This window comes from Pseudomonas sp. TS_SC_3, from assembly GCF_056156225.1.
This window is the reverse complement of record NZ_CM149586.1, coordinates 2,811,628-2,866,911: the sequence shown is the minus strand read 5'-3', so window position 1 is coordinate 2,866,911 and position 55,284 is coordinate 2,811,628. Positions and strand designations below refer to the sequence as shown.

The following is a 55,284-nucleotide window of genomic DNA, read 5'->3' as shown; positions in this document are numbered from 1 at the left end:
GCTCGAAGAGCGCCTGAATGAGGAACTGGCCAGCCTGCCGCAGTGGAAGCGCGAGTCGAGCAATTTGCTGCGTCAACTCAATGAAGAAACCATCACCGTGGCACTGCAGCCATTGCTGGCCCCGTTGTCGCACAAGTATGCGGAAAACGCCGGTGTCTGTGCCTACCTGCAAGCGGTGCAGGTCAACCTGCTGAAAACCGTGGTTGAGCAGTTGGTTGAAGTGGACAAGATCGACGCGCAAACGCGCAAGCTGCTCGAAGAGCAGTACTGCCCCAGCTTGGTAGTCGGTCATCACGCTCAGGGCGGCGCACCGGTGGTGTTTGAGCCGCATCCAACCTACGACAACTTGTTTGGCCGCATCGAATACAACACCGATCAGGGCGCGCTCTACACCAGCTACCGCCAGCTGCGCCCCGGCGCGCTGCACCGCGCCAACGGCGGCTTTCTGATCCTTGAAGCAGAGAAGATGCTCGGTGAGCCGTTTGTTTGGGATGCGCTTAAGCGCGCCCTGCAATCGCGCCAGCTGAAGATGGAGTCGCCGCTGGGTGACCTCGGCCGCATCGCCACCGTGACCCTGACCCCGCAGATGATTCCGCTGCACCTCAAGGTGGTGATCATCGGCTCGCGTCAGTTGTATTACACGCTGCAGGACCTTGATCCAGACTTCCAGGAAATGTTCCGCGTACTGGTCGACTTCGACGAAGACATCCCGCTGGCCGACGACAGCCTGGAGCAGTTCGCCCAGCTGATGAAGACCCGCACCTCGGAAGAGGGCATGGCGCCGCTGACCGCCGCTGCCGTGGCACGCGTCGCGACCTACAGCGCGCGGTTGGCCGAGCATCAGGGGCGTTTGTCGGCGCGTATCGGCGATCTGTTCCAGCTGGTCAGTGAAGCCGACTTTATCCGCAGCTTGGCCGGGGATGACGTGACTGACGCCGGGCATATCGAGCGCGCGCTAAAAGCCAAGGCCACCCGCACGGGGCGCGTGTCGGCGCGGATCATTGACGACATGTTGGCCGGAGTAATTCTGATCGACACCGCAGGCGCCGCTGTGGGTAAGTGCAACGGCCTCACTGTGCTGGAGGTGGGTGATTCGGCCTTTGGTGTGCCCGCGCGGATTTCCGCCACGGTCTATCCGGGCGGCAGCGGTATTGTCGACATCGAGCGTGAGGTGAATCTGGGTCAGCCCATCCACTCCAAGGGTGTGATGATCCTCACCGGCTACCTGGGCAGCCGTTACGCGCAGGAGTTCCCCCTGGAGATCTCGGCGAGTATCGCCCTGGAGCAGTCCTACGGTTATGTCGATGGCGACAGCGCCTCGCTGGGTGAGGTCTGCACGCTGATCTCGGCGCTCTCGCGCACGCCACTTAAGCAGTGTTTCGCCATTACCGGTTCGATCAACCAGTTCGGTGAGGTGCAGGCGGTAGGCGGCGTCAACGAGAAGATTGAAGGCTTCTTCCGTCTGTGTGAGGCCCGTGGCCTGACGGGTGAGCAAGGCGCGATCATCCCGCACTCCAACGTCACCACCCTGATGCTCGATGAGCGGGTGCTGCAGGCCGTGCGCGCCGGGCAGTTCCATATCTATGCCGTGCGTCAGGTTGATGAGGCGCTGAGCCTGCTGGTCGGCACGGATGCCGGTTCACCCAATGAGCAGGGTCAATTCCCGGCCGGCAGCGTCAATGCGCGGGTGGTTGAGCGCCTGCGTGACATCGCCGCCATGGGCATGGAAGACGACGACAAGGACGAGCCGAAGAAGGAAGAACCGGTTGCTGCAGTTAAAGAGAAGAAGCCACGGGTGAAAAAACCGACGGCTGAATGACCGTTCGGCGGCGGCCATTCGCCCTGTGGCTGATCAGTCACTGAGCGAATCGGTCTGCCGTCCGGTATGCCTGGCTTGGGCCGGCTTTTCCTCAAACCATCCACACAGTTATCCACAGCCCATGGGGGTAACTGTTGGCTTCCCTCTGACGCTTGCGCGGGTGTAGGCTGAATGCCACCTCCCGAGAGGGTCGCCGCCATGTCGCGCAGCCTCAACCTCACCCGTCAGTGCCTAGGCCTGAATACACGCATTGAATGCATGGTGCTGCCGCTGGCCGGTAACAATGGTCTCTGGGCGTTGATCTGCGCCGCGGGTATGTCGGGCGCACAACCTTCTGCAATCAAGACGCAAGGCCCATTCCACGGGGCTTTGTCGGCAGAACACATTCTGCTTGAGATCGCCGAAAACCTGCGCACCATGGGCTATGAGCCGAGCACTGATGTGCCGATCTGGCGGCTGCCTATTCAGGCGCAATTGCGGCGGTTGAACGCTGAGCGTGGCCACCCCGTGGGTGATTTTCAGTTGCTGCCGGAAACCTAAGCGGGCACGTGGTGAGTATTTGATCAGGCTGCGCCAGCGCTACAGGCAACAGGCTTACAGCCATTCATCCTAAGCCTGCGCACAAGGTTATCCACAGCTGCCGGGGATAACCTGACTTGTCATGTATTGCCACATTCCAGGGTTGTTTGAGCGAGGCTGCTGGGTATACTCGCCGCCAGTTTTAAACCCTGAGAGAGCCCTTATGGAACGCTTTATCGAAAACGCCATGTATGCCTCCCGCTGGCTGCTGGCGCCCATTTATTTTGGCCTGTCGTTGGCATTGCTGGCATTGGCGTTGAAGTTCTTTCAGGAAGTCTTTCACATCCTGCCCAATGTCTTTGCTATGGCCGAGGCGGATCTGATTCTGGTGCTGCTGTCGCTGATCGACATGGCCTTGGTTGGCGGCCTGCTGGTGATGGTGATGATTTCCGGTTACGAGAACTTCGTTTCCCAGCTGGATATTGCTGAAGGCACTGAAAAACTCAGCTGGCTGGGCAAGATGGACTCCAGCTCGCTGAAGATGAAGGTGGCGGCTTCCATCGTGGCGATCTCTTCAATTCACCTGCTTAAGGTGTTTATGAATGCGCAGAACATCGATGACAGCAAGCTGATGTGGTACGTGATCATCCACATGGCGTTTGTGTTGTCGGCCTTCGCCATGGGCTATCTGGATAAGCTGACTAAGCACTAACGCCAAGCCGTTTTGCCTTCACTTACCGCCCGTCCGTTGCAAAACGGACGGGCGGTTTGCTTTCTGCCTTGTGCTTTTGCTGTCTTGTACAAGAATTGCACTTGTATAGTTTTTTGTATAACTTTGCCCGCCTGAGGATAGTGCAATGAACCTACAAGACCTTTCGCAATTCGCCCACGCCGGTCAAATCGATGCCCTTAACTTGATTTCCATCGAGGGTGGCATCTACCTGCTGCAAGCGCACATGGATGGTTGTATCCATCCGCTCAATGATGGCAATGGTAAAACTCTGCACCTGCGCTCCGTCGAGCATGCCCGCGATCTGCTGACTGATATGCCGCGCATCCCCTTCCACTTGGTACACGCGGTGGTGCACGACGAGATGTGCGGCATGCAAGACGGCACGCAAGATGTTCTGCGGGTACCCATTTCCTTTAATTCATCCTGGTAGTGATGTGACCTCAGCTGCCTCACTGTTTAGTCGTGCGCTGGCCATCATTGATGTGCAGATCACCGGGTTACACCCGGATAAAGATTGCATGTGGGAGATCGCACTACTGCAGGTTGATGGCGGCTCGGTGGTGGCGAGGCATACCTGGCTGTTAAATCCCGCCTGTGGTTTGCCGTCCAGTGTTTCCCGCGTGTCGGGCGTGTTGCCGGCAGAGTTGGTTGGTCAACCTCGGTTTGCCGACGTTGCTGGCGAACTGGCGCGCTGCCTGGAAGGGCGGATTGTGGTGGGGCATAACCTGCGCGTCGCGCATGCCTTTTTGCGCCGTGGTTTTGCCCTGGCTGGGCAGCGTGTGCGCTACCGACAACTGTGCACCCTGCAACTGGCGCGTGCGATCTGGCCTAACTTGGCCAGCTATAGCCTTGACGCGCTCTGCAGTGAGCAGAGCATTAACCGGTTCTTTCAGCACCGTGCATTACCTGATGCCGAAGCTGTTTGGCAGCTGCTGCAAAAACTGGTGGCGCAGGTCCCCGAAGACGTACTGACTCGGCAAATCGGCCAGCAGCTGCGTAAAGCCGCCGTGCCGCGTTTTTTGACCGCTGAGCGGCTACAGGCGCTGCCTGCACGCCCCGGCGTTTATTACTTTTATGGCGAGAATCAGGCCCTGCTGTACATCGGCAAGAGCCGCAATCTGCGTCAGCGGGTGCAATCGCATTTTCAGAACGACCATCACAGCCGGCGCAGCCTGCAAATGGCTCAGCAGGTGCGTGATATTCGGGTGCAGCCCACGGCGGGAGAACTTGGAGCGCTGTTGCTGGAGTCTGCCGAGGTGAAACGCCTGTTGCCCCTGTACAACCGCCAGTTGCGGCGTCAGCGTGATTTGCTCTCCTGGGTTTTTATCGCTGGTGTAGATGGCTTACAGCTGGAGCTGCGGGCAGTGGGGCATTCCGATCTAGAGACCAATAGCGTGGGCTTATTCCGCTCGCGGCGTCAGGCGCACGCTTGGCTGCGCGATGAAGCCGCTCGCAGCCGGTTGTGTCTGCGCGTGCTGGGCCTGGAGAGCGGTGTAGGTGCGTGTTTTGCAACGCAGTTGGGCGCGTGTCGGGGCGCTTGTTGTGGGCTTGAGCCACGCGCTGCACACGATGCCAGGTTGCTCGCAGGCTGCGAGCGGTTGCGTATTGCCTCGTGGCCATGGGCGGGGCCGGTCGCCTTGGTTGAGCGCGATCTAGAGCAGGGATTTTGCCAATGGCATGTGCTTGACCAGTGGCGACATGTGGCCACTGTTGATGATCCTGGGTTGATTGGTTCTGCCCGCCGGCAACCTGCACAACCATTCAGCCTTGATGCCTATCACATCCTACGCAGCCATTTACGGCGTTTTCCGCAAACCGAGGTTGTTGTTTTATGAGTATTCGCAGGCTTGCTCTGGTATTGGGTGATCAGTTGTCTTTCGACCTGCCCAGCCTGGAGGCGTTAGACCCGCAGCAGGACACCGTATTGCTCGCCGAGGTGGCGGCGGAAACCGACTATGTACCGCATCACCCGCAGAAGATCGCGGTGATCTTCAGTGCCATGCGCCACTTTGCCGAAGCCCTGCGTGAACGCGGCTGGCAGGTGCATTACGTCAAGCTGGACGACCCAGACAACAGCGGCTCGTTGCCGGGGGAGCTGCAGCGTTGGGCGACGCACTTGCAGGCGGGCGAAGTGCATATCACTGAGTGCGGTGAATGGCGTTTGGAAGACCAGCTCAGACGCTGTGGCTTGACCATAAACTGGCATGCCGACAGCCGTTTTGTTTGCGCTCGTGATGAGTTCGCGCGCTGGGCTGAGGGCCGTAAGCAGCTGCGTATGGAGTTTTTTTACCGCGAGATGCGCCGCAAGACCGGTTTACTGCTCAATGGTGATGGCACGCCGGTTGGCGGCGCCTGGAACTTTGATGCGGAAAACCGCAAGGCGCTGCCCAAGCAAATTAAGGCGCCAATGACGGCGCGCTTCCCGGCAGATGAGACCACTCAAGACGTGCTGGCGCTGGTGGCTAAGCGCTTTAGCCATCACTACGGCAGCCTTGATGCATTTGATTACCCGGTTACTCACGCCGAAGCGGAGGGGCTGTGGCAGCACTTTTTGGAGTTCGCCCTGCCAGCCTTTGGCGATTATCAAGATGCCATGGCGGTGGGTGAGCCGTTTCTGTTTCATGCCAGGATCAGCGCAGCGCTGAATATTGGCCTGCTGGATGTGCGGCGCCTGTGTGCGGATGTTGAGGCTGCCTACTGGCGCGGCCAGGTGCCATTGAACGCCGCCGAGGGCTTTATCCGCCAGTTGATTGGCTGGCGTGAATACGTGCGCGGCATTTACTGGATGCACATGCCCGAATACGCCGAGCGCAATACCTTCGGCAACATCCGCGCCTTACCCGAGTTTTACTGGACCGGCAAAACCCGCATGAAGTGCATGAGCCAGGCCATCGGTCAGACCCTGGAGCATGCCTATGCTCATCACATCCAGCGCTTGATGGTCACCGGCAACTTCGCCCTGCTGGCCGGTATTCAACCCAGCCAGGTCTGCGACTGGTACCTGGCGGTGTACATGGATGCTTTCGACTGGGTCGAGCTGCCTAACACCCTGGGTATGGTTATGCATGCTGATGGTGGTTACCTGGGCTCCAAGCCCTATTGCGCCAGTGGTCAGTACATCAAGCGTATGTCCAATTACTGCGGCAGCTGCGCCTACAAAGTGACGGAAAGCGTGGGCGAGCAGGCCTGCCCGTTCAACGCCTTGTATTGGCACTTTTTGATGCGTCACCGCGAGCAACTGAGCGGTAATCATCGCTTGGGCATGATCTACCGTGGCCTGGACAAAATGACTGAGGCCAAGCAGCAGGGGCTCTGGCAGCGCGGTGAACAGCTGTTGGCTCGCCTGGATGCCGGTGAGGTGTTGTGAAAAAAGCTGATTTGCCGGTGAAGGCTTGCCAAGTCTGCGGTTTGCCCTTCACGTGGCGCAAGAAGTGGGCGCGCTGCTGGGATGAGGTGAAGTACTGCTCTGAGCGCTGTCGCCGTCACCGTTCAGCGGCGCCCGGTGGTTAGGGCGAGGAGGGCGTTTGTGCTAGTCTTGCCGGCCATTTTTAGCCCCTAGCGGAGCCGTACTATGACCGATATCAATCTCTCGACTGACGAAACCCGCGTCAGCTACGGCATCGGCCGTCAACTGGGTGGTCAGCTGCGTGACAATCCGCCGCCGGGCGTAAACCTGGACGCTATCGTCGCGGGTCTGACTGACGCATTCACGGGTCAGGAAAGCCGTGTTAATGAAGCCGAGCTGACAGCCAGCTTCAAAGTCATCCGCGACATTATGCAGGCGGAAGCCGCCGCCAAAGCCGAGGCCGCTGCAGGCGCAGGCCTGGCATTCCTGGCTGAAAACGCCCAGCGTGATGGCATCACTACACTGGCATCCGGTCTGCAATATGAAGTGCTGAGCAGCGGCACTGGCGCCATGCCAACCCGCGAAGACACCATTCGTGCTCACTACCACGGCACCCTGATCGACGGCACGGTGTTCGACAGTTCGTACGATCGCGGTCAGCCTGCCGAATTTCCGGTTGGCGGCGTGATTGCCGGCTGGACCGAAGCCCTGCAGCTGATGAATGCCGGCAGTAAATGGCGCCTGTATGTGCCGAGCGAGCTGGCTTACGGCGCGCAGGGCGTGGGCAGCATCCCGCCGCACAGCGTGCTGGTGTTTGATGTGGAGCTGCTGGACGTTCTCTAACGCTCAGCTGGTTTCCTTCGCGGGCATGGGCCACCTACTAGGTTGTAGGCGCGGTGCATGCCCGCGATGCCGTCAGGGGCGCAATGCCCGGGCGTAGCAATAGAGAAATAGATTACGCACCAACTCCTTCAGCACCACCGGCTCGCTGGAGTTCAGGTCGTGCAGATCCAGCTCACCCTGATCGCGCAGCTCATCCAATGCATCCTCCTTGAGTAGGACGCAGGTTTCGCCAGTGTTGCGATTAAGAATGCGCAGATACGGTTGCGGGCGGTCCAGCCAAGCGTCGATCAGGTAGGTCATGACTCATCTCCCTTTGAAGTGGTTAGATGAGAATAATTCTTATTGTATTTATAGCAAGGATTAATCGCTGCCTTTCGTCGCGCCAGCGGAAAGCTGCCCGCAGTGGTTTTTAACGTCGCGTAGCGATCACCCGTGGTGACTATGGGCGGGCAGGCGATAAAAAATTGTCTGGAACGATTTTTAATGTCCCGCAGCGACGGCCCATAGGGTGGCCGCCATGGATGGCAGGCCATAAAAAGCCCGTCACATGGACGGGCTTTTATCTGTCGCGAAAACCTCAGTGCGTGCGGGCTACGGCAAAGCGGCAGAGTTCAATCAGCGCGTCGCGGTATTCGTTGGCCGGTAATGCGTCCAGGCAGGCAATCGCGCGGTCTGCGTAGTCGCGTGCTTGCTGGGCGGTGTAGTCCAGCGCGCCAGCCGCTTCTACCGCGTTGCGGATACTTTCCAAGTCTTCAATGCCGCCTTTCTGGATGGCCTGGCGTACCAGTCCAGCTTGTTCAGGCGTCCCTTCGCGCATGGTGTAGATCAGCGGCAGGGTTGGTTTGCCTTCGGCCAAGTCGTCGCCAACATTTTTACCGAGCGTAGTCGCGTCGCCCCGGTAGTCGAGCAGGTCGTCTACCAACTGGAAGGCCACACCAAGGTGGTCGCCAAAGGTACGCAGGGCTTCTGTCTGCTCGGCGTTGGCATTTGCCAGTGCGGCGGCGCTGTGGGTCGAGGCCTCAAAGAGCATAGCGGTTTTGCCGCGTATGACTTCCATATAGGTTTCTTCGGTGGTGCTGGCGTCACGAATCTTCGACAGCTGCAGCACTTCGCCCTCGGCGATCACCCGGGTGGCCTTGGACAGGATCTTCATCACCGGCATGGAGCCCAGCTCAACCATCATTTCGAACGAGCGCGAATACAGGAAGTCGCCGACCAGCACGCTGGGTGCGTTGCCCCATTGGGCGTTGGCAGTGCTGCGGCCACGGCGCATGTCGGACATATCCACTACGTCGTCGTGCAGCAAGGTTGCGGTGTGCAGAAATTCGATGGTGGCCGCGAGTAGGCGTAGGTTTTCGCCATCCAGGCCCAGCGCCTTGCCGCTGAGTAACACCAGCAGCGGCCGCAGGCGCTTGCCGCCCGCAGAAATGATGTAATCGCCGATTTTTTCTACCAGCGGTACGCGCGACACCAGTTGGGCGCGGATGATGCCGTCGACGGCGGTAAAGTCATCCGCCACCACGCGGTAGAAAGCCTGGGGTTGCATTGCTTACACCTGCTGTTCATGGGTTGCGCGGCATGCTAGGGGGCGGGTTGGGGGCTGTCAAGGTAAGTGGCTTGGCTGGGGGTGGCAGGGCCTTGCGTCTAACGGGTTGCTTGCGTACAATCGCGCACCCTGAACTTCCCCCTGGGTATTTCCCTGCCTTACGCAATTGCAAGGGTGTCTTTTGGGCCCCAAGCAGCCATGCCAGCCGACACTTATTCCTATAAAGCGCTGGGTGAGCAGGATTAACGGAGATTTACCATGTACGCAGTAATTGTTACTGGTGGCAAGCAATACAAAGTCACCGAAGGCGAATTCCTCAAGATCGAAAAGCTCGAGCTGGCTACTGGCGAAGCTGTGACTTTTGATCGTGTTCTGCTGGTCGGCAATGGCGACGACGTTCAAATCGGCGCGCCGGTTGTTGAAGGTGCCAAGGTTGTAGCTGAAGTGATTGCTCAAGGCCGTCACGACAAGGTCACCATCATCAAGTTCCGTCGTCGTAAGCACCACATGAAGCGCCAGGGCCACCGTCAGTGGTACACCGAGATCAAAATCACCGGTATTCAGGCTTAATTCGTTTAGCACTGATCCATCTAAAGGAGTATTGAACTCATGGCACACAAAAAAGCTGGCGGTAGTACCCGCAACGGTCGCGACTCAGAAGCTAAACGCCTTGGCGTGAAGATGTATGGCGGCCAGAAAATCATTCCTGGCAACATCATCGTGCGTCAGCGCGGTACCCAATTCCACGCTGGTTACGGCGTTGGCATGGGTAAAGATCACACCCTTTTCGCGAAAATCGAAGGCGTGATCAAGTTTGAAGTAAAAGGCGCGTTCAACCGCCGTTACGTGAGCGTCGTTGCGGCTTAATAGCGCGACTGCTGGGAAAGCCCCGTCCTTGCGACGGGGCTTTTTTGTTTCTGTATTATTGGGGTTCTTGCCAAACTGTCCTGGGTGCTGGCGTTCAAATTGAATGCAGGTCAATTTTGCAAGAACCTGGTGTTTCTCGTTTTAGATAACCCGCCTTGTTGCGGGAGGCGTACCTATGAAATTCGTCGATGAAGTATCGATTTCTGTAAAGGCCGGCGATGGTGGCAACGGCATGATGAGCTTCCGTCGTGAGAAGTTCATTGAAAATGGCGGCCCTAACGGCGGTGATGGTGGCGATGGCGGCTCGATCTATATCGAAGCGTTTGCCAACCTCAATACCCTGGTCGACTACCGCTACACGCGCCGTTTCCAGGCGCCGAATGGTGACAAGGGTGGTAGTACCGATTGCACCGGCGCTAAGGGTGAGGATTTGATCCTGCCGGTGCCGATTGGCACCACGGTGATCGATGCTGGCACTCAGGAAGTGATCGGTGATCTGGTTCGTGCCGGTCAGCGTTTGCTGGTTGCGCAGGGTGGCTGGCACGGTCTGGGTAACACGCGCTTCAAGTCCAGCACCAACCGTGCGCCGCGGCAGACCACGCCGGGTAAGCCGGGTGATGCGCGTGATCTCAAGCTGGAATTGAAGGTGCTGGCAGACGTTGGTTTGCTTGGCCTGCCCAACGCAGGCAAGAGCACCTTTATTCGCTCAGTGTCGGCCGCAAAGCCAAAGGTGGCGGATTATCCATTTACCACGCTAATCCCGAACTTGGGTGTGGTCAGTGTCGATCGCTACAAAAGCTTTGTAGTCGCTGACATTCCAGGACTGATTGAAGGCGCTTCCGACGGTGCGGGCTTGGGTATTCGTTTCCTCAAGCATTTGGCGCGAACTCGCCTGTTGCTGCACCTTGTGGATATGGCGCCGCTCGACCTGACGGATCCGGCAGAGTCGGCTGCGACCATTATTGATGAGCTGACCAAGTTCAGCCCATCGCTGGCTGAGCGTGAGCGTTGGCTGGTGCTGAACAAGGCTGACCAGATTCTCGATGAGGAGCAAGAGGCGCGCGTCGCCGAAATTGTTGCGCGTATCGAGTGGCAAGGCCCTGTCTACGTCATCTCGGCCTTGGCCCGTGAGGGGACTGAGCAGCTGTGCTACGACATCATGGACTTCCTTGAGGCGCGCGCTGAGCGCATCCAGGAAAACCCAGAGTACGCGGCTGAGTTGGCTGAGCTGGATACGCGCATCGAGGATGAGGCGCGTGCTCAGCTGCAGGCGCTGGATGATAAGCGTGCGCTGCGTCGTTCTGGGGTTCGCGCAGTCAGTGATGTCGATGAAGACGACAGCTTCTGGGATCAAGAAGACGAAGACGATGGCCCGGAAATCATTTACGTCCGGGATTAAGCAACTACAAAACGCCGCTTAATTGCGGCGTTTTTGTAATCACAGGTCGCGGCTAAGGTTGGATGATCATGCGTGACAAGGTAACCGGTGCACAGCGCTGGGTTGTGAAAATTGGCAGTGCGCTGCTGACGGCGGATGGTCGTGGTCTGGATCGCGCCGCCATGGCCGTGTGGGTCAAGCAGATGGTTGCGCTGCGCGAGCAGGGCGTTGAGTTAGTGCTGGTGTCCTCCGGTGCTGTGGCGGCGGGCATGAGCAAGTTGGGCTGGGGCGTGCGGCCGAGTGCGATGCATGAGTTGCAGGCGGCAGCAGCCATTGGCCAGATGGTGTTGGTTCAGGCGTGGGAGTCGAGCTTTGCTGAGCATGGTCGGCGCACGGCGCAGATTCTGCTGACCCATGACGATCTGTCCGACCGCAAGCGCTACCTGAATGCGCGCAGCACGCTGCGAACGCTGGTGGACCTCGATGTAGTGCCGGTGATCAATGAGAACGACACCGTGGTTACCGATGAAATTCGCTTTGGTGACAACGATACGCTGGCAGCGCTGGTGGCCAACCTGGTCGAGGCTGATTTGCTGGTGATCCTCACCGATCGCGACGGTATGTATAACGCCGACCCGCGGCATAACCCCGAGGCTGAGCTGATTTTCGAGGCGCGCGCCGATGATCCTGCATTGGATGCTGTTGCCGGTGGTGTGGGTGGTGCGTTGGGGCGTGGGGGTATGCAGACCAAGCTGCGCGCTGCACGCCTGGCGGCGCGTTCGGGGGCGCATACGGTGATCGTCGGTGGCGCCATTGAGCAGGTGCTGGCGCGGCTCAAGGCGGGTGAGCGTCTGGGGACGCTGCTTACACCTGAGCGCGGCATGCTGGCGGCGCGTAAGCAGTGGTTGGCGGGGCATCTGCAGACCCGTGGCACTCTGGTGCTCGATGACGGTGCGGTCAAGGCGCTGGCGACCGGCACCAAGAGCTTGCTGCCGGTTGGGGTGAAGGCGGTGCAGGGCGGCTTTCGCCGCGGCGAGATGGTGGTGTGTGTGGCGGCGGACGGTCGTGAGGTCGCTCGTGGGCTGGCTAACTACAGTGCGCTTGAGGCGCTGAAGATCATCGGTCAGCCGTCGGATGCCATCGAGAAGCTGCTGGGTTATGTCGATGAGCCCGAGTTGGTGCATCGGGATAATTTGATCCTGATTTGAAAACCTGCACAAAGCCTGCTGCGCGTCGGCCCTGCTGCGTTAAAAACAGGCTCAGAATGCTCATGTACAAAAGTACACTTTGCTTCCTCGCTTGTTTTGACCAGTCGGAGGTTGTTGCTAACGTGGCGCCTTGCATGGCTCTAGCTCGCGAGGCTTTGAATGGATTTTGAGGGAAGGCTAATGCGAGTCGTACAGGGATTGCTGGGTGCGCTTGCGCTGTTGCCTGGGTTGGTGATGGCCGAGCAGATTGGTGAGGTGTCGACGGTTTTCAAGTTTATGGGCCCGAACGACAAGATCGTTGTTGAGGCCTTCGATGACCCTAAGGTAGATGGGGTGACCTGTTACCTGTCGCGGGCCAAGACGGGTGGCGTCAAGGGTGGCCTGGGGTTGGCTGAGGACCGTGCTGAGGCGTCGATTGCCTGTCGCCAGGTCGGGCCGATCAGCTTTCTGGAAAAGCTCAAGAATGGTGATGAGGTTTTCCGTGAGCGCACCTCGCTGGTGTTCAAAACCATGCAGGTGGTGCGATTCTTTGATCAGAAGCGCAATACTCTGGTTTATTTGGTTTATAGCGATCGGGTAATCGAGGGCAGTCCGCAAAATGCGGTGACGGCCATTCCGATTCTGCCCTGGCCGCAAAAGCCCTGAGAAAAAGCCCGAAGTGATTCGGGCTTTTTCTTGTGCGCCATTTACGGTTTGCCGGCTGCAAGCGGGGTGTTCGGCTTTTCTTGGGCAATAAAAAACCGGCTATTAAGCCGGTTTTTACATCTAGCGGAGAGTTGCTAGCAGCTTATGCGGCTGCAGCTTCGCTCAGTGCTTTGATGTGGCCATTCAAGCGGCTCTTATGGCGAGCAGCTTTGTTCTTGTGGATGATGCCTTTATCGGCCATGCGGTCGATTACTGGCACAGCCAAGGTGTAAGCGGTCGTAGCAAGAGCGACATCTTTGGCTTCGATCGCCTTGATTACGTTCTTGATGTAGGTACGGACCATCGAGCGCTGGCTGGCGTTATGGCTACGACGCTTCTCAGCCTGTTTTGCGCGTTTTTTGGCAGAAGGTGTATTGGCCACCGTCAAGCTCCTCGAAAAAATTCTGGGGGTTACAAACAAATAAGGCCGCGAATCATGCCGATGTGAGGGCGTACTGTCAAGTCTGTACGCTTTTCCCTGTGCTGGCCTGACCAGTGGCTGGGCGCTACACTCGTCGACTTTGCGCAACGGCGGGTTTTCCGCGGCTGTGCTTGTTTGCGGAAATCGAATTATTACATGAATTTGCTCAAGTCGTTGGCCGCTGTCAGTTCCATGACCATGCTTTCGCGTGTGCTGGGTTTTGTGCGCGACACCATTATCGCCCGCACCTTTGGTGCTGGCGTGGCTTCGGATGCCTTTGTGGTGGCGTTCAAGTTGCCCAATCTGCTGCGCCGTATCTTCGCCGAGGGTGCGTTTTCTCAGGCTTTCGTGCCGATTCTGGCTGAATATAAAACCCAGCAGGGTGATGAGGCCACGCGCACGTTCCTTGCGTATGTGACGGGGCTGTTGACCTTGGTTTTGGCGTTGGTCACCTGTGTTGGCATTCTGGCTGCACCGTGGATTGTTTGGGCGTCCGCTCCAGGGTTTGCCGACGAGGCGGAGCGGTTTGAGCTGACCACCGATCTGCTGCGGATTACCTTTCCTTATATTTTGCTGATCTCGCTGTCATCGCTGGCGGGGGCGGTGCTCAATACGTGGAATCGCTTCTCGGTGCCGGCGTTTGTGCCGACCTTGCTGAACCTCAGCATGATTGTTTTTGCGCTGTTTCTGACGCCTTATTTCGATCCGCCGATCATGGCGCTGGGCTGGGCGGTGCTTGTTGGTGGTCTGCTGCAGCTGTTGTTCCAACTGCCGCATCTGCACAAGATCGGCATGCTGGTGCTGCCTCGTTTGAATCTAAAAGACACCGGCGTGTGGCGGGTGGTGAAGCAGATGGGGCCGGCCATTTTTGGTGTCTCGGTCAGTCAGATTTCGCTGATCATCAACACCATCTTCGCGTCTTTTCTGGTCGCCGGCTCCGTGTCGTGGATGTATTACGCCGACCGTTTGATGGAGTTGCCTGCGGGCGTTTTGGGCGTTGCGCTGGGGACTATATTGCTGCCGGCGTTATCGAAAACCCATGCTGGCGCCAGTCGCGAGGAGTATTCCAAGCTGCTCGATTGGGGCTTGCGCCTGTGCCTGGTGCTGGCGCTGCCCAGCGCAGTGGCGTTGGCAATTATTTCCGAGCCATTGATCGCTTCGCTGTTTCAGTACGGCAAGTTCACTGGTGGCGATACGGCGATGACCCAGCGCGCGTTAATTGCCTATTCCCTCGGGCTGGTCGGGATTATTTTGGTGAAAATCCTCGCGCCTGCGTTCTACGCCCAGCAGAACATCAAAACGCCTGTGCGTATTGGGTTGGTGACACTGCTGGCAACCCAAGTGATGAACCTGCTGTTTGTCTTCGTGATTCCACTGGCGCATGCCGGCCTGGCGTTGGCTATTGGCTTGGCCGCTTGTCTAAATGCTGGGTTGCTGTACTGGCAGTTGCGCAAGCGTGACATGTTTACCCCGCAACCCGGCTGGGCGTTGTTCAGTGGCAAGCTTTTGCTGGCGTTGCTGGCAATGGCGGCAGCGCTGCTGTTGGCCATGCAGCAACTGCCTGTGTGGGGCGAGGGCGCTATGCTCTGGCGCTTGTTGCGGTTAGGTGGGCTGGTGGGTGTTGGGGTGCTGGCCTATTTTGCCGTGTTGGCACTATTGGGATTTCGTGTGCGGGATTTTGCGCGCCGCAGTGCGCTCTGATCGGGCTGATTTGCTGCCTGTTGTCTGCTGCCCGGTGTGCGTATAATCGACCACTTTATGAGCAAGAAGCGCGTTATGCAGCTGGTTCGAGGCCTACACAATTTGCGGCCCCAGCATCGGGGCTGCGTCGCCACTATTGGTAATTTCGACGGCGTCCATCGTGGCCATCAGGCCATCTTGGCCCGTTTGCGTGAGCGCGCCGCTGAACTCGGGGTGCCCAGTTGCGTGTTGATTTTTGAACCGCAGCCGCGCGAGTTCTTTGCCCCAGACACAGCGCCCGCACGCTTGGCACGCTTGCGTGACAAACTGGCGCTGCTGGCGGCAGAAGGCGTTGATCGAGTGCTGTGCGTGAGTTTTAACCGCCGCCTGCGTGAGTTGAGCGCCGCCGAGTTCGTGCAGCGTGTGCTGGTCGACGGCCTGGGTGTTCAGCACCTGGAAGTGGGCGATGATTTTCGTTTTGGTTGTGACCGCGCCGGCGACTTTGCCTTTTTGGCGCAAGCCGGTGAGCGCGAAGGCTTTAGCGTTGAAGCCGCCAGCACAGTTGAATTGGACGGCATACGCGTCAGTAGCACACGCGTGCGTGAAGCGCTGGATGCGGGTGACTTCGCTTTGGCGCAGCACCTGCTCGGTCGGCCTTTTCAGATTGCCGGGCGGGTGTTACATGGACAGAAGCTGGGTCGCCAGTTGAACGCGCCGACCGCCAATGTGCAGCTCAAACGCAAGCGAGTGCCGCTGCGCGGTGTGTATTTGGTCAGCACTGAGATCGACGGCAAGGTCTGGCCAGGTGTCGCCAACATTGGCGTACGACCCAGTGTTGCAGGTGATGGCAGTGCCCACCTTGAAGTGCATGTGTTGGATTTTGCCGGTGATTTATATGGCCGGCGTTTAACGGTGGCTTTCCACCGCAAGCTGCGTGATGAGCAGCGTTTCGCCTCGCTTGAGGCACTGAAGACGGCAATTGCTGCCGATATTGTCGCCGCCCGCGCCTATTGGTGCGCTTAAACACATAGCGCCAACCGCTTAGAAGAGCCTGAAATGACCGACTACAAAGCCACGCTGAACCTGCCTGATACCCAATTCCCGATGAAAGCCGGTCTGCCGCAGCGCGAGCCGCAGATTTTGCAGCGTTGGAATGAGATTGGCCTGTATCAGAAGCTGCGTGCGCAAGGCGAAGGCCGGCCTAAGTTCGTCCTGCATGACGGCCCGCCCTATGCCAACGGCAGCATTCACATCGGCCATGCGGTCAACAAGATCCTCAAGGACATCATCACCCGTTCCAAGACGTTGTCTGGTTTTGACGCCCCTTATGTGCCGGGCTGGGACTGCCATGGCCTGCCGATTGAGCACAAGGTCGAAACCACCTTTGGCAAGAATCAGCCGTCCGACCTGACCCGCGAGCGCTGCCGTACTTACGCCGGTGAGCAGATCGAAGGGCAAAAGGCTGACTTTATCCGCCTTGGCGTACTGGGTGATTGGGACAACCCTTACAAGACCATGGACTTCGCCAACGAGGCCGGCGAAATCCGTGCGCTGGCTGAAATGGTCAAGCAGGGTTTTGTGTTTAAAGGGCTAAAACCGGTCAACTGGTGCTTCGATTGCGGTTCGGCGCTGGCCGAAGCGGAAGTTGAGTATCAAGACAAAAAGTCCGATGCCATCGACGTGGCTTTTGTGGTTGAAGATGCCCACAAGCTGGCCGCCGCATTCGGCTTGGCGAGCTTGCCCAAGCCAGCCTCCATCGTGATCTGGACCACCACGCCGTGGACCATTCCGGCCAACCAGGCCCTTAACGTCCATCCTGAATTTACTTACGCGCTGGTCGATACCGGCGAGCGTCTGCTGCTGCTGGCCGAAGAAATGGTCGAAGGTAGCTTGGCCCGTTACGGCTTGCAGGGCGAAGTCATCGCCACCGCGCCAGGCGCGGTGCTGGAGCTGATCCGCTTCCGTCATCCGTTTTATGAGCGCTTCGCACCGGTTTATCTGGCCGACTACGTCGAGCTGGGTGCCGGTACTGGTGTGGTGCACTCGGCCCCGGCCTACGGCGAGGACGACTTCCGTTCTTGCAAAGGCTACGGCATGAGCAACGATGACATCCTCAGCCCCGTGCAGAGCAACGGTGTGTATGTCAGCGACCTGCCGTTCTTTGGCGGCCAGTTTATCTGGAAGGCCAATCCGTCCATCGTCGCCAAGCTGGACGAAGTCGGCGCGCTGCTCAAGCACGAAGCCATTCAGCACAGCTACATGCACTGCTGGCGCCACAAAACCCCGCTGATCTACCGCGCCACCGCACAGTGGTTTGTCGGCATGGACAAGCAGCCGAACGAAGGCGCCACCCTGCGCGAACGCGCCCTGGCCGCTATCGAACAAACCGCTTTCGTCCCGGCCTGGGGCCAGGCGCGCCTGCACAGCATGATTGCCGGCCGGCCTGACTGGTGCATCTCGCGTCAGCGCAATTGGGGCGTACCCATTCCGTTCTTCTTGCACAAAGCCACAGGCGAACTCCACCCGCGCAGCGCCGAGCTGATGGAAGAGGTGGCTAAGCGTGTTGAACAGCAGGGCATCGAAGCCTGGTTCAAGCTGGATGCCGCCGAATTGCTGGGTGATGAAGCTGCCGACTACGACAAGATCAGCGACACCCTCGATGTCTGGTTTGATTCCGGCACCACCCACTGGCATGTGCTGCGTGGCTCGCACAACCTCGGTCATGCCAGCGGCCCGCGCGCTGATCTGTATCTGGAAGGTTCTGACCAGCATCGCGGCTGGTTCCACTCATCGTTGCTAACTGGCGCGGCCATCGATGGCCATGCACCCTACAAAGAGCTGCTGACTCACGGCTTTGTGGTCGATGAGAACGGCCGCAAGATGTCCAAGTCGATGGGCAACGTGGTCGCGCCGCAGGAAGTGAATGACAGCCTGGGTGCCGATATCCTGCGCCTGTGGGTATCGTCCACCGACTATTCCGGTGAAATGGCGGTATCCAAAGTCATCCTGCAGCGCAGTGCTGACTCTTACCGACGCATCCGCAACACTGCGCGCTTCCTGCTCTCCAATCTCAGCGGTTTTGAACCGGCGCAGCATCTGCTGCCGGCTGAAGACATGCTGGCGCTGGACCGTTGGGCGGTAGACCGCGCTCTGCTACTGCAACGCGAAATCGAAGAAGCCTACGGCAGCTACCGTTTCTGGAACGTCTACCAGAAAGTGCACAACTTCTGCGTGCAGGAGCTGGGCGGTTTCTACCTTGACATCATCAAAGACCGCCAGTACACCACCGCCGCTGACAGCGTAGCGCGTCGCTCTTGCCAGACTGCACTGTTCCACATCGCTGAAGCCTTGGTGCGCTGGATTGCGCCAGTGTTGTCCTTCACCTCTGATGAGTTCTGGCAGTACCTGCCGGGTGAGCGCAATGAATCGGTAATGCTCAATGGCTGGTATCAGGGCCTTAGTGAACTGCCGCAAGACTTCGAGCTGAGCCGCGAGTTCTGGGAGCGGGTCATGGCCGTTAAGGTGGCCGTCAACAAAGAGATGGAAAACCTGCGTGCGGCCAAGGCCATCGGCGGCAACCTGCAGGCTGAAGTCACCCTGTATGCCGAAGACAGCCTGATCAGTGACCTGAGCAAGTTGGGCAACGAATTGCGCTTCGTGCTGATCACCTCGACCGCCAGTCTGGCGCCGTTTAATGCAGCGCCGAGCGATGCTGTGGAAACTGAAGTGGCTGGCCTCAAGCTGAAAGTGCTGAAGTCCGCTCATGCCAAGTGCGGCCGTTGCTGGCACCACCGTGAGGATGTTGGGGTGAACCCCGCGCATCCGGAAATTTGCGGTCGCTGCGTAGACAACATCGAAGGTGCAGGCGAGGTTCGTCACTATGCTTAACCACGGCGCGCCGAATGCTAGCCGTTTTGGGCGTTTGTCCTGGCTATGGCTGAGCCTGCTGGTATTTGTGGTTGATCAGGCGAGTAAGTTCTATTTCGATAACAGCCTGAGCATGTACCAGCAGATTGTGATCATTCCCGATTACTTCAGCTGGACCTTGGCCTATAACACTGGCGCCGCCTTCAGTTTCTTGGCGGATGCCGCCGGTTGGCAACGCTGGTTCTTTGCCGCAGTTGCCCTGGTGGTGAGCGTGGTGCTGGTGGTGTGGCTCAAGCGGCTAAAACCGAGTGAAACCTGGCTGGCGGTGGCCTTGGCCTTGGTACTCGGTGGCGCGTTAGGTAATTTGGTGGATCGCGTGGTGTTTGGTCATGTGGTCGACTTCATCCTGCTGCACTGGCATCAGCAATGGTACTTCCCTGCCTTTAATGTGGCAGATATGGCAATTACTGGCGGTGCCATCCTGTTGGCACTGGATATGTTCAAAAGCGAGAAGTCCGGAGAAGCAGCCCATGACTGACGTACGAATTGGCCCGGATAAGGAAGTTACTCTGCATTTCGCCCTCAAGCTGGACAATGGCGATGTGGTTGATAGCACCTTCGACAAACAGCCCGCCACCTTCAAGGTGGGTGACGGCAATCTATTGCCGGGTTTCGAACAAGCTATTTACGGCTTGAAGGCTGGCGACAAACGCAGCCTAGAGATCAGTCCGGAGCAAGGCTTCGGCCAGGGCAACCCGCAGAATATTCAAATCATGCCGCGCAGCCAGTTTCAGGACATGGAGTTGTCGGAAGGCTTGCTGGTGATCTTCAATGATGCCGCCAATGCCGAGCTACCTGGCGTGGTCAAAGCCTTTGATGAGAGCCAGGTCACCATCGACTTTAACCACCCGTTGGCCGGTAAAGCACTGAGCTTCGATGTGGAAATCATTGAAGTTAAAGCCGTCTGATCCGAGCATTATTTTTGTAGGCTGGGTTACACGCATGCACTGAGTTTGAAACCGGTGTTTTGCAGCGGCGTAACCCCGCATAGCTCGCCTGTTCAGCGCTCTGCCGTTCAGCTACGCGGACACCCTGAGCGTCTTTGTTAGTTGCTCCGCGAGCCTGGCCCACGCCAACTTTCGCTTACATGCACCGAGACAAGCCCCATGCAGATTAAACTCGCCAACCCCCGTGGCTTCTGTGCCGGCGTCGACCGTGCCATCGAGATCGTCAACCGCGCTCTGGAAGTCTTCGGCCCGCCCATTTATGTACGTCACGAAGTGGTGCATAACAAATTCGTGGTGGAAGACCTGCGTTCACGCGGCGCTATTTTCGTTGAAGAGCTGGATCAGATCCCTGACGACGTTATTGTGATATTCAGTGCCCATGGCGTCTCCCAGGCTGTGCGCAGTGAAGCCGAACGCCGCGGGTTGAAGATATTCGACGCCACCTGTCCATTAGTAACCAAGGTGCATATGGAAGTGGTGCGCTACAGCCGCGAGGGGCGTGAATGCATCCTCATTGGCCACGAAGGGCACCCCGAGGTGGAAGGCACCATGGGTCAGTACGAAGCCAGCAACGGCGGCGCCATCTACCTGGTCGAAGACGAAGAAGATGTAGCCGCGCTTCAGGTGCGTAACCCCGAAGCTCTGGCTTTCGTCACGCAAACTACGCTGTCGATGGACGACACCAGCAAAGTCATTGACGCCCTGCGCAGCAAATATCCCGCTATTGGCGGCCCACGCAAAGACGACATCTGCTACGCCACACAAAACCGTCAAGACGCCGTCAAACAGCTCGCGGCTGAGTGCGATGTGCTGCTGGTGGTTGGCAGCCCCAACAGCTCCAACTCCAACCGCCTACGCGAGCTGGCCGAGCGCATGGGGACGCCAGCCTACCTCGTCGATGGCGCAGAGGACCTAAAGCAAGAGTGGTTTGCGGGTGTGGCCGGTGTTGGGATTACTGCCGGTGCATCAGCCCCGGAAGTATTGGTGCAAGGTGTGATTCAGCAACTTGGGGTATGGGGCGCTACGAATGCACAAGAACTGGAAGGTCGGCCGGAGAATGTAACGTTCTCGATGCCGAAGGAGCTACGCGTTAGGATTCTTAATTAATGCAGTACCTGGCTTTTGTGGCTCGAGGTATTGCATTTCATTTGCGTGCTAGGTGCTCTAGTTTTGGCAGACATCAACAGCCCGAGAGTAGCGAACTCTCCCTCCATTATTAATCACCAAGGTATTACCGCGGTCATGGGCTCTGTGGCACACCGTTAGTGTGCCCATCTGGTACCCGCCATTTAGCAGGGTCGCTCTGCCGTTTGGCGTATAACGGATGTAGCTACTTACATGAATGTTGCCGGTTAGGCGGGTGCCGGAGGGCAGGCGAGGAAATGAACGAAGCAGCATTTCGCTCGGGTCATAGAGCCCATTAGCGTTCACGTCTTGAAAAAGAAACCAACCGTTACTCCATTCCCCATCCAGCGTGGCGAGAGTTAAGGGTTGCCCACGCTTTATGGCTTCGTGCCTGGCGATTGCTAAGCTTCGCAGCATTGCCTGCGTCGCACTATCCAGCTGTTGTGCCTGCAACAGTTGGGCAAATGAGGGCACAGCAATGCCGATCAAAATGCTTAGAACGGTCAACGCGACTAATGCTTCGATAATGCTAAATCCGTTTGGGGTGCGCATGGCTTCCTGCCTTGTCGTATCAATCCACTTGCTAAGGTGTAGCCCAGTTATCGCCATTCTGCTCGCGGCTATCTGTTAAATAATGACCGTATTGGTTAGAAGCAATATGGTCAGGCTCGTAGAGATTTGAGAGAGATTTCCAATGCGTCCATCCAGGGGGTTTACGTTGGTGGAGTTGATGGTCACCTTAGCGGTGCTTGCCATCATCGTCTCCATCGCGGTGCCGAGCTTCAGTGAGCTGATTCGCGCAAATCGTGCGCAAACGCAGGCCAATCTGTTGCTCAAATCGTTAAATCTTGCACGTAGTGAAGCTATCAAGCGTGGTGTGGCAGTTCGCGTTTCTGCCTTGGATAACGGCAATTGGCACTTGGGGTGGCGAGTTTGGACTGACCTGAATGCTAATGGCGCGTTTGACAACGGTGAAATACTCAGGCTGTTCCCCGCGTGGGGTGGGGGGGAGACCCTTACCTCTCAGGCGACTGAGGTGATATTCACGTCCGGGGGGCGTTTGGCTGGTGTAGCCGCAGGGGGCAACAACAATTTCGCCTACGACGTAGGGCAGAGCTATTGCAAGTACGAGCGCATCATCAGTATCAATGCCGTGGGGCGTGCCACGGTTACCCCCAAGGAGTGCGGAACATGAGCCTCATACGTCAAGCTAAAGGCTTTAGCCTCATTGAAGTTCTGGTGTCCATGCTGGTGCTGGGCATCGGTATTCTGGGCATGGCCGGTTTGCAGCTTAATGCCATGAAGCTCAACCAGACAGCAGGTGTTCGCTCCCAGGCGACCTTTCTGGCCTACGATATCGCTGACCGGATGCGCGCCAACACTCCGGCGGCACTGGCAGGGTCCTACGATATTGCCCTAACAGCTAATGCGCCTTTGGGAGCAGCCATAGCCGCCAAGGACCTCAGAGCTTGGAAGGCTGCATTAGCGAGCCAGTTGCCTGCAGGGACTGGGTCCGTGGCACGTAACGGCCAAGTTTTGAATGTGGTTGTGCAGTGGGATGAAAGCAAGGTGGGCGGGGCACCTGCGCAACAGTTCACCTTTGCAACTCGCCTGTGTGAGAAGAATTGCCTATGAATCGTTCTCTCATGCCCCGTCACAGTCGTGGTCTCAGCCTGATTGAGTTGATGGTGGCGTTGGTATTAAGCCTGGTAATTGGTGCTGCCGTTCTACAAATGTTCTTGGCCAGTAAAACCACTTACCGCGTGCAGGACGCCATGGCGCGTGTTCAGGAAAATGGTCGTTTTGCCGTGAGCTTTTTGGCAAGTGATATACGCATGGCGGGCTTTATGGGCTGCGGTAATCTCAATGAGATAGCGATTAACGTGATTGCCAATCCCGCCCCCATCGATGCAACCAATCCCTTGGGGCAGGTTATCGGCGGCATCAATAATGTTGGTGCGACCAATGCCTGGAATGCTGTAGCTGGTACGGATGTACTGTCTATTCGTCGGGCTTCGAGTGCAGGTGTAAGTCTCGTTGGTAATATGGCAACTGATAATGCAAATATCCAAGTTGCAAATAACGATTTGGGTCTAGTTGCCGGCGATACACTTTTTCTTTCTGACTGCCTTTCTGCAGATATTTTTAGAGCAACTAACGTGTCCTCGGGGGGCGGAAAAACGACCATTGCTCATGCCAATAATTCTAATACCAGTAATAACCTGAGCAAGGCATATGGTGCAGACGCAGAGCTTCTAGCGTTTGAAAGTATCACTTATTTTATTCGCGATACTGGGCGTAAAACTGCGTCCGGTGCGCCGGTCAATGCGCTGATGGTCGAGCGAAAGTTTGCCAATCGTAGTGATGCCAGTGCCAATCCCGTAGAACTGGTTGACGGTGTGCAAGATATGCAGCTCGAATATGGCGTCGCAACGGGCGCCAATATGATCGCGAGTGATTACCTTACCGCGAATGCTGTCACCGATTGGACGAAAGTGGTGAGTGTACGCTTCAGTCTACTACTGCAGAGTATTGACGGTAATGTTGTGGCGAGCTCCGGCGCCGCCTCGCAGGTACTCAGTTTTAATGGGGCAGCTGTTCCTGCAGACGGCCGGCTGCGGCAGGTTTTTGGATCGTCCGTAGCGATAAGGAATCGTGTGCGATGAAATTAGAGAACGCCGGTAGTTTTATGCAAACAAGCCGATATCAGCGAGGCTCTGCTCTGATTATCAGCCTGGTTTTTTTACTGCTGCTGACCATGATCGGTGTGACGTCGATACAGGACTCAACTCTGCAAGAGCGCATGGCCGGTAATGAACGTGACCGTAACCTCGCGTTCCAGGCTGCCGAAGCAGCGCTGCGTGAGGCTGAGGCTTTTTTGCGTGAAAATAGTCCCGCGTTCACCGCCAGTGGTACGGGAGGCCTGCTTAGCCCTTCCTATAACGGGTTAAAACCATGGGCAGCAACTTACCCTTGGGCCACGCGTTCCCAGGCGGGTAGCAGCCTGACCGGTGTAAGTGCCGCCCCCCGCTACGCAATCGAGTGGATCACCACCCAGGCAATTGGTCCCTCGGACCAGATTGATGTGGTCACCATAAATTCTTATCGCATCACGGCGCGAGCCGTGGGTGGTTCGACAGATGCAGTTGTGCTGTTGCAGGCGACCTATAGTCGTTGAGGAGAAATAAATGCGTACTGTAAAAAATGTCCTCGCTGGAGCGGCTTTGACGTTCTATCTGACAGCTCCTGCTTATGCAATTGGTCCCTTGCCCAATCAACCGTTGTTCTTGTCCTCGGCGGTATCACCGAACGTGATGTTGCTGGTGGATAACTCCGGGAGTATGGCAAATATTATTCAGCCAGCCGGAGTGTTGCTAAGTAATTTTCCAGCCGTAGCTTACCTTAATAGTAATGGTAACTACGTATTTGCCCCTCTTTCGGATGGAAATATATCTATTTCTGCTGTGCGGCGTGATGATTGTGAAAGTGGTTATAAAGCTTTATGGTCAGTTGTAAATGGAAGCAGGACTACTAAACGCTGCTATAGGTTTCCTGATCCCGTTGGTGATGGTGTCACTCGATATACTGGTAAATACCTCGCTTATATCTTCAATACATTTACTGCTGCGAGTAATGATCTGCTGGCGCAGTCGGATAGCGCCGTGCCAAAGAGTTTCCGCATGCAGGTGGCGCGCGATTCAGCCAAAGGTATCGTCCAGGCAAATCGCAGTATGCGCATAGGACTGTCAACGTTTAATGCGCCTAGGACCGGTAACAGTGGTCCTGGCGGCAGTATTACGCAGGAGGTCAAAAGTCTCTCTCCTGTGAGCGGTGTAACCCAGACTCAAGCTGATCAGAACTATACGAGTCTTATTTCCGGAATAGACGCTCTGGAGCCGGAAGCCAACACTCCGCTGGCCGAGACTTATTATGAGGTCACCCGTTATTTTCGTGGCCTAGAGCGTTATCAGGGTAGCGGCTCCGGCAGCTACACCAGCCCCATTCAATACCGCTGCCAGAAAAACTTCGGCATAGTTGTGACCGATGGTTTACCGACCCATGACCGCAGTTTCCCCGAGGACGATCCTGATCGTGACAACCCGAATGTTGCTGGGGCCAACAACCTGCCGAACTGGGATGGGCTGCAACCGGCGGTTGGTCAGGCTTATTCAGACGGTAATGCGCCGGATGACAGCAGTCGCAATGGTGAGGGGGACACATTATTTCTTGATGACATTGCTAAGTTTGCATTCGATATCGATCTAAAACAGACAGGTACTGATCAGGCTGGTAAAAGTTTTAACGATAAGGCATTTCTTAAACAGAATATGCTCACCTATACAGTGGGCTTTGCGCTGGATAACCAGATGTTGCTTGACGCCGCCGAGTACGGAAAGGGCGTCTACTATACTGCGTCTGATTCGGCGAGCCTGAGTTCGGCATTGAACGCTGCCTTGCAATCGATTCGTGATCAAACCAGTTCGGCCTCGGCGATTACAGCCAACTCCACACGCATTCAAGAAGACAGCCTGATTTATCAGTCGCGCTTTAACAGTGCTGACTGGACGGGCGAAGTGCGTGCTTTCCGTGTAAATGAAGATGGCTCCGTTGGTAGTCAAGCTTGGAGTACGAATGAGGCGGGCAAGATTCCAGCAGCAAGCGGCCGTAATATTTTTACCTTTAATGGTTCCGCCGGTACTTCTTTTTTATGGAGTAATCTGACCCTCGAACAAAAAACTAGCTTGTATAAAGCCGCAGATGACACTGAAGCTAATGCCATGCTGCGTTTGGATTGGTTGCGTGGGGGGAACGACGGCGTCGCGCTGGGTGCGCCCTATGCTAGTAGTAAGTTGCGCTCACGCAACGCTGCATTGGGCGACATCATCAACTCGGACCCCAAGTTCGTCGGCGAGCAGAATAATGGTTACAACGTGCCTAATACTGACGCGACTGGTGAACCGGCGGATAGTTATTTCGATTATCTAACGGCTAAGGCAAGCAAGACACCTTTGCTCATCGTTGGCGCCAACGACGGTATGGTGCATGCGTTCAATGGTGATACCGGAAGCGAAGTGTTTGCCTATGTGCCCTCTACGGTATTCAAGAAGCGTACGGCTACTCTTGGAGCAACCCCTGGTTTGTTGGCATTGACTGAGCCTGAATATGATCATCAGTTCTATGCTGATGGGGCTTTTGGTCTAGGTGACGTGTATAACAATTCCTCTTGGAAAACCTATTTGGTAGGTGGTTTAGGTGCCGGCGGGCGGGGGGTTTTTGCTCTAAACGTAACAGCCCGTGATGCGTTTGGCTCTGCGGGAGTGCTCTGGGAGCGCACGGCGCCGGATATCAATACCACGAGCGGAGCTGATGCGGATTGGAACGATTTGGGCTATGTTTTTGGTGAGCCTACGATTGCTCGGGTTAAAACATCCAATAACGATGCCGGCACTTGGGTTGCGATCTTTGGTAATGGATATGCAAGTAATGGTGGAAAGGCTGCGCTGTATATCATTAATGCAACCAGTGGCACGTTGTTAAAGAAAATTGTGGTCAATGATCCTACAGCGGCCACCCTAGTCAACGGGCTCTCTACCGTTACAGCGTTTCTGGACTCGAATCGCTTTGTTACCCATGTGTATGGCGGCGACCTGCAAGGTAATCTTTGGAAGTTTGACCTTAGCGCCAGTAATACTAATAGTTGGGACGCTAAGCTGTTGTTCCAAGCGAAAAAAGGCACGGTTCGCCAGCCAATTACTAGTAAAGTACGGGTGGTTATCCATCCCAATGGCGGGCGCTTAGTCACTTTTGGTACGGGCAAATACCTAGAGGCTACAGATAAAACAAACACTGCGGTGCAGTCGCTCTATGGGATTTGGGATCGTGGTTTGAGTAATGATGGGACTGTTACCCAGGCCTCTCTGGTAGAGCAGACCATTACCTCGGAAGTGGCTAGCAATGGCCGGCAGTTTAGAACTGTTTCACAAAATACTGTGGATTGGAGTAGTAAATTCGGCTGGTATATGGACCTCAGGCCAAACTCCAGTACCGCCGTCGGTGAACGAGTCATAAGTATGCCGCTAGTAACGAATAGTAGGGTGTTGTACTCGACCTTTACGCCCTTGTCTGACCCTTGCTTGTCTGGGGGGGAGAGTTGGATTCTGGGGCTCAACGTGCTGACGGGTGGGCGTTTGGATAGTGCTGTTTTTGATGTTAATGGTGATCGTGTATTTGATCTTAAGGACAAAGTTGCCTGTGGCGGTAGTAGCACCTGCGATGCTAGTGGGTTTAAGTTAAATGACGGTAGCCTGGATTCGCCTGGATCTATATTTGGTGATGGCTTTGACTCGCTCTATAACTCGGGCCTCGGTGATGGTGGGATTGAGCAAAATACGGCTGCTGGTAGCGGTGGTGAACCTGGAAGAATGTCATGGCGGCAAGTCCAATGAAAGTGAATAAAGGCTTCAGCTTAATTGAACTTATGATAATCGTTGCGATTGTTGGGATTCTTGCTGCCATTGCTTACCCGAGTTACACCGAGTATGTAAATCGTAGTAAGCGGGCTGAGGCAACGGCGGCATTGCTCGAAGCGGCGCAAGCGCTTGAGCGGTACTATTCGGTCAACAATACGTATCTGAATGCAGGTGCTCTTGCAGCAGTTTTTGTTGCGCGTGTCCCGGCCTCAGGTGTTCAAAACTATGCGATTGCCGCGCAAGGTAATCCGACCGCGACTACTTACTTACTGCGGGCTACCCGTAATGGCAGCATGGCAAGCGACGCATGTGGTGACTTTCAATTAAGTCATGCCGGCGAGCGCAGTTTGGCAGCAGGTACTCACACCAAAGCGCTTGGTGATTGTTGGTGAATTTAAGTTGTTGATATAACGGGCCGCCTTTGCGGCCCGTTTTTTTGGAGGATACATGCACATCCTGATCGTCGGCGGTGGTGCTATCGGTTTGTTGTCAGCCTATGCGTTTGCTCAGGCTGGGGTGCAGATCTGTTTGCTGGAGCAAGGTCAGCTGGGTAGGGAGTCTTCCTGGGCTGGCGGCGGCATCGTTTCGCCGTTGTATCCCTGGCGTTACAGCCCTGCCGTCACTGCGTTGGCGCATTGGTCGCAGGATTTTTATCCGCGCTTGGCTGAGCAGTTGCTGGGGCAAACGCAGATTGATCCTGAGGTGTATGTCACCGGGTTGTACTGGCTAGACCTTGATGATGAGGCCGAGGCGCTGGCTTGGGCTGGGCGGCAAGGGCGAGCGCTGCAGTCGGTCGACATGGCCGTTGTGCAGCGTGCGGTGCCGGCGTTGGCGGCGGGCTTTGGGCGTGCGCTGCAGATGGCCGACGTAGCCAATGTGCGTAACCCGCGCTTGGTCAAAGCGCTGCGGGCGGCGCTGCAGCAGATGCCGAATGTCACCGTGCATGAGCACTGCGCGGTCAGTGGTTTTATTCGCGACGGTGGCCGTATCACCGGTGTTCAGACTGCGCAGGGGGATATGCAGGCCGATCAGGTGGTGCTCGCGGCCGGCGCATGGAGTGGAGCGTTGATGAAGACGCTTGGCATCGAGTTGCCAGTGGTGCCGGTCAAGGGGCAGATGATTTTGTACAAGTGCTCCGAGGATTTTTTGCCCGCCATGGTGCTGGCCAAGGGGCGCTATGCGATTCCACGGCGGGATGGTCATATTCTGATTGGAAGCACCCTTGAACATGCCGAGTTCGACAAAACCACGACTGAAGAAGCCTTGGTTAGCTTGAAAGCCTCGGCGGTTGAGCTGCTGCCGGCTTTGGCGGATGCTGAGGTGGTGGGTCATTGGGCGGGGCTACGGCCGGGGTCGCCTGAGGGCATTCCGTTTATTGGGCCGGTGCCGGGATATGACGGTCTGTGGCTGAACTGCGGGCATTACCGCAATGGTTTGGTCTTGGCGCCTGCGTCCTGCCAGTTGCTGGCTGATTTGATGCTAGGGCGCGAGCCGATTGTGGACCCTGCGCCCTATGCGCCGGCTGGGCGGTTGAATTCAACTGTTTGAGCGGATGGGTTTGGGAGGGGCTTGCTGCAAAAGCCCTCCCACAATTTACTGCTCGCCTTAGTCGATGCCGAGCTTTTTTAGCCGGTAGCGCATCGAGCGAAAGCTCAGGCCTAGGCGCTGCGCGGCGGCGGTGCGGTTCCAGCGGGTTTCTTCCAAGGCCTGCATGATCAACTTGCGCTCAATCGCTTCCAGGTGATCTTCTAGGTTGTCGATCTGCGCAAGGCTGGTTTCGCCGTTTTCGCTGGGGGCGCTGCAGTCGGCTAGGCGCAGATCGCCGGCGGTGATGCGGTCGTCTTCGCACAGGGTATAGGCCCGTTCGAGCATGTTCTCCAGCTCACGTACGTTGCCGGGGAAGCGATAACTTTTAAGCTTTTCTAGGGCGTCCTCGTCCAGTTTTGCTGGGGTGAGGCCTGTGCCTTCAGCCAGGCGCTTTAGCATGCTGTCGGCTAGTAGGGCAATATCTTCGCGGCGCTCGCGCAGGGCGGGTACGCGCAGTTCGATCACGTTGAGGCGGTAATAGAGGTCTTGGCGGAAGCGCTCAGCGGCAACTTCACCGGCGAGGTCCTTGTGGGTGGCGCAAAGGATGCGCACATCGACGACCAGTTCTTGTTGTCCGCCGACCGCCCGCACGGCTTTTTCCTGGATTGCGCGCAGCAGTTTGACCTGCATCGGCAGTGGCAGATCCGCCACCTCATCGAGGAACAATGTGCCGCCATTGGCAGCTTGGAATAAGCCCTGTTTATCTTCGATGGCGCCGGTAAAGCTGCCTTTCTTGTGGCCGAAGAACTCGCTCTCCATTAGCTCGGTGGGGATCGCGCCACAGTTGACCGGCACGAAAGGCTGCTCGCTGCGTGAGCCTTGCTCGTGGATCAGCCGTGCCACCAGTTCCTTGCCGCTGCCGGACTCGCCGCTGATGTACACCGGTGCTTGGCTGCGGGCCAGTTTGAGAATTTGTTTGCGTAAGGTTTTCATCGGCGGCGAGTCGCCGAGCAGGCGGCTGTCTACGGGCCGCTCTTCGCCATCGGCGCTACGCAAGCGTAAGGCTGCAGCGACCAATTCACGCAGGCGGCCGAGATCAACCGGCTTGGTCAGAAAGTCAAAAGCGCCAGCTTTCAAGGCATTGATCGCGGTATCCAGGCTGCCGTAGGCGGTGATCATCGCCACGGGTACTTGTGGGTGGCGCTGCAGAATGTGCTGCACCAGCTCCAGGCCGGTGCCGTCGGGCAGGCGCATGTCGGTCAGGCAAAGGTCGAAGGACTCCTTGGCCAGCCATTCCCGCGCTTCTTTGACGTTGCGTGCACTGCGAGTGTCGAGCTTCATTCGCCCCAGGGTGATTTCCAGGAGTTCGCGAATATCGGGTTCGTCATCGACGATCAGGGCTCTCTGGCGGGTCATGGTCAGCTCAGTTTGCGCGGGTGGGCGAAGGTGATGCGTAGGCAGCTGCCGCCACCTTCGCGAAGTTTGTAGTCGAGGCGGGCCTGATTGCTTTCGCACAGTTCGCGGGAAATATACAGACCCAGGCCGGTGCCTTTATTTTCTGTGGTGTAAAACGGCTCGAACAGGTGGTGCCGCTGCTCTTCAGATACGCCGGGGCCGTCGTCGAGTACTTCCAGTACGGGCAGTTCGCTGTCGGGGTCGCGGTACAGGTTCAGCCAGACTTGTCCCTGTTTATTCTTCTGCGCGCTATAGCGCAGGCCGTTTTCCACCAGATTACTTAACACCTGTGTGAGCTGGTGCGGGTCCATGCGCGTCTGAATGCTGCCGCTGGTTGTTTGCAGGTGCAGTGTCTGATTCGGTGTGGCGCTGTTACGGAACTCGCTGGCGAAGCGATGCAGCCAGTATTTTAGGTCGAGCAGTTGCGGTTCAGCCTGGCGTCGCCGCGAGAGCTGGAGAACGTTTTCGATCACCAGATTCATCCGTCGCGAATGGTCTTGAATGATCTGCGCCAGGCGCAGGTCTGGACCTTCCAGGTCTTCCGACTCCTGCAGCAGCTGGGCGGCGTGGCTGATTGCGCCCAGCGGGTTGCGAATTTCGTGAGCGATGCCGGCGGTCAGGCGGCCCAGTGAGGCCAGTTTGAGTTGTTGCGCCTGCTGAGCAATTTCCGAGATGTCATCGAGGAAGATCAGTGTGTGTTTATGTTTGTCGCGTTGCAGGGCGATAAAGCTCGGTTGCAGCACGCGAGCAACGGGGGCGGCCTGCAGGCTGGCCGGGCGCAGACTGGGATTGTGCGCCCATTGCTGCATGCGCTTGATCAATTGCGGGCTGTGCGCGTCGAGAATTTTGCCCGTCAGGTCGGCATGCCCTAGCAGGTGATTCGCACCTTGATTGGCCAGCAGCACGCGATGCATTTCATCCAGCACCAGAATGCCGGTGCGCATACGTTGCAGGATCAGCGCGTTCAAGGCTTCCAGATTGGCGACGTCGGCTGCACGCTGCTCGGCCAGGTTTTCACTGACCTGCAGGCGGCGCGTAAGGCCCTGCACAAACAGCGCGGCAGCAAAGCACAGCGCGCCAAATGCGCCCACCTGCACGTACTGAGCGGAAGCCGCCGGCCGGCTGAGGCTGAGGTAGAACGTCAGGTAGATCATGCCAATCGCCGCAACGGCAGCAATCAGCAGGCCCGTGCGCCCTCGCAAGAGGATGTTGGCGATGGCCACGGCGACAATCAGCAGGTTGCCAATGCCGCTGGGCGTGCCGCCGGCGGCATAGAACAGGCCAGAGAGCAAAATGACATCGACCAACGCCAGGCTGAAGACTTGTGCCAAGCGTTTTGGGCGGCGCACGGTGGCCATGAACAGGATGTTGAGCACCAGGTACAACCAGCTGCCGTTTCGAAACAACATGGGCTGCGCCATGTCCAACAGCTCGGTGTGGATGTCGCTGTAAACCAGTAGAACCAGGGTAACGCCGATGATCAGGCGGTATAGGTGGTAGAGCCGCAAAACCCTCCAGCTCTGCTCGCCGCTCAGGGCAAAGTCAGAGCCCATCGCTGAGTGAGCCTTGTTCTAAATGGGCCTGGCTGCAGAACCATTGCTGTTCTTTGGCGAGCGCATGCTCGCGCGGCACATGGATGCCGCAGTGCTGGCAGCGCACCATGGGCGCAGGCTTTTGCGACGCGTCTGGCGTTTGCGGGCGTGTGCTTTTAGGTCTAGTAAGGCGTCGCCACAGCCAGAAGGCGGCAGCCACGATGGCAATCCATAACAGCAAGCGGAACAGGCCCATAGCGCTCTCTTCATATTGGCAGGCCGGCAGTTTAGCTAACCCACCCGCAGGCGCCCAGCGTTCAAACGGTGACCCAAGCGTTGTTATGAGTATCGGCTGTTATCAGCGCTCATCGCTCAAGGGAGGTCTGGTGAGTAATTCAGCCCAGGCCTAAGGTGCTTTGCGGCTAATCCAGTTTGTGGAAGAAGCTGTCAATGAGCGATGAGCCCTCAACGAGAGTAAGCAATCTGTATCAGCCAATTGCGGGTGCGCGCCAATAAAAAGGGAGGCCGAAGCCTCCCTGATGCGGTGTTGCGCTGGCTTAGTCGAACACGCCAAAGGTCAGGTAGCTGAACCATGAACGGCTCGGTGCTTCAGCACTGTCGGCTTTCAATTCATCCGGGATCAGCTCTTCAGCATCTTCGTACTGGCGGATTACGTCTTGGCTGGCGCGGGTTTCGCCCGGCGGCAGCGGGGTGTCTGTTTCGATCAGGCCCAAGGTGGCTTTGGCCATCCAAGAGCGTGTATCGGCATCTTCTTCTCGTGGCACGAATTGGCCGTCAACCAGGCTTGGGTGATCCGGGTAGTTGAGCTTGAGGGTTTCCAGGCTGGTGGCGGCCAGGTCATCCAGGCTCAGGCGCTGGTAGGCTTCGGTCATTACTGCTAGGCCATCGCCAACGGCTGGGGTTTCTTGGAAGTTTTCCACCACATAGCGGCCGCGATTGGCTGCTGCCACGTAGGCGTTACGCGTCAGATAGTAGTGCGCCACGTGAATTTCATAGGCTGCCAACAGGTTGCGCAGGTAAATCATGCGCTGCTTGGCGTCTGGGGCGTAGCGGCTGGTCGGGAAGCGGCTGGTCAGTTGTGCGAACTCGTTGTAGGAGTCGCGCGCAGCACCTGGGTCGCGCTTGGTCATATCCAGCGGGACAAAGCGCGCAATCAGACCGCGGTCCTGGTCGAACGAGGCGAGCCCCTTGAGGTAGTAAGCGTAATCGACGTTGGCGTGTTGCGGGTGCAGGCGGATAAAGCGGTCGGCTGCAGACTTGGCAGCTTCCGGCTCAACGTTCTTGTAGTAGGCGTAGATCAGCTCCAGCTGCGCCTGCTCGGCATAGCGGCCGAACGGGTAGCGTGATTCCAGCGCCTTGAGCTTGGCGACGGCGCTGGTGTAGCTATTGTTGTCCAGGTCGGCCTGTGCCTGCTGGTAGAGTTCGGCCTCACTCAGGTTTTCGTCGACCACTTGTTTTGACGAGCAGGCGGCGGTGAGGGCGAGGATTGCGATCAGCAGCAGGTGTTTCACTTGCATGGCGGCTTGCGTCCCTGTGACGGCGGCTGTCTTGAGCAAAGCCGTCCTGTTATGATGAGCGCCCCCGGTACCCCTGGGGCAAAGACGCCGTATTTAACCACAAGCGTGTAGCCGAAACCAAAGGCTAGACCTTCAGACTTTCCCGCCGTTGCCGAGCATGCCCTCTATTAATAAGCAGATTATTCAACTGAACGCCGAGGTGCCCTATGAAATGGGCGGTCAACGCCTCGATCAAGTCGCCGCACTCCTGTTCGCCGAGCACTCGCGTTCGCGTCTGTCTGCCTGGATCAAAGAGGGGCTGCTGACCGTCGATGGTGCGGTATTGCGTCCGCGCGACATCGTCCATGGTGGGTCTTTGCTTGCACTCACTGCTGAGCAAGAAGCCCAAGGCGAGTGGATTGCCCAGGACATCGCGCTGAACATCGTCTACGAAGACGAGCAGATTCTGGTCATCGACAAGCCGGCAGGCTTGGTCGTACACCCGGCGGCAGGCCATGCCGACGGTACCTTGCTCAACGCGCTGTTGCACCACGTGCCGGACATCATCAATGTGCCGCGTGCAGGCATCGTCCATCGCCTGGACAAGGACACCACCGGTTTGATGGTGGTGGCCAAGACCATCGAGGCGCAGACCCGTCTGGTTGATCAGCTGCAGAAGCGTACCGTCAGTCGCATCTATGAGTGCATCGTGATTGGTGTGATCACCGCCGGTGGCAAGATCAATGCACCGATCGGTCGTAGTTCTTCGCAGCGTCAACGCATGGCCGTGAGTGATGGCGGCAAGCCGGCGGTCAGCCACTACCGTGTGCTTGAGCGCTTTCGCTCGCACACGCATGCGCGCGTTAAGCTGGAAACGGGACGTACGCACCAGATTCGGGTGCACATGAGTCATATCGGTTATCCGCTGGTAGGTGACCCTGTTTATGGTGGTCGTTTCCGTATTCCGCCAGCGGCTAACCCGAGCATGGTGCAGACCCTCAAGGAGTTCCCGCGTCAGGCGCTGCATGCGCGCTTCCTTGAGCTGGACCATCCGATCAGCGGCGAGCGGATGAAATGGCAATCGCCATTGCCGGATGACTTTGTCTGGTTGCTGACGCTGCTGCGTCAGGACCGTGAAGCTTTTATTGGGTGACAGGATGCACGACTGGTTGATGCCGCAATGGCCTGCACCGGCCAAAGTTAAAACCTGTGTGACCACCCGCAGCGGTGGGATCAGCGCTGCGCCTTACGACAGTTGCAACCTGGCAGAGCATGTTGCTGATGACCCGCAAGCGGTGTTTAAAAACCGCCAGCGTTTAGTCAGCCTGCTGGGCTGTAAGCCGAGTTGGTTACAACAGGTGCACGGTGTCGAGGTGGTAGAAGCCAACCCAGCTGCAGTGCTTGAAGCCGATGCCAGCTGGACCAGCAAATCAGGCGTGGCCTGCACGGTGATGACGGCGGACTGTCTGCCGGTATTGTTTTGTGATCGCGCCGGTACGCGCGTGGCGGCAGCTCATGCCGGTTGGCGTGGGCTGGCGGGTGGCGTACTGGAGGCGACGCTGGATAAGCTGGCGGTACCGGCCGATCAGGTGCTGGTCTGGCTGGGCCCTGCGATTGGGCCGCAGGCCTTTGAGGTTGGCGTTGAGGTACGCGAGGCCTTTATGGCTCAGCATGCGCAAGCAGCTGAAGCATTTGTGCCAAGCAGTAATCCCGACAAGTTTATGGCCGACCTCTACCAGTTGGCGCGTATTCGCCTGGCCGCCCGCGGCGTTGAGGCTGTGTACGGTGGTGATTTTTGTACCTTTAGCGACCCCCGCTTCTACTCCTATCGCCGTTCGGCGCAGACGGGGCGCTTTGCCAGCCTGATCTGGCTGGGCAATTAACATAGCTGCGCCGGCAATCGGCGCAGTTTAATAGTGGGTTGGTAGCAGCCTGCTCTGGCCGTTCAGCACGGTCAGTCTTTGCTGGTGCGCGTATGTCGCTATGCGAACCTGTTGATCTTCGTCAACCCCTTTGGGCTTGAAACTCGCACAATCGTCCTCATCTACTCTTCATCACGCAGGTTATCTGTTTGGGCGCGATTCATTGTGCCGGCCTGCCACCACTAAGAGGGTTGAAAGTTTATGCGTATTGATCGTTTAACTAGCAAGCTGCAACTCGCGCTATCTGATGCGCAATCCTTGGCTGTCGGCCTTGACCATGCTGCTATCGAGCCGTTGCACCTGATGCAGGCGCTGCTCGAACAACAAGGCGGCTCAATCAAGCCTTTGCTGATGCAGGTCGGTTTTGATGTCAATAACCTGCGCCTGGCCTTGAGCAAAGAGCTGGATCAGCTGGGCAAAATCCAGAACCCGTCTGGCGACGTCAACCTATCGCAAGACTTGGCGCGCCTGCTAAATCAGGCCGATCGCCTGTCGCAGCAGAAGGGCGATCAATTCATCTCCAGTGAGCTGGTCTTGCTCGCGGCGATGGATGACAACACCAAGCTCGGCAAACTGTTGTTAGGTCAGGGCGTCAGCAAAAAAGCCTTGGAAAACGCCATTGCCAACCTGCGTGGCGGTGATGCGGTGAATGACCCCAACGTCGAAGAAAACCGCCAGGCCTTGGATAAGTACACCGTTGACCTGACCAAGCGCGCCGAAGAAGGCAAGCTCGACCCGGTCATCGGCCGTGACGATGAAATTCGTCGCACCATTCAGGTCTTGCAGCGCCGCACCAAGAACAACCCAGTGCTGATCGGTGAGCCCGGCGTGGGTAAAACTGCCATCGTCGAGGGTTTGGCCCAGCGCATCATCAATGGTGAAGTGCCGGATGGCCTGCGCGACAAGCGTGTCTTGTCGCTGGACATGGGCGCGCTGATCGCCGGTGCCAAGTTCCGGGGTGAGTTTGAAGAACGCCTGAAGGCGGTACTCAATGAACTGGGCAAGCAGGAAGGCCGGGTCATTCTGTTTATCGACGAACTGCACACCATGGTTGGCGCCGGTAAAGGCGAAGGCTCGATGGATGCGGGCAACATGCTCAAGCCGGCTTTGGCCCGCGGTGAGCTGCATTGCGTCGGTGCGACCACGCTGGATGAATACCGCCAGTACATTGAAAAAGATGCGGCGCTGGAGCGGCGCTTCCAGAAAGTACTGGTGGATGAGCCCAGTGAAGAAGACACCATTGCCATTCTGCGCGGTTTGAAAGAGCGCTATGAAGTGCACCATAAGGTGGCCATTACGGATGGCGCGATCATTGCGGCGGCCAAGCTGAGCCATCGCTACATCACTGACCGTCAGCTGCCGGATAAGGCCATCGACTTGATCGACGAGGCGGCCAGCCGTATCCGTATGGAAATCGATTCCAAACCTGAGGTGCTTGATCGCCTGGAGCGGCGTCTGATTCAGCTCAAGGTGGAGAGCCAGGCGCTGAAGAAGGAAGACGACGAGGCGGCCATTAAGCGCTTGGAAAAACTCAAGGAAGAAATCGCCCGGCTGGAGCGCGAATACGCCGACCTGGAAGAAATCTGGAAGTCGGAAAAGGCTGAAGTGCAAGGGTCCGCGCAGATCCAGCAAAAAATCGAGCAGTCGCGTCAGGAGCTTGAAGCGGCGCGGCGTAAAGGCGACCTCAACCGCATGGCTGAGCTGCAGTACGGGATTATCCCTGACCTGGAGCGCAGCCTGCAGATGGTCGACCAGCACGGCAAAACTGAGAATCAGCTGCTGCGCAGCAAGGTCACCGAGGAAGAAATTGCCGAAGTGGTCTCGAAGTGGACCGGTATCCCGGTCAGCAAGATGCTTGAAGGCGAGCGCGACAAGCTGCTGAAAATGGAAGGCTTGCTACACCAGCGGGTCATCGGTCAGAACGAGGCTGTGGTCGCGGTGGCGAATGCGGTGCGGCGCTCGCGGGCCGGATTGTCTGACCCGAATCGGCCGAGCGGTTCGTTCCTTTTCCTCGGCCCGACTGGGGTCGGTAAGACGGAGCTGTGCAAGGCGCTGGCCGAGTTCCTCTTTGACACTGAAGAGGCGCTGGTGCGTATCGATATGTCCGAGTTTATGGAGAAGCATTCCGTGGCGCGGCTGATCGGTGCACCGCCAGGCTACGTCGGTTATGAGGAGGGTGGTTACCTGACCGAAGCCGTCCGCCGTAAGCCCTACTCGGTGATCTTGCTGGATGAGGTGGAGAAGGCTCACCCAGACGTGTTCAACGTGCTGCTGCAGGTGTTGGAGGATGGCCGTCTGACAGACAGCCACGGTCGCACAGTGGACTTTAAGAACACGGTGATTGTGATGACCTCCAACTTGGGCTCCGCACAGATTCAGGAGCTAGTGGGGGATCGCGAGGCGCAGCGTGCTGCGGTGATGGATGCGGTCGGTACACATTTCCGTCCGGAGTTCATCAACCGTATCGATGAAGTGGTGATTTTTGAGCCGCTGGCCCGTGATCAGATTGCCGGTATTGCGCAGATTCAGCTGGTGCGCTTGCGTGAGCGTTTGGCTGAGCGTGAGCTGAGCCTGGAGTTGTCTGACGAGGCAATCGATAAGCTGGTTGCTGTCGGTTACGACCCGGTCTATGGCGCGCGTCCACTCAAACGTGCGCTGCAGCGTTGGGTCGAAAACCCCTTAGCGCAGCTGATTCTGGCCGGCAAGTTTGCCCCAGGCAGTTGTGTGCAGGGTAAGGTTGAGGCTGATGAGATCGTCTTCAGCTAAGGCCGTAAGATAAAAACACCCCGGTTCAGCGAGCGCTGACCGGGGTGTTTTTTTGCGCTGATTAAAGGTGTTTGAGCAGGGTTTCCAGCGCAGCCGCCTGGTCCTCGGCCAGGTCAATGATGTGAAAGCCTGCCCAGCAATGCTGGCCGTCCGCGCCGGGACGGCTCCACAGGCAGTCGGCCCCGAGGGTTATTTCACTGACACCCTCAATCAACTGCTCGCTGACCAGGCGACATTCCACCAGTTCGTCGGCGGCCAGCGGAGTGTCGCTGAACAGCATGAAGCCATCGGCGGAAAGGTCGACAACACGGCCCAGGCGCTGCCCGGAGCGTAAGTCGAAGACTTCCAGCTGCACATCGGCGCTATGCCGGTTATGCAGGCGACGTTCGTCATCCATACAGGTTCCTTATTCTGGGGTCTCGGCCGTGCGCCCGGTAAAACGCTGCAGCACGCGGTAAATAGCGGTTAGAGCGCGGTCCATCAGCGGCGCGCCTCGTTCGGGGGTGACGATGCGTGCCAGGCCCTGTTCCATTTCTGTAGCCAGTTGAGTGAGTGGCTTGATCGCCACGCGTTGGCCGCTTTGGTCGACAAACATGTAGTTGCGGGTGGTGGGGCTGAACCAGGACAGCTTGAGCATGCGCACCTGGGCTCCGTCGGCGAATTCAAACCAGGTGCCGAACTCGATATGACCCAGCTCCTTGGCCAGTGCCTGCGCGCGGACCGAGAGTGTTGATGCACGCGGCGCGTGGGTGGCCAATGCGGCGTCTTCACCGAGCATGGCGGCCAGTGGGCTTGCCGGCATGCTCGCAGTGAGTTTGGTGGCCAGCTGCGGTTGTTTGGCTTGTACCGCATGCTGGCAGGCCACGAGGTCCTGCAACAGGCGGCGAATACCGTCCTCGTGATAGCCGCCGAGTAACTCCAGGCCTTTACGCAGGCTTTCAAGCAGCGGCACGCGTAGTTTTTGCAAGCGCTCGCGCCCAGTGTCGTCGAGCAGGGTGCCGCTCCACGCCAGTTGCTCGGCAGCCTCGCAGGCGCGTTGCCATTCGGCGCTGTGCTCGCCATTGCGCAGCAGCACGAATACCAGCACGTCGGTCCAAGTCAGCTCGAGGAAGTTGCGGATGATGCTTGGCGGCTGGCGATTGCTCAGGCTGTTGGCGATCACTTCGACCGCGTGCTGGCGGGCGCCAAGCAGCTTGTCGCGACCTTTGGCGGCTTCCACGGCGCGGCGTTCGCGCAGTTCGACTTTGTGCCTAAGGGTTGCGACGAATTCGTTGAATTCATTTAGCAGCCCTTCAAACAGCTGCAGATCCCCCGTGAAGTTATGGATAACCCGTTCGACCACCCATTGCATCTTGGCCAGCAAACCGCGCTCATCACCTTCGCTGCCATACAGCACGCCGGCCTGGGCCATGGCGTTGAGTAAGCGCCGGGCAGGGTGGTGGTGCTGGGTGAACAGTGCTTTGTCCTGCAGGGCTACCTTTAGATAAGGCGTGTGCAGGTGCGACAGCGTGGTCTTGCAAGTGTCGGGCAGGTTGTCGTCATCGAGAATAAAGTCAAACAGCATGCCGACTAGGTCGATGACGTCAGCTTCTTGGTCAGACACCTTTTGCTGCCCGGGCAGCGTGCTGTGTGCCTCAAGCTGCTGCTGCAGGTCGGCCTTGAGACCATCCACTTGCTGCGGGTGCTGCAGGCGTTGCGACAGGTCACTGGCCGACTGCTGTTGCATGCGGTTGAGCGCATCCAGCAGGGCGGAAGCGCTGTAAGTACTCGTGGCCTCGCGTGGGGTGAAACTGGCAATACTGCGGGTGCCGCCAAGCAAGGGGGCGTCAACGTTGCGCTGGCGGTGTTCGCCCAACAGTGTGGCCAGGCTGCCCAGCAGTTCGAGCGGGTCGCTGGGCGGCGGGCCGCTGAGGTCGCTGCTGTATGGCTGCCCGCCAGGTGAAGGGGCCGCGGTGCTTGCGGCATTTATGCTGCTGGCGCTGCTCTCGGTTGCCTGTTCGCTTGCTGCGGTTGCAGTCGTTGCCTTGGGGCTGGCCAGCTGAGTATTGCGCTGCGCGGTGTACTTGAGGTTTGGCAGTACGCCGGCATCAATCAGGCGTTGATTAAGCGCGCCATAGAGGCCTTCCAGGCTCTGCATGACGTGGGTGTCAAACAGGCTATAAAGGATGATCTTTATCCGCAGCGGGAACGGGCAAGGCGCCAGGGCGTCACGGAAGGCCTGGGCAATCATCTGTGGGCCGAAGGGGTTGGTGTCTTCGCCCAATTTCTGCCCGTTATTTAATAAAGCCAGGCGTTGTTCCAAGGCAAACAATGGTTGAGCGCAGCGTGCTTTAACCCGGCTGACCATATTGGTGACTTGCAGGCTTTCTTCATAATCCTCGTTTTGCACCAGCGCCATTTGCTCGGCGTTCAGCCCGCTTACGCTAGGTTGCGGCTTGAGCTTGCCGTCGAGGAAGTCGGAGAGGTTCTGCGCAATCTGTTGATGGTAGCGGCGCTCTATATGTGGACGTTGCTTGCGAATCTCGCGCATGTTGTCGAAGAACAGCGTTTGCACCTGATTGTTTTCGGCTTTTTCGGCGCATTCAAACAGTGCGTCATCGACTTGGGCGAAGACTTTTACCAGGTGTTCGGCCAGGCGGTTCATCACCAGTTTGCGACAGCTTTGCACCAGCTCACCGAAGCGTGGCTGAATGCCACGATTTGCAAGGGTCTGCACGGAGGCGGGAGAGGTTGGTGGCGTGCCCTGGTTACTCATGGACTTTCCTGACTGAGGCCTTACGGCAAATGCGTCCTGCAATGATCACAGACACCGTGAAGATATAGCAGCCCATCACGCAGCTGCAAATCATTGTACTAAAAGCAATTTTAGGGGTTGACAGGTCAGCGATAAACCGTAAAATGGCGCGCCTCAGACAAGCGAAACGAATTAACAAGCGGTTCGGTTATTTGAGAAAGGAAGCAAGTAGTTCCGCGATAGCTCAGTCGGTAGAGCAAATGACTGTTAATCATTGGGTCCCAGGTTCGAGTCCTGGTCGCGGAGCCAATCTTTCATCGGGGTATAGCGCAGTCCGGTAGCGCGCCTGCTTTGGGAGCAGGATGTCGGGAGTTCGAATCCCCCTACCCCGACCATTTTTGGGTCGTTAGCTCAGTTGGTAGAGCAGTTGGCTTTTAACCAATTGGTCGTAGGTTCGAATCCCACACGACCCACCATTTCAAGCACGCTTGAAAGTAAAAAACCCGCCTAGTGCGGGTTTTTTATTGCCTGTGATTTACCGTTTCAATATTGATTAGGGTAGTGGGCAAGGCCAGGCCTTGCCCGCACGGGCATCAATGCAATTTCAGGCGAGGCTCAGTGCTGCGGCCGATTCGGTCGCCGAGCATCATCAGCAGTGTGCGGGTTACGCCGTACAGCGCAATCTGGTGCATGCGGTAGAGCGATACGTAGAACATCCTGGCCAGCCAGCCTTCGAGCATGACGCTGCCGGTCAGGTTGCCCATCAGGTTGCCAACCGCTGAGAAGGTCGACAGTGAGATCAGTGAGCCGTAATCACGGTAGCGGTATTCCGGCAGGGCCTTGCCCTCGATGCGCAGCTTCAGTGATTTCGCCAGCAACGACGCTTGCTGGTGCGCCGCTTGTGCGCGCGGCGGCACGTTGCGCCCGTTGTTGCCAGGTTGTGGGCAGGCGGCGCAGTCGCCGAAGGCAAAGATGCTGTCGTCTAGGGTGGTTTGCAGTGTCAGGCGTACTTGCAGCTGGTTGATGCGATTGCTTTCCAGGCCGTCCAGCCCTTTGAGGAAATCAGGTGCGCGAATGCCTGCCGCCCAGACCTTCAGCGTGGCCGGGATGACCTGACCTTGTGCGGTATGCAGTGCGTCGCGGGTGACCTGGCTGACGGCCGCGCCGGTAAGCACGGTAACGCCGAGTTTCTCCAGGGTTTTGTGCACCGGCTGGCTGATGCGCTCCGGCAATGCTGGCAGCACGCGCGGACCGGCTTCGATCAGGGTGATGCGCATATTCTCCGGGCTGATTCGGTCCAGGCCATAAGCCGCCAGCTCGCGCGCTGCATGGTGCAACTCGGCCGCCAATTCAACGCCTGTGGCGCCGGCACCGACGATTGCAACATTAATCAGCTCGGTGGTTTCGCTCTGGCTGGCATGGGCGCGCAGGTAATGGCTGAGTAGCTGGCGATGAAAGCGCTCGGCTTGCTCGCGGGTGTCGAGAAACAGGCAGTGCTCGGCGGCGCCGGCGGTGCCGAAGTCATTGGTGGTGCTGCCCACGGCAATGACCAGGCTGTCGTAGCTCAGCTCGCGAGCAGACATCAGCACCTGGCCGTGGTCGTCCAGGGTTGCGGCTAGGCTGATGCGTTTTTTCATGCGGTTTAGGTCGCACATCCGCCCCAGTTGGAACTCGAAATGGTTCCACTTGGCTTGCGCCACGTAGTTCAATTCGTCGCCCGAGGAGTTCAGTGAGCCCGCAGCCACCTCGTGCAGCAGCGGTTTCCAGATGTGCGTCAGGTTGGCGTCAACCAGGGTTATCTTGGCTTGGCCACGCTTACCCAGGGTTCTACCCAGGCGGGTGGCAAGCTCCAGTCCACCGGCGCCGCCGCCGACAATTATGATTTGATGAGTCATCAGGCACGCTCACAAGGCTTTTAAGAATAAGTGGTGAGTCGCTGTGGGCGAGCGCGAAGCGGCTCATAGCACCAGTCGACTCAGCAGGCGGCTCAGCAGGCCCAGGCCAATCGTGGTGATCACGATGACCAGTAACAGTCGCCAAACCTTGAACGGTTGGCGTTCGACCTGATGCTGCGGAGCGCTGAGGTATTGCTCGACACGTTTTTGATCATCAGGGTTCAGGCGACTGGACATAGGTGCCTCGAATAAAAGGGCGGGTGGGCAATGGGTTGGTGCTGCCGGCCGAGGGGGTGGCATTTTAGCGGCGCGGCTTACAAAGGCTCAACGCGCAGGGCGTCATTTAAACGAATAATGCCCCCTTGTAGCACGCGCGCGGTAATTCCACCGTGGCCGCGCATGGCTTGGAACGTACCAAGCCCCAGGCGTTCTTCCAGTTTTGCGCAGGGTTGGCACCAGCCAGTGGTTTCCAGAATCGCCTGGCCGAGGCGAAAGCGCCGGCCTTTGAGGCTAAACAGGTTGATCCCGCTGATGGCGATATTACGGCGCAGCTCAGGCGCGGTAATTGGCTGTTCGGTCGGTCGGCCCATCAGGGCGCTGATAACCGCTAGGTGCTCCCATTGGATCAGTGTCACTTGCCTCGCGTTACGCGGGCCTGGGCGGCTGTGATCGCCGGTGAGGCCGGCTTCGCGGCGCGCTTCGACAGCATCTAATTCGATCATCGTTGCCCGTGAAGCCGGGCGCACGCCAATCCAGCGCACGCAGCCTTGTTGCGGGACTGCTGCGAGCAGTTCATGCAGTGGACTCATAGGCTGATACCTACATCAAAAAGCACCGAGCGGCCGAGGTTGTTGCGCAGAAAGTCGGGCGCATCGGGGTGGGCGAAGAGCACGCGAGCAAAGGTTGGGCCGACCAGTGACAGTGAGCGCCAGCCCTGACGAAGAAACTCGGTGGGCGGTGGGAAGTGGCTATTGAAATCCGGTACGGCGCGTTTCAGGTTGACGTAAGCAAGCAGGTCCAGTTCGCCGAGGTCAAGGCCGCGCTCTTTGTAGTTATGGGCTTTCTTGCGCAAGGTGGGCGTTAGCCGCTGTTGTAAATCGGCGGCGGCGATACGCCGGGGTTTGACTTCGCGGCGCACCAGTTGGCTGAGGGAGAATGCGCTGCGTCGTCGCTCCAGTTCCGCGCGCCATTCATCATTCAGCCGGCGCCCTTCGTCGAGTACAAAGAACACTTCAAAGCTGGCATCACGAAATAACACATCAGGCGGCTCATGGTCGGCGGCGCTGAATTCATCCAGGCGATGCCTGACGTTTAGCGCTTGCAGCAGGCGCTGGCAAACCCAACGCTCGCGTTCCCACTTGCGCGCATTGGAGAGAAAGGCGTTGGCTTGTTCGGCCTGGTGCGTCAGTAGGCGCAGGTAGTCTGAATCATCCATGCGCTCAGCTTAGCCTGCGCAGCTGGGTTGTAGGTACCCCTCTATGTGGGTTGTTTCAGGCTTTTCAACGGCTGGCTACGCGCAAGGCATGGCAGCGGTTGTAGACTGCACGCGTCACAACAATTGCAGGGGAGTTGTTCTCGATGATTGCCGAGCACTTACTGTCTTCTACCAGCCTGGTGATGGGTTGGTTGATCTACATCCCGCTGCTGTGTTGGGCGATTTGGCGTGCGCCCTGGGTTGAGCTATGCAGTGATTTACGTCGGCAGCATCTGCTCGGCGGCACAGCCTTGGCGCTGTTTGTGCTGTGGTTGGTGCGGCGCGATTTCGACTCGGGATTGTCTTACCACTTTATAGGCATGACCGCCGTCACCTTATTGCTGGACTGGCCGCTGGCCATGCTGGTGGGGCTAGTTGCTCAGCTGGGATTGCTGGCGCTGGGTAGGCATGACCTGGCTGCGCTAGGTGTAAATGGCGTGCTGTTGGTGGCGATCCCCGTGTGGGTCACAGAGGCTTGCGCGCTCTGGGTCGAGAAAAAGCAGCCGCGCAATTTGTTCGTTTATATCTTTTTTAACGGCTTCTTCGCTGCGGCGCTGGCGGCCTTGCTGTTTATCGTGGTCGCCTTCTCGTTGCTTTGGCTGGACGGCTTGTTCCCGATGCCGCCCTGGTTAGACGATTTCATCGGCTATCTCTGGCTGGTGATTTTCCCCGAAGCCTTTATCAACGGCATGCTGGTGACTGCGTTGGTGGTGTTTTACCCGGATTGGCTAGAAACCTTCAACCGCACGCGTTATCTCGCCGCGCCCTGGAAGGATGATGATCTGCCGCGCTGATGGTGCATGCTTCAGGGCTCTGATTGCACGGCACGGATTGATCCAAATCAAGCCAGGCTCGCCGCTGTGCGCCATTGTTCATGCATCTATCAGGAGTGCGCGATATGGGTGTGCATGAGTGGGCAAGACAAACAATTGAGCAGAGCTTGCAGGGTGAGAGCGCGCAACACTTTGATCAGGCCATGGCCTTGCGGGCGTTGCTTAGCGCCGTGATCGAACGTAGCCGGGGTATGCGTAGCGCAGTAGATCTAGCCGCAGAGCTGCAGTTTCTCGCCGACAACTTGGATGATGAGCGCGATTACAGTTTTATGCGGCCCTGATGATCAATGCTCGCGTGGCGGCAGTTCGCCAGAAAACAGATCGTCTTCCAGTGGGTTGCCGGCAATCGCGTGTTCTTCTGCGGCCCAAGCGCCAAGATCAATCAGCTTGCAGCGTTCGCAGCAGAAGGGGCGGCTTGGGCTTTGCGGGCCCCACTCCACAGGTGCGCTACAGGTGGGGCAGGTGACTAAAGTTGGCGTGCTCATGCTTGGCCTCCGCGTAGGGTCAGGTAAAAGTTATGCAGTCGTTCTACTTCGGCTTGTAGCCCATGCAGATCTTGGTCGTTGAGCAACACATCATGGGCGTGGCTTAGGCGTTCTTCACGGCTGGCTTGGGCCTTGAGAATGGCCTGCACCTGTTCGCTGGAGCTTTGGTCGCGGGCCATGGTGCGCTCTATTTGCAGCTGCTCAGGCGCATCCACCACCAATATGCGCTGCGTCAGCTTGTGCTGGCCGGATTCAACCAGCAGCGGCGATACCAAAATGGCGTAGGGTGATTCTGCACGAGCGAGGTACTGGGCTATTTCCTGGCCGATCAGCGGATGCAGCAAGGCTTCAAGCCAGCGCCGCTCGGACGCATCGGCAAAGATCCGCTTGCGCAGTGCGGTGCGATCAAGCTGCCCATCAGTGTGCAGAACCTCAGCCCCGAAATGCTCGACTATTTTAGCCAGCGCCGGCTTGCCGGGTTCAACCACCCAGCGCGCTGCATGGTCAGCGTCAACCACATGCACGCCCAGGTCGATAAAGTGCTGGGCGACAGCGCTCTTGCCACTGCCGATACCGCCAGTAAGGCCAAGAATCCAGGGTTTTACAGTCAAAGTATGGCGCTCGTGTCGGTGATTCAGGGGGGGGCGATTGTAGGGCGGATTCAGGAGCGAAGCGAACAACCCGCCACGAACCTAGAGCCCGGCAATCCGCAGGTAGCGGGCCGTGATTTGCTTGCCCCTGCTTTTGTAGGGACGGTTAGCGGCGCTAGCGCTGATTATGGGTACGCCACGCCATTCGAGCGCGGCGTACCCACCATTGGATTTTCTCGGTAGAACGCCATGGTGGGTTACGGCGCGTTGAGAGCCGATGGTGTTTGCGTGATCCTGGTTCGCGCCTAACCCACCCTATGGATTATTGCAGCAGCCCAGATGTAGTTCGGGCTGCTGCGCTATATCAGAACCTGGCAATCTGCAGGTAGCTGGCGGTGATCTGCTCGCCCCAGAGCAGTGCAAACCAGCCGGCAATCGCCAGGTAGGGGCCGAACGGGATCGGTGTGCTGGTTTCGGCGTTACGCAGGCGCAGCATGATCAGGCCGAGTACTGCGCCAACCAGCGAGGACAATAAAATCGTCAGCGGTAACACCTGCCAGCCACCCCAGGCGCCCAGCATGGCCAGCAGCTTAAAGTCGCCATAACCCATGCCTTCCTTGCCAGTGACCAGCTTAAACAACCAATAAACTGACCACAGACTCAGGTAGCCGGCAATCGTGCCCCACAGTGCATCTTCCAGGCTGGTAAATACGCCAAAACTATTGGCAATAAGGCCAAGCCACAGCAGCGGCAGCACCAGTGAATCCGGCAGCAACTGGTGATCAGCATCAATCAGGCTCATCGCCAGCAAGCCCCAGGTCAACAGCAGCATCGCGCCGGCCTGCCAAGTAAAACCAAAGTGCCAGGCAATGTAGGCCGAGAGCAAACCGCAGGTCAGCTCAATCAGCGGGTAACGCAGGCTAATCGGCGCTTTACAGCCGGAGCATTTACCGCGCAGAAACAGGTAGCTGATAACCGGGATATTTTCCCAAGGCTTTATTTCATGGGCGCAGTGCGGGCAGCTTGAGTTGGGTAATACCAGGTTGAAGGTTGCTGTCTGCTGCTCGGCGGGCAGTTCTAATATTTCGCGGGCCTGTTCGCGCCAGTCGCGCTGCATCATTTTCGGCAGGCGGTAAATTACGACATTGATAAAACTACCGATCAGTAAGCCAATCAGCAGCGCACATAAAATAAAGGCATGAACATGGCCGGCCCAAAAATCGATTAAGGCCATAGGTTAAACGACATTGCCGAGTTGGAAGATAGGTAGGTACATGGCAATGATCAGGCCGCCGACCAGTACGCCGAGTACCGACATAATCAGCGGCTCCATGAGTGCAGTCAAACCATCGACGGCGTTATCAACCTCAGCCTCGTAATAGCTGGCGACTTTATCCAGCATCATGTCCAGTGCCCCCGACTCTTCACCGATGGCAGTCATCTGGATGGCCATTGAGGGAAATACATCCGTGCTACGCATAGAAAAGTTCAGCTGCATACCGGCGCTGACATCCTGCTTGATTTTATTCACCGCATTCTTAAATACGATATTGCCGGTTGCACCCGCTACAGAGTCCAGTGCCTCCACCAGCGGCACACCTGCCGCAAATGTGGTGGCTAAGGTACGCGCATAGCGCGCAACGGATGATTTGTAGATGATGTCACCCACAATCGGCGCCTTCAGTGCGGTGCGGTCGAGCCAGTTACGGAATTTCTCCGAGCGTTTTTTAGTTTCACCAAAGGCAAAGGCTGCGGCAAACATGCCAAGCAAAATTACGAACCACCACTTTTGTAGGGCTTGGGATATACCGATTACAAACTGGGTGAATGCGGGGAGCTCAGCACCAAAGTTGGCAAATACAGATTCGAATTGCGGCACAACTTTGATCAGCAAAATAGCCGAAACAATCACCGCCACCAGCACCACCGCAATGGGGTAATTCATGGCTTTCTTGATTTTGGCTTTGAGCGCTTCGGTCTTTTCTTTGTAGGTCGCAACACGGTCCAGCAGGTTTTCCAGGGCGCCTGCTTGCTCCCCGGCATCTACCAAGTTGCAGAACAGGTCATCAAAATATTCGGGGCGTGTTCTGAGGGAGGCCGCGAAGCTATTACCTGCCGCAACATGCTGTTTAATATCATCCACCAGCTTGCGCATATTAGGGTTGTCTACACCCTCAGCAATAATGTCAAAGGACTGCAACAGCGGCACGCCGGCTTTCATCATGGTTGCCATTTGCCGGGCAAACAGCGCAATGTCCATTGGTTTGATTTTTTTCCCCGCGCTGAACAGCGAGGCGGATTTTTTGCGCACCTTGGTCGGGTTGATGCCCTGCTTGCGCAGTTGCGCTTTTACCAATGCCGGGTTTTGGCCGCTGACTTCGCCTTTTATCTTGGCACCCTGTTTATTGGTGCCTTCCCACGCGAAGGTGCTGGTTTTTAGTGCTTTAACGGCCATTGGTTAGTCCTTTGTCACGCGGTTTACTTCAGCGAGGCTGGTCACGCCCTGCATGGCCTTTAGCAAGGCCGAGGTCCGCAGGTCATTGAAGCCGTCTTTGCGCATCTGGATGGAGATATCAATCGAGTTACCTTCCTCCATGATAATCCGCTGTAGGGCCGGCGTGTTTTTAACCACTTCATAAATACCGACACGGCCTTTGTAACCGCCATTGCAATTTTCGCAGCCTACGGGCTCGTAAATTTTGAAGGTGCCGATCTTGTCTTCCGGGAAACCTTCCTCCAGCAGGGTCTCGCGTGGGATCTGGATTTCCTTCTTGCACGCGCTACACAGCTTGCGCGCCAGGCGCTGAGCAATAATTAGGTTGACCGAGGTAGCGATGTTAAAGGACGGCACCCCCATGTTGCGCAGGCGGGTTAAGGTTTCCGCAGCGCTGTTGGTGTGCAAGGTCGACATCACCATATGCCCAGTTTGTGCGGCTTTAATAGCGATGGAGGCGGTGTCCAGGTCACGAATCTCGCCGACCATGATGATGTCCGGGTCCTGACGCAGGAAGGCTTTCAGCGCCGCGGTAAAGTCCATGCCCTGTTTGGGGTTAACGTTGACCTGGTTGATGCCCTCCAAGTTGATCTCCACTGGGTCCTCGGCGGTAGAGATATTCACGTCCACTGTATTGAGGATGTTCAGGCCGGTATACAGCGATACGGTTTTGCCCGAGCCGGTTGGGCCTGTCACCAGAATCATGCCCTGCGGCTGCTTGAGGGCGGCCATGTAAAGTTCTTTTTGCGACTCTTCATAGCCCAGTGCGTCGATGCCCATCTGTGCGCTGGCTGAGTCAAGAATCCGCATCACGATCTTCTCGCCCCACAAGGTTGGGCAAGTGCTGACGCGAAAATCGATGGATTTACTTTTCGAGATGCGCATCTTAATGCGCCCATCCTGCGGTCTGCGTCGCTCGGAAATATCCAGGCCGGCCATTACTTTCAGGCGCGCAGAAATACGGGGCGACAGCTGAATAGGCGGGCGGGCGATTTCATGCAGAATACCGTCGGTACGAAAGCGCACGCGGTAGGTCTTTTCGTAAGGCTCAAAATGCAGGTCTGAGGAGCCTTTTTTAATCGCGTCCAGCAGCATCTTATTAACAAAGCGCACCACCGGGGCGTCGTCTGCGGAGTTGCCGTCAGCCTTTACCTCCGCGTCATCATTAACCGTTTCGACATCCAGGCCGTCGAGGTCAACGTCGGCCAGGTCATCCATGCCGCTGGTCGCGGAATCGAAGAATTTGTCTATAGCTTCGCCGAGCTTGTCGTCCTCAACCAGAATGGCTTCTGTGTTCATGCCGGTGCTGAATTGAATGTCAGTGATGGCTTGATGGTTGGTTGGGTCGGAGACTGCGACAAATAGCTTATTACCTCGGCGCCACAGCGGTAATACGCGGTGTTGGCGAACCAGCTTCTCGCTGACCAAGTCTTTAGGCTGGTTTTCTTTGTCGATGGCATTCAGGTCAACAAAGGACACGCCAAATTGATCGCTGGCCAGTTCGGCCAATACTCGGCTTTTGACTAGCTTGTTTTGCACTAGGTAGGTGACCAGCGACAGCTTGTTGCGCTGCGCCTGACCTTGAGCGTGTTGCGCTGTTTTTTCATCCAGCAGTTCCGCCAGCACCATCTGCCGGGCTAAGCCGGTAAGGGACACGCTATCGTTCATCACAGGCTCCATAACAATGCGTGCGTTATAGCCTAGTTGCTCTAGGCGTGCCAAACCCAGTGAGTTAGGGTGACAAAAAATGGCAGTTAGTGTCGATGCTGAGGCTGCTGCTTGCGCTTCGGTGCCTTTAACCCAGGTTAGAGCAGTGTTTAGAGTTGGCACGAAGGCTGCATTAGTAGGTCAGGTCGTCGACCTATACACACTAAGGAGATGCTAGATGAAAGCTCAAATGCAAAAAGGTTTTACGCTTATCGAATTGATGATCGTGGTTGCGATTATCGGTATTCTGGCTGCTATCGCAATTCCGCAGTATCAGGACTATACAATTAAAGCAAAAGTTGCTAATGCTCTGACTGCCGCTGATGCTTTAAAAACGGCGGTGTCTGTTTGCGCGCAAGAGGCGGGTGGCGTGCTTGCAGCTTGTAATACTGGCTCTAATGGTGTTCCTGTGTTTAGTGCTACTAAAGAAGTTACAAGTGCCAATGTGGCTGCTGGTACAGTGGTGCTTACGCTGGGCAACGGTATCGGGACTAACGTTGACGGCCAAACGATAACAATGACCCCTGCTGTGAATACCACCTCCATTCGTTGGACTAATTCGACTACTGTAACTCAGCCTGCTGCTCAGGCTGCAATTCTTAAGAATAACTAATTGCGGTGCGTGTCTAGTTTTTTGTGTTGGCACGCGGGGTTTTAGTTGGTTGTGAGATATGGCGCCCTGCTTTTGCGGGGCGTTATTTTTTGTTTGTTATATGTTGGAGGCTTGATGCATTTTTTTTCCGTGCGCTGGTTTCATTTTATACTTTTATATTTTTGGTTGGTATTGATCTGTATTTTGTTTTTTGAAAATCCACTTATATTTGACGACAACTATTTTTTTTTGAAGGGTGCCCCAGAGGCATATATTGATGATGGTGTTCGGTTTTCTCCGCGCTGGTGGGTTTATGAAACGTTGGCAGTTACATTCGTATATCTGGGTTCGGGTATTGCTTGGCAGCGGGTGGGGAATTTATTTGCTCACATGTCTACAGTCTTAGCGCTGTATTTTTTTATTCGACAACTTCTATTGAATTTTGATGCTTCTGGTAAATTAAATGTAAGAGTTGGGGTGCACTTTTCGGCGTTTTTAGGCTCTGCTTTATTTGCAGTACACCCGCTTTCTATTTTTTCTCAGGGGTATTTGATTCAGCGCACTATAATTTTCGCTACGCTATTCTCTATTTTCAGTCTGTTTGGTTTTTTGCGTGGAATGAATGGTTCGCGTTTTTGGTTGTGGCTGTCCTGCCCGCTCTTCGGATTAGCGGTTTTCGCTAAGGAACATTCGGTTATGCTTCCATTGGTATCCACTTTGCTCTTGGTCTTGTATGTGCGTAGTGATTTTGTTGTGCAGGTTTCGCGGCGAGAGATTTTTTCTGTGTTGTTGGTGCAGGGCTTGTTGTCTGTTCTGGTAGTTTTACAAAGCGCAGGGATTATTGGGGTGCCTTATGAGGTTTTAGCCGAGGAGGTTTTAATATCCGAAACCGAAAGGCCAGTGAAGAACTTGTATCTGTTAAGCGTTTTTAATCAAGCGGGTTTATTTTTTAAGTATTTGTACATGTGGGTTTTCCCCGTTTCTACAATGATGTCGGTTGATATGCGGGAGGTGTTTCCCCTTGGCTTTTACTCTTGGTCGTTGTGGGGGGGGGGGGCTTTATTTTTTGCCTATATTGGTTTTGGCTTTATCTTATTACTGCGTGGAGGAAGTTTGGGGTTGCTGGGTTTTTCTTTGTTGATGCCAGGAGTGCTTTTTGTAACTGAATTTTCAGTTGTTCGCTTGCAGGAGATTTTTGTTCTGTATAGGAGCTATCTCTGGGGGCCGGGTTTATTTATTTTGCTTGCCTTGGGGGCGCGGCGCTTAAGCCCTAGGTTTTTGTTCAGTCTGGCGTTCTTTTGTGTCTTGTATTTGTCGGCGCTTTCTTTTGATCGGCTCTCTACGCTGGCTCATCCGTATCTAGTTTGGGATGAGGCTGCCCGGCTTTATGAGCGAACTTCTGAGCATTCTAAGGTTTATGGAGGTTATAGGATTTATTACAATAGAGGAAATGAACTGTATAGGCAGGGGCGTCTGGATCTAGCAATGGCTGATTTTAATCGTGTTGTTGATCTCAATCCGGCATATAGCCATGCTTATCAACAGCGAGGAGTTATTTATCTAGATCAAAAAAATTGGATGGGTGCAAAGGCTGAGTTTGAGATGTTAGGTTCAATGTCTCCGGGAAACTCAAAATCCTACATTGGATTGTCTAGGGCTCTGGAGGGCTTGGGGCAGTTTCGTGCGGCTGATAGTGCATTGAAAAAAGCTTGCTCGTTGGGTAGCCAATTTGCATGTGGGGAAATTAAAGAGCTTTGAATGAGCATGGTTTATCGAATCGGTTATTGCGAGTAAAGTAGCACCGAAACTGTTCTGCTAGAGTTATTTATGCTGGCTGAAGTGTGGGCTGGATTGCTCCCGCTCGGTATGGCAGATTGATTCGTATGGTTGAATCGCCAAAGGCGACTCCACCATCTGTCAAAAAAACTCGTTTGTGTGCGATGTTTAATAATTATCGCTCACGCCTTGAGCGGTATTAGATGGTTTACAAACTCAGTCGCATCGACAAGTCTACTGCCTTCACATACTTAGTGAATGCCCCAATCGACACATAATCCACCCCAGTCTCGGCAATCGCTCTCAAGGTGCTTTCATTCACGCCGCCTGATGCCTCCAGCTTAGCGCGGCCTTGGGCGATGGTGACGGCTTCGCGCATTTCACCCAGGCTCAATTCATCCAGCATGATGATGTCGGCGCCGGCGTCGAGTGCCTCACGCAGTTCCTGCAAGCTCTCCACTTCAACTTCCACCGGCTTGCCGGGGGATATTTTGTGGGCGGCGGTTATGGCGTGAGTGATGCCGCCGCAGGCGGCGATGTGGTTTTCTTTAATAAGGAAGGCGTCGTACAGGCCGATGCGGTGGTTGTGGCAGCCGCCTTGGGTCACGGCGTACTTCTGCGCCAAGCGCAGGCCAGGGAGTGTTTTGCGGGTGTCGAGCAATTTCACAGCGGTGCCTTGCACGAGGTCGGCATAGTGTTGGCAGCGGGTGGCGACGGCGGAGAGGGTCTGCAGAAAGTTCAGGGCGCTGCGTTCACCGCTAAGCAGGGCGCGGGCTGGGCCTTCTAGTTCAAACAACACTTGGTTGGCTTCGGCGCGTTGTCCGTCCTGGATGTGCCAGTGCACGGCGACCCGTGGGTCGAGTTGGCGGAATACCTCATCGACCCAGGCGGTGCCGCAGATGGTGGCGGCTTCACGGGTGATGACCTTGGCGTGTGCCAGGCGCTCGGCGGGTATCAATTGGGCGGTGATATCGCCGCTGCCGATATCCTCTGCCAGTGCGCGGCGCACGTTGGCCTCGATTTCGTGGGTGAGGTCGGCGAGGGTCAGGTTAGGCATGATGGGCTCCAGTCAGCATAATGCGCCGATTATAGGGATTGCCGGCTGTTTGCGCAGTGTTTGCAACTGTGCTCTGGCGGCAGTGCGGCTATGCTGGTGAAGGTTCTGAGTACGTTGTGTGTGGTCGCGCGATATGACGTGCAGCGTTAGCCGCTGCAGATGACCGTTGGGAGGCTGCGGCGCCGCATCTGTGACCTGGGTCATGTCTGGATGAAAAGTCAGCTTGGTATGTGCGTGCACATCCCTATAATGGATTTACTTTTTAGAATTGTTGACGCCAGGCCTTTGACGTTACGGATGATGCTCAGTTGATCGCTGTGCAGATCGGTTAGCCCAAGAGGGGCAGTCTGCAGGAGACTCGCAATGAAGACTGACGCGAATGTGGTGCGCCTGAGCAAGGTGAGCCCTGAGCAATCGCCCACTTCACCGGTAGGAAGACTGCCTGTGGCGCTGACAACTGTTCGTGACAACGCAGCGCAACAGCTGAAAACGGCTTTGCAGGCGCTGTTTGATAATGCCGACGACACGCTGTTCGAGATGGCCGACCGTGCCACCAGCAACGCCGAGCAAAATGCTTTTTTCGAAGCGATGCGCGATCTGCGTTTGAAGCGCAAAAATATCGAGCGTGGCTTCCTGCAGAAGGTCTTTGAAGCCTTCGCCACGCTTAACCAGTATGAAATCGGCAAGCCTGCACCGTTGGATGCGGTGTCGTTCGATGCCCTGTCACTGGTACAGAACGATGCGCTGGAAGAGTCGGTAGCGTTGGATTCGATGGTGGCTAAGGTTGTCAGCCGTGACGCGGCGGCGCTCAGCCACCTGACCACGCGCTTTAACGCAATGGTCAGCAAGAAGTTAGATGACAAAACCAACCCCCTCGGCCCGACCAGCCTCTGCGAGTTCTTTCTGGATGCCTGCAGCAGCCTGGGCGTCGAGATCAAGGTCAAGCTGATCATCCTCAAGCTGTTTGAAAAATACGTGCTGAGCGGTCTTGATCAGTTGTATGCCGAGGCCAATCAAACATTGATCGCGGCCGGCGTACTGCCTGAGCTGAAATCCGCGCCGGCACGGCGTAACCCGTCGCGCGCCAGCGCGTCAGCCAGTGGCGATGCTCAGGCGACCGCCCCTGAGCTGTCTGCTGGGTTCGCTGATGAGGGCGTGCAGGAAGTGTTCGGCGCCTTGCAGGCGCTGTTGTCGCAGGCGCGTGGCATTGCTGTGCCACGGCGCAATCAGCCAGCGGATGCCATGCCGATCTCCAGTAATGACCTGATGCGTTTGCTCTCGCACATGCAGCAGCGTGCGCCTGCGCAGGTCACTGATGATTTTGATTTGCGTGAGCAGCTTGAGGGCTTGCTGGTCCGCGCCAGCGCTAAAGCCGGCAAAGCGCGAGTGGTGGGGGAGGTTGATGAAGACGTCAT

General features: G+C 56.8%; 54 protein-coding genes and 3 tRNA genes (2 of these 57 cut by a window edge). 37 read left to right on the top strand and 20 right to left on the bottom strand.

Features of this window, described 5'->3' with window-relative positions:
* The 8 genes from AC0J6G_RS13745 to AC0J6G_RS13710 form a co-directional block, all read left to right on the top strand.
* A protein-coding gene (locus AC0J6G_RS13745; protein WP_475248583.1) for a Lon protease family protein crosses the window boundary here: on the top strand, positions 1–1,819 show its 3' portion. The gene continues 644 nt to the left of window position 1, outside the view; only the last 1,819 of its 2,463 coding nucleotides appear in the window; its start codon lies beyond the left edge, outside the window; the stop codon is at positions 1,817–1,819.
* Positions 1,820–2,017: 198 nt separating this feature from the next.
* Positions 2,018–2,359, top strand: a complete 342-nt coding sequence (locus AC0J6G_RS13740) for a PA4575 family protein (RefSeq protein ID WP_475248581.1) — start codon at positions 2,018–2,020, stop codon at positions 2,357–2,359.
* A 202-nt stretch (positions 2,360–2,561) separates the two neighbouring features.
* Complete coding sequence (locus tag AC0J6G_RS13735; RefSeq protein WP_475248579.1) at positions 2,562–3,050, top strand: TIGR00645 family protein; 489 nt, start codon at positions 2,562–2,564, stop codon at positions 3,048–3,050.
* 145 nt (positions 3,051–3,195) lie between these two features.
* The gene (locus AC0J6G_RS13730; protein ID WP_475248577.1) at positions 3,196–3,501 is read left to right on the top strand and encodes a DUF6482 family protein; all 306 of its coding nucleotides are present in this window, start codon (positions 3,196–3,198) and stop codon (positions 3,499–3,501) included.
* A gap of 4 nt (positions 3,502–3,505) precedes the next feature.
* Positions 3,506–4,906 (top strand): exonuclease domain-containing protein, encoded by a 1,401-nt coding sequence (locus tag AC0J6G_RS13725; RefSeq protein WP_475248575.1) that lies wholly within the window; start codon positions 3,506–3,508, stop codon positions 4,904–4,906.
* Positions 4,903–6,438 (top strand): cryptochrome/photolyase family protein, encoded by a 1,536-nt coding sequence (locus tag AC0J6G_RS13720; RefSeq protein WP_475248573.1) that lies wholly within the window; start codon positions 4,903–4,905, stop codon positions 6,436–6,438. Before AC0J6G_RS13725 ends, AC0J6G_RS13720 begins: the two co-directional genes overlap by 4 nt.
* The gene (locus AC0J6G_RS13715) at positions 6,435–6,581 is read left to right on the top strand and encodes a DUF2256 domain-containing protein (RefSeq protein WP_475248571.1); all 147 of its coding nucleotides are present in this window, start codon (positions 6,435–6,437) and stop codon (positions 6,579–6,581) included. Before AC0J6G_RS13720 ends, AC0J6G_RS13715 begins: the two co-directional genes overlap by 4 nt.
* Positions 6,582–6,642: 61 nt before the next feature.
* Positions 6,643–7,260: an FKBP-type peptidyl-prolyl cis-trans isomerase gene (locus AC0J6G_RS13710; RefSeq protein ID WP_475248569.1), complete on the top strand. Its 618-nt coding sequence runs from the start codon at positions 6,643–6,645 to the stop codon at positions 7,258–7,260.
* Positions 7,261–7,332: 72 nt separating this feature from the next.
* Here AC0J6G_RS13710 and AC0J6G_RS13705 read toward each other — a convergent pair whose 3' ends face one another.
* Together AC0J6G_RS13705 and AC0J6G_RS13700 are read right to left on the bottom strand one after the other, a co-directional pair.
* Positions 7,333–7,560, bottom strand: a complete 228-nt coding sequence (locus AC0J6G_RS13705; protein WP_475248567.1) for a PA4570 family protein — start codon at positions 7,558–7,560, stop codon at positions 7,333–7,335.
* A 277-nt stretch (positions 7,561–7,837) separates the two neighbouring features.
* Entirely contained in the window at positions 7,838–8,806 is a 969-nt protein-coding gene (locus AC0J6G_RS13700; protein WP_475248565.1) for a polyprenyl synthetase family protein, read from the bottom strand.
* Between the two features lie 258 nt (positions 8,807–9,064).
* On the opposite strand from AC0J6G_RS13700, the gene rplU reads away from it, so the two are divergent.
* From rplU to AC0J6G_RS13675, 5 genes are all read left to right on the top strand, one after another.
* Positions 9,065–9,376: a 50S ribosomal protein L21 gene (rplU, locus tag AC0J6G_RS13695; RefSeq protein WP_411179714.1), complete on the top strand. Its 312-nt coding sequence runs from the start codon at positions 9,065–9,067 to the stop codon at positions 9,374–9,376.
* A 39-nt stretch (positions 9,377–9,415) separates the two neighbouring features.
* Positions 9,416–9,673 (top strand): 50S ribosomal protein L27, encoded by a 258-nt coding sequence (gene rpmA, locus AC0J6G_RS13690; RefSeq protein WP_003176049.1) that lies wholly within the window; start codon positions 9,416–9,418, stop codon positions 9,671–9,673.
* Between the two features lie 175 nt (positions 9,674–9,848).
* Entirely contained in the window at positions 9,849–11,072 is a 1,224-nt protein-coding gene (gene cgtA, locus AC0J6G_RS13685; protein WP_475248563.1) for an Obg family GTPase CgtA, read from the top strand.
* Positions 11,073–11,140: 68 nt separating this feature from the next.
* Positions 11,141–12,259, top strand: a complete 1,119-nt coding sequence (gene proB / locus AC0J6G_RS13680; protein ID WP_475248561.1) for a glutamate 5-kinase — start codon at positions 11,141–11,143, stop codon at positions 12,257–12,259.
* A 180-nt stretch (positions 12,260–12,439) separates the two neighbouring features.
* Positions 12,440–12,904 (top strand): CreA family protein, encoded by a 465-nt coding sequence (locus tag AC0J6G_RS13675; RefSeq protein WP_475248559.1) that lies wholly within the window; start codon positions 12,440–12,442, stop codon positions 12,902–12,904.
* A 142-nt stretch (positions 12,905–13,046) separates the two neighbouring features.
* On the opposite strand, the gene rpsT is transcribed toward AC0J6G_RS13675, so the two are convergent.
* Positions 13,047–13,325 (bottom strand): 30S ribosomal protein S20, encoded by a 279-nt coding sequence (gene rpsT / locus AC0J6G_RS13670; RefSeq protein ID WP_427666142.1) that lies wholly within the window; start codon positions 13,323–13,325, stop codon positions 13,047–13,049.
* A 195-nt stretch (positions 13,326–13,520) separates the two neighbouring features.
* Here rpsT and murJ point away from each other — a divergent pair, with 195 nt between their 5' ends.
* The 6 genes from murJ to ispH all read left to right on the top strand — a co-directional run bounded on the left by murJ (position 13,521) and on the right by ispH (position 21,025).
* Positions 13,521–15,065, top strand: a complete 1,545-nt coding sequence (gene murJ / locus AC0J6G_RS13665; RefSeq protein WP_475248556.1) for a murein biosynthesis integral membrane protein MurJ — start codon at positions 13,521–13,523, stop codon at positions 15,063–15,065.
* 75 nt (positions 15,066–15,140) lie between these two features.
* Positions 15,141–16,067: a bifunctional riboflavin kinase/FAD synthetase gene (ribF, locus tag AC0J6G_RS13660; protein WP_475248554.1), complete on the top strand. Its 927-nt coding sequence runs from the start codon at positions 15,141–15,143 to the stop codon at positions 16,065–16,067.
* 33 nt (positions 16,068–16,100) lie between these two features.
* The gene (ileS, locus tag AC0J6G_RS13655; RefSeq protein WP_475248552.1) at positions 16,101–18,932 is read left to right on the top strand and encodes an isoleucine--tRNA ligase; all 2,832 of its coding nucleotides are present in this window, start codon (positions 16,101–16,103) and stop codon (positions 18,930–18,932) included.
* A complete protein-coding gene (lspA, locus tag AC0J6G_RS13650; RefSeq protein ID WP_475248550.1) occupies positions 18,925–19,449 on the top strand; it encodes a signal peptidase II in 525 nt (174 codons plus the stop codon). Before ileS ends, lspA begins: the two co-directional genes overlap by 8 nt.
* Positions 19,442–19,879 (top strand): FKBP-type peptidyl-prolyl cis-trans isomerase, encoded by a 438-nt coding sequence (locus AC0J6G_RS13645; RefSeq protein ID WP_475248548.1) that lies wholly within the window; start codon positions 19,442–19,444, stop codon positions 19,877–19,879. The genes lspA and AC0J6G_RS13645 overlap by 8 nt, the downstream gene beginning before the upstream one ends.
* Before the next feature lie 198 nt (positions 19,880–20,077).
* Positions 20,078–21,025 (top strand): 4-hydroxy-3-methylbut-2-enyl diphosphate reductase, encoded by a 948-nt coding sequence (gene ispH, locus AC0J6G_RS13640; protein ID WP_475248546.1) that lies wholly within the window; start codon positions 20,078–20,080, stop codon positions 21,023–21,025.
* A gap of 57 nt (positions 21,026–21,082) precedes the next feature.
* Here the strand turns inward: ispH and AC0J6G_RS13635 are convergent, their stop codons facing one another.
* The gene (locus AC0J6G_RS13635) at positions 21,083–21,595 is read right to left on the bottom strand and encodes a GspH/FimT family pseudopilin (protein WP_475248544.1); all 513 of its coding nucleotides are present in this window, start codon (positions 21,593–21,595) and stop codon (positions 21,083–21,085) included.
* Positions 21,596–21,737: 142 nt separating this feature from the next.
* Between AC0J6G_RS13635 and AC0J6G_RS13630 the strand changes: the two genes are divergently transcribed.
* From AC0J6G_RS13630 to thiO, 7 genes are read left to right on the top strand one after another with little or no spacing between them, the layout of a single operon-like run.
* Positions 21,738–22,238, top strand: coding sequence for a GspH/FimT family pseudopilin (locus tag AC0J6G_RS13630; RefSeq protein ID WP_475248542.1), 501 nt, complete (start codon positions 21,738–21,740; stop codon positions 22,236–22,238).
* On the top strand, positions 22,235–22,678 hold the full coding sequence (gene pilV, locus AC0J6G_RS13625) for a type IV pilus modification protein PilV (RefSeq protein WP_475248540.1): 444 nt from the start codon (positions 22,235–22,237) through the stop codon (positions 22,676–22,678). The genes AC0J6G_RS13630 and pilV overlap by 4 nt, the downstream gene beginning before the upstream one ends.
* Entirely contained in the window at positions 22,675–23,709 is a 1,035-nt protein-coding gene (locus tag AC0J6G_RS13620; RefSeq protein WP_475248538.1) for a PilW family protein, read from the top strand. The genes pilV and AC0J6G_RS13620 overlap by 4 nt, the downstream gene beginning before the upstream one ends.
* Positions 23,706–24,221, top strand: a complete 516-nt coding sequence (locus AC0J6G_RS13615) for a pilus assembly PilX family protein (RefSeq protein ID WP_475248536.1) — start codon at positions 23,706–23,708, stop codon at positions 24,219–24,221. The genes AC0J6G_RS13620 and AC0J6G_RS13615 overlap by 4 nt, the downstream gene beginning before the upstream one ends.
* Before the next feature lie 10 nt (positions 24,222–24,231).
* Positions 24,232–27,489 (top strand): pilus assembly protein, encoded by a 3,258-nt coding sequence (locus AC0J6G_RS13610; protein ID WP_475248534.1) that lies wholly within the window; start codon positions 24,232–24,234, stop codon positions 27,487–27,489.
* Positions 27,486–27,905, top strand: coding sequence for a type IV pilin protein (locus AC0J6G_RS13605; protein WP_475248532.1), 420 nt, complete (start codon positions 27,486–27,488; stop codon positions 27,903–27,905). Before AC0J6G_RS13610 ends, AC0J6G_RS13605 begins: the two co-directional genes overlap by 4 nt.
* Before the next feature lie 55 nt (positions 27,906–27,960).
* Entirely contained in the window at positions 27,961–29,061 is a 1,101-nt protein-coding gene (gene thiO / locus AC0J6G_RS13600) for a glycine oxidase ThiO (RefSeq protein ID WP_475248530.1), read from the top strand.
* 57 nt (positions 29,062–29,118) lie between these two features.
* Here thiO and AC0J6G_RS13595 read toward each other — a convergent pair whose 3' ends face one another.
* From AC0J6G_RS13595 to AC0J6G_RS13580, 4 genes are all read right to left on the bottom strand, one after another.
* Positions 29,119–30,456 (bottom strand): sigma-54-dependent transcriptional regulator, encoded by a 1,338-nt coding sequence (locus AC0J6G_RS13595; RefSeq protein ID WP_475248528.1) that lies wholly within the window; start codon positions 30,454–30,456, stop codon positions 29,119–29,121.
* Between the two features lie 2 nt (positions 30,457–30,458).
* Entirely contained in the window at positions 30,459–32,048 is a 1,590-nt protein-coding gene (locus AC0J6G_RS13590; protein ID WP_475248526.1) for a sensor histidine kinase, read from the bottom strand.
* On the bottom strand, positions 32,038–32,283 hold the full coding sequence (locus AC0J6G_RS13585; RefSeq protein WP_475248524.1) for a PP0621 family protein: 246 nt from the start codon (positions 32,281–32,283) through the stop codon (positions 32,038–32,040). The genes AC0J6G_RS13590 and AC0J6G_RS13585 overlap by 11 nt, the downstream gene beginning before the upstream one ends.
* A gap of 301 nt (positions 32,284–32,584) precedes the next feature.
* Positions 32,585–33,565, bottom strand: a complete 981-nt coding sequence (locus AC0J6G_RS13580) for an outer membrane protein assembly factor BamD (protein ID WP_475248522.1) — start codon at positions 33,563–33,565, stop codon at positions 32,585–32,587.
* Between the two features lie 157 nt (positions 33,566–33,722).
* Between AC0J6G_RS13580 and rluD the strand changes: the two genes are divergently transcribed.
* The 3 genes from rluD (at position 33,723) to clpB (ending at position 38,232) form a co-directional block, all read left to right on the top strand.
* Entirely contained in the window at positions 33,723–34,697 is a 975-nt protein-coding gene (gene rluD / locus AC0J6G_RS13575) for a 23S rRNA pseudouridine(1911/1915/1917) synthase RluD (RefSeq protein WP_475248520.1), read from the top strand.
* Between the two features lie 4 nt (positions 34,698–34,701).
* Entirely contained in the window at positions 34,702–35,427 is a 726-nt protein-coding gene (gene pgeF, locus AC0J6G_RS13570; protein ID WP_475248518.1) for a peptidoglycan editing factor PgeF, read from the top strand.
* A 240-nt stretch (positions 35,428–35,667) separates the two neighbouring features.
* Positions 35,668–38,232 (top strand): ATP-dependent chaperone ClpB, encoded by a 2,565-nt coding sequence (gene clpB / locus AC0J6G_RS13565; RefSeq protein WP_475248516.1) that lies wholly within the window; start codon positions 35,668–35,670, stop codon positions 38,230–38,232.
* A gap of 61 nt (positions 38,233–38,293) precedes the next feature.
* On the opposite strand, the gene AC0J6G_RS13560 is transcribed toward clpB, so the two are convergent.
* Together AC0J6G_RS13560 and AC0J6G_RS13555 are read right to left on the bottom strand one after the other, a co-directional pair.
* On the bottom strand, positions 38,294–38,629 hold the full coding sequence (locus tag AC0J6G_RS13560; RefSeq protein ID WP_475248514.1) for a PilZ domain-containing protein: 336 nt from the start codon (positions 38,627–38,629) through the stop codon (positions 38,294–38,296).
* A 9-nt stretch (positions 38,630–38,638) separates the two neighbouring features.
* Positions 38,639–40,987, bottom strand: coding sequence for a DUF1631 domain-containing protein (locus AC0J6G_RS13555; RefSeq protein WP_475248512.1), 2,349 nt, complete (start codon positions 40,985–40,987; stop codon positions 38,639–38,641).
* A 212-nt stretch (positions 40,988–41,199) separates the two neighbouring features.
* Between AC0J6G_RS13555 and AC0J6G_RS13550 the strand changes: the two genes are divergently transcribed.
* The 3 genes from AC0J6G_RS13550 (at position 41,200) to AC0J6G_RS13540 (ending at position 41,442) form a co-directional block, all read left to right on the top strand.
* Positions 41,200–41,275, top strand: a tRNA-Asn gene (locus AC0J6G_RS13550).
* 9 nt (positions 41,276–41,284) lie between these two features.
* A tRNA-Pro gene (locus AC0J6G_RS13545) sits at positions 41,285–41,361 on the top strand.
* Positions 41,362–41,366: 5 nt separating this feature from the next.
* Positions 41,367–41,442 (top strand) — tRNA-Lys (locus AC0J6G_RS13540).
* Positions 41,443–41,559: 117 nt separating this feature from the next.
* On the opposite strand, the gene AC0J6G_RS13535 is transcribed toward AC0J6G_RS13540, so the two are convergent.
* The 4 genes from AC0J6G_RS13535 to AC0J6G_RS13520 all read right to left on the bottom strand — a co-directional run bounded on the left by AC0J6G_RS13535 (position 41,560) and on the right by AC0J6G_RS13520 (position 44,296).
* A complete protein-coding gene (locus tag AC0J6G_RS13535) occupies positions 41,560–42,861 on the bottom strand; it encodes an NAD(P)/FAD-dependent oxidoreductase (RefSeq protein ID WP_475248510.1) in 1,302 nt (433 codons plus the stop codon).
* 63 nt (positions 42,862–42,924) lie between these two features.
* Positions 42,925–43,098 (bottom strand): DUF3094 family protein, encoded by a 174-nt coding sequence (locus AC0J6G_RS13530; RefSeq protein WP_475248508.1) that lies wholly within the window; start codon positions 43,096–43,098, stop codon positions 42,925–42,927.
* A gap of 77 nt (positions 43,099–43,175) precedes the next feature.
* A complete protein-coding gene (locus AC0J6G_RS13525) occupies positions 43,176–43,670 on the bottom strand; it encodes an MOSC domain-containing protein (protein WP_475248506.1) in 495 nt (164 codons plus the stop codon).
* Positions 43,667–44,296, bottom strand: a complete 630-nt coding sequence (locus AC0J6G_RS13520) for a DUF1780 domain-containing protein (RefSeq protein ID WP_475248504.1) — start codon at positions 44,294–44,296, stop codon at positions 43,667–43,669. The genes AC0J6G_RS13525 and AC0J6G_RS13520 overlap by 4 nt, the downstream gene beginning before the upstream one ends.
* A gap of 143 nt (positions 44,297–44,439) precedes the next feature.
* On the opposite strand from AC0J6G_RS13520, the gene AC0J6G_RS13515 reads away from it, so the two are divergent.
* Positions 44,440–45,129, top strand: a complete 690-nt coding sequence (locus AC0J6G_RS13515; protein WP_475248502.1) for an energy-coupling factor ABC transporter permease — start codon at positions 44,440–44,442, stop codon at positions 45,127–45,129.
* 104 nt (positions 45,130–45,233) lie between these two features.
* Positions 45,234–45,449 carry a hypothetical protein gene (locus tag AC0J6G_RS13510; protein WP_475248500.1) on the top strand — a complete coding sequence of 72 codons (216 nt, stop codon included), beginning with the start codon at positions 45,234–45,236 and terminating at the stop codon, positions 45,447–45,449.
* A 3-nt stretch (positions 45,450–45,452) separates the two neighbouring features.
* Here AC0J6G_RS13510 and yacG read toward each other — a convergent pair whose 3' ends face one another.
* The 5 genes from yacG to pilB all read right to left on the bottom strand — a co-directional run bounded on the left by yacG (position 45,453) and on the right by pilB (position 50,405).
* The gene (yacG, locus tag AC0J6G_RS13505) at positions 45,453–45,653 is read right to left on the bottom strand and encodes a DNA gyrase inhibitor YacG (RefSeq protein WP_475248498.1); all 201 of its coding nucleotides are present in this window, start codon (positions 45,651–45,653) and stop codon (positions 45,453–45,455) included.
* Complete coding sequence (gene coaE / locus AC0J6G_RS13500) at positions 45,650–46,264, bottom strand: dephospho-CoA kinase (protein WP_475248496.1); 615 nt, start codon at positions 46,262–46,264, stop codon at positions 45,650–45,652. The genes yacG and coaE overlap by 4 nt, the downstream gene beginning before the upstream one ends.
* Positions 46,265–46,607: 343 nt before the next feature.
* Positions 46,608–47,477: a prepilin peptidase gene (locus tag AC0J6G_RS13495; protein ID WP_475248494.1), complete on the bottom strand. Its 870-nt coding sequence runs from the start codon at positions 47,475–47,477 to the stop codon at positions 46,608–46,610.
* A 3-nt stretch (positions 47,478–47,480) separates the two neighbouring features.
* A complete protein-coding gene (locus AC0J6G_RS13490; RefSeq protein ID WP_475248492.1) occupies positions 47,481–48,698 on the bottom strand; it encodes a type II secretion system F family protein in 1,218 nt (405 codons plus the stop codon).
* A gap of 3 nt (positions 48,699–48,701) precedes the next feature.
* Positions 48,702–50,405, bottom strand: a complete 1,704-nt coding sequence (pilB, locus tag AC0J6G_RS13485) for a type IV-A pilus assembly ATPase PilB (RefSeq protein ID WP_475248490.1) — start codon at positions 50,403–50,405, stop codon at positions 48,702–48,704.
* Positions 50,406–50,622: 217 nt separating this feature from the next.
* Here pilB and AC0J6G_RS13480 point away from each other — a divergent pair, with 217 nt between their 5' ends.
* Positions 50,623–51,057 carry a pilin gene (locus tag AC0J6G_RS13480; RefSeq protein WP_475248488.1) on the top strand — a complete coding sequence of 145 codons (435 nt, stop codon included), beginning with the start codon at positions 50,623–50,625 and terminating at the stop codon, positions 51,055–51,057.
* 114 nt (positions 51,058–51,171) lie between these two features.
* The gene (locus AC0J6G_RS13475; protein WP_475248486.1) at positions 51,172–52,794 is read left to right on the top strand and encodes a tetratricopeptide repeat protein; all 1,623 of its coding nucleotides are present in this window, start codon (positions 51,172–51,174) and stop codon (positions 52,792–52,794) included.
* A 226-nt stretch (positions 52,795–53,020) separates the two neighbouring features.
* Here AC0J6G_RS13475 and nadC read toward each other — a convergent pair whose 3' ends face one another.
* The gene (gene nadC, locus AC0J6G_RS13470; protein ID WP_475248484.1) at positions 53,021–53,869 is read right to left on the bottom strand and encodes a carboxylating nicotinate-nucleotide diphosphorylase; all 849 of its coding nucleotides are present in this window, start codon (positions 53,867–53,869) and stop codon (positions 53,021–53,023) included.
* Between the two features lie 363 nt (positions 53,870–54,232).
* Between nadC and AC0J6G_RS13465 the strand changes: the two genes are divergently transcribed.
* Positions 54,233–55,284, top strand: the start of a protein-coding gene (locus tag AC0J6G_RS13465; protein ID WP_475248482.1) for a DUF1631 domain-containing protein. The gene runs 1,264 nt beyond the window's last position; 1,052 of the gene's 2,316 nt are visible here — the first part of the coding sequence; it begins with the start codon at positions 54,233–54,235; its stop codon lies off the right edge, out of view.

Excerpts from the sequence above, each read along its gene's own strand:
- AC0J6G_RS13740 (WP_475248581.1), top strand. The coding sequence starts at position 2,018 with ATGTCGCGCAGCCTCAACCTCACCCGTCAGTGCCTAGGCCTGAATACA.
- AC0J6G_RS13735 (WP_475248579.1), top strand. The coding sequence starts at position 2,562 with ATGGAACGCTTTATCGAAAACGCCATGTATGCCTCCCGCTGGCTGCTG.
- AC0J6G_RS13730 (WP_475248577.1), top strand. The coding sequence starts at position 3,196 with ATGAACCTACAAGACCTTTCGCAATTCGCCCACGCCGGTCAAATCGAT.
- AC0J6G_RS13720 (WP_475248573.1), top strand. The coding sequence starts at position 4,903 with ATGAGTATTCGCAGGCTTGCTCTGGTATTGGGTGATCAGTTGTCTTTC.
- AC0J6G_RS13710 (WP_475248569.1), top strand. The coding sequence starts at position 6,643 with ATGACCGATATCAATCTCTCGACTGACGAAACCCGCGTCAGCTACGGC.
- AC0J6G_RS13705 (WP_475248567.1), bottom strand. The coding sequence starts at position 7,560 with ATGACCTACCTGATCGACGCTTGGCTGGACCGCCCGCAACCGTATCTG.
- AC0J6G_RS13700 (WP_475248565.1), bottom strand. The coding sequence starts at position 8,806 with ATGCAACCCCAGGCTTTCTACCGCGTGGTGGCGGATGACTTTACCGCC.
- rplU (WP_411179714.1), top strand. The coding sequence starts at position 9,065 with ATGTACGCAGTAATTGTTACTGGTGGCAAGCAATACAAAGTCACCGAA.
- rpmA (WP_003176049.1), top strand. The coding sequence starts at position 9,416 with ATGGCACACAAAAAAGCTGGCGGTAGTACCCGCAACGGTCGCGACTCA.
- cgtA (WP_475248563.1), top strand. The coding sequence starts at position 9,849 with ATGAAATTCGTCGATGAAGTATCGATTTCTGTAAAGGCCGGCGATGGT.
- proB (WP_475248561.1), top strand. The coding sequence starts at position 11,141 with ATGCGTGACAAGGTAACCGGTGCACAGCGCTGGGTTGTGAAAATTGGC.
- AC0J6G_RS13675 (WP_475248559.1), top strand. The coding sequence starts at position 12,440 with ATGCGAGTCGTACAGGGATTGCTGGGTGCGCTTGCGCTGTTGCCTGGG.
- murJ (WP_475248556.1), top strand. The coding sequence starts at position 13,521 with ATGAATTTGCTCAAGTCGTTGGCCGCTGTCAGTTCCATGACCATGCTT.
- ribF (WP_475248554.1), top strand. The coding sequence starts at position 15,141 with ATGCAGCTGGTTCGAGGCCTACACAATTTGCGGCCCCAGCATCGGGGC.
- ileS (WP_475248552.1), top strand. The coding sequence starts at position 16,101 with ATGACCGACTACAAAGCCACGCTGAACCTGCCTGATACCCAATTCCCG.
- lspA (WP_475248550.1), top strand. The coding sequence starts at position 18,925 with ATGCTTAACCACGGCGCGCCGAATGCTAGCCGTTTTGGGCGTTTGTCC.
- AC0J6G_RS13645 (WP_475248548.1), top strand. The coding sequence starts at position 19,442 with ATGACTGACGTACGAATTGGCCCGGATAAGGAAGTTACTCTGCATTTC.
- ispH (WP_475248546.1), top strand. The coding sequence starts at position 20,078 with ATGCAGATTAAACTCGCCAACCCCCGTGGCTTCTGTGCCGGCGTCGAC.
- AC0J6G_RS13635 (WP_475248544.1), bottom strand. The coding sequence starts at position 21,595 with ATGCGCACCCCAAACGGATTTAGCATTATCGAAGCATTAGTCGCGTTG.
- AC0J6G_RS13630 (WP_475248542.1), top strand. The coding sequence starts at position 21,738 with ATGCGTCCATCCAGGGGGTTTACGTTGGTGGAGTTGATGGTCACCTTA.
- pilV (WP_475248540.1), top strand. The coding sequence starts at position 22,235 with ATGAGCCTCATACGTCAAGCTAAAGGCTTTAGCCTCATTGAAGTTCTG.
- AC0J6G_RS13620 (WP_475248538.1), top strand. The coding sequence starts at position 22,675 with ATGAATCGTTCTCTCATGCCCCGTCACAGTCGTGGTCTCAGCCTGATT.
- AC0J6G_RS13615 (WP_475248536.1), top strand. The coding sequence starts at position 23,706 with ATGAAATTAGAGAACGCCGGTAGTTTTATGCAAACAAGCCGATATCAG.
- AC0J6G_RS13610 (WP_475248534.1), top strand. The coding sequence starts at position 24,232 with ATGCGTACTGTAAAAAATGTCCTCGCTGGAGCGGCTTTGACGTTCTAT.
- AC0J6G_RS13605 (WP_475248532.1), top strand. The coding sequence starts at position 27,486 with ATGAAAGTGAATAAAGGCTTCAGCTTAATTGAACTTATGATAATCGTT.
- thiO (WP_475248530.1), top strand. The coding sequence starts at position 27,961 with ATGCACATCCTGATCGTCGGCGGTGGTGCTATCGGTTTGTTGTCAGCC.
- AC0J6G_RS13595 (WP_475248528.1), bottom strand. The coding sequence starts at position 30,456 with ATGACCCGCCAGAGAGCCCTGATCGTCGATGACGAACCCGATATTCGC.
- AC0J6G_RS13590 (WP_475248526.1), bottom strand. The coding sequence starts at position 32,048 with ATGGGCTCTGACTTTGCCCTGAGCGGCGAGCAGAGCTGGAGGGTTTTG.
- AC0J6G_RS13585 (WP_475248524.1), bottom strand. The coding sequence starts at position 32,283 with ATGGGCCTGTTCCGCTTGCTGTTATGGATTGCCATCGTGGCTGCCGCC.
- AC0J6G_RS13580 (WP_475248522.1), bottom strand. The coding sequence starts at position 33,565 with ATGCAAGTGAAACACCTGCTGCTGATCGCAATCCTCGCCCTCACCGCC.
- rluD (WP_475248520.1), top strand. The coding sequence starts at position 33,723 with ATGCCCTCTATTAATAAGCAGATTATTCAACTGAACGCCGAGGTGCCC.
- pgeF (WP_475248518.1), top strand. The coding sequence starts at position 34,702 with ATGCACGACTGGTTGATGCCGCAATGGCCTGCACCGGCCAAAGTTAAA.
- clpB (WP_475248516.1), top strand. The coding sequence starts at position 35,668 with ATGCGTATTGATCGTTTAACTAGCAAGCTGCAACTCGCGCTATCTGAT.
- AC0J6G_RS13560 (WP_475248514.1), bottom strand. The coding sequence starts at position 38,629 with ATGGATGACGAACGTCGCCTGCATAACCGGCATAGCGCCGATGTGCAG.
- AC0J6G_RS13555 (WP_475248512.1), bottom strand. The coding sequence starts at position 40,987 with ATGAGTAACCAGGGCACGCCACCAACCTCTCCCGCCTCCGTGCAGACC.
- AC0J6G_RS13535 (WP_475248510.1), bottom strand. The coding sequence starts at position 42,861 with ATGACTCATCAAATCATAATTGTCGGCGGCGGCGCCGGTGGACTGGAG.
- AC0J6G_RS13530 (WP_475248508.1), bottom strand. The coding sequence starts at position 43,098 with ATGTCCAGTCGCCTGAACCCTGATGATCAAAAACGTGTCGAGCAATAC.
- AC0J6G_RS13525 (WP_475248506.1), bottom strand. The coding sequence starts at position 43,670 with ATGAGTCCACTGCATGAACTGCTCGCAGCAGTCCCGCAACAAGGCTGC.
- AC0J6G_RS13520 (WP_475248504.1), bottom strand. The coding sequence starts at position 44,296 with ATGGATGATTCAGACTACCTGCGCCTACTGACGCACCAGGCCGAACAA.
- AC0J6G_RS13515 (WP_475248502.1), top strand. The coding sequence starts at position 44,440 with ATGATTGCCGAGCACTTACTGTCTTCTACCAGCCTGGTGATGGGTTGG.
- AC0J6G_RS13510 (WP_475248500.1), top strand. The coding sequence starts at position 45,234 with ATGGGTGTGCATGAGTGGGCAAGACAAACAATTGAGCAGAGCTTGCAG.
- yacG (WP_475248498.1), bottom strand. The coding sequence starts at position 45,653 with ATGAGCACGCCAACTTTAGTCACCTGCCCCACCTGTAGCGCACCTGTG.
- AC0J6G_RS13495 (WP_475248494.1), bottom strand. The coding sequence starts at position 47,477 with ATGGCCTTAATCGATTTTTGGGCCGGCCATGTTCATGCCTTTATTTTA.
- AC0J6G_RS13490 (WP_475248492.1), bottom strand. The coding sequence starts at position 48,698 with ATGGCCGTTAAAGCACTAAAAACCAGCACCTTCGCGTGGGAAGGCACC.
- pilB (WP_475248490.1), bottom strand. The coding sequence starts at position 50,405 with ATGAACGATAGCGTGTCCCTTACCGGCTTAGCCCGGCAGATGGTGCTG.
- AC0J6G_RS13480 (WP_475248488.1), top strand. The coding sequence starts at position 50,623 with ATGAAAGCTCAAATGCAAAAAGGTTTTACGCTTATCGAATTGATGATC.
- AC0J6G_RS13475 (WP_475248486.1), top strand. The coding sequence starts at position 51,172 with ATGCATTTTTTTTCCGTGCGCTGGTTTCATTTTATACTTTTATATTTT.
- nadC (WP_475248484.1), bottom strand. The coding sequence starts at position 53,869 with ATGCCTAACCTGACCCTCGCCGACCTCACCCACGAAATCGAGGCCAAC.